The sequence below is a fragment of the Bartonella sp. MR100HLJHH genome (assembly GCF_042194215.1).
GTDB classification, from domain to species: domain Bacteria; phylum Pseudomonadota; class Alphaproteobacteria; order Rhizobiales; family Rhizobiaceae; genus Bartonella; species Bartonella grahamii.
Genome location: NZ_JBHIMR010000009.1, coordinates 57672 through 114305, shown reverse-complemented (window position 1 = coordinate 114305; position 56634 = coordinate 57672). Strand labels below are relative to the sequence as shown.

The 56634-nt window shown below is 38.2% G+C and carries 45 protein-coding genes (1 of these 45 cut by a window edge); 24 read left to right on the top strand and 21 right to left on the bottom strand.

Annotation, left to right across the window (positions count from 1 at the left end):
* Nucleotides 1-6 precede the first annotated feature (6 nt).
* Together ACFIJ7_RS06855 and ACFIJ7_RS06850 are read left to right on the top strand one after the other, a co-directional pair.
* The gene (locus ACFIJ7_RS06855) at nucleotides 7-225 is read left to right on the top strand and encodes a hypothetical protein (RefSeq protein ID WP_273723922.1); all 219 of its coding nucleotides are present in this window, start codon (nucleotides 7-9) and stop codon (nucleotides 223-225) included.
* 8 nt (nucleotides 226-233) lie between these two features.
* Nucleotides 234-1277, top strand: coding sequence for a tyrosine-type recombinase/integrase (locus ACFIJ7_RS06850; RefSeq protein WP_375635686.1), 1044 nt, complete (start codon nucleotides 234-236; stop codon nucleotides 1275-1277).
* Between the two features lie 244 nt (nucleotides 1278-1521).
* Here the strand turns inward: ACFIJ7_RS06850 and panB are convergent, their stop codons facing one another.
* From panB to rpoZ, 11 genes are all read right to left on the bottom strand, one after another.
* Complete coding sequence (gene panB / locus ACFIJ7_RS06845; RefSeq protein WP_375644890.1) at nucleotides 1522-2337, bottom strand: 3-methyl-2-oxobutanoate hydroxymethyltransferase; 816 nt, start codon at nucleotides 2335-2337, stop codon at nucleotides 1522-1524.
* Nucleotides 2334-3194, bottom strand: a complete 861-nt coding sequence (panC, locus tag ACFIJ7_RS06840; protein WP_273788435.1) for a pantoate--beta-alanine ligase — start codon at nucleotides 3192-3194, stop codon at nucleotides 2334-2336. The genes panB and panC overlap by 4 nt, the downstream gene beginning before the upstream one ends.
* Before the next feature lie 23 nt (nucleotides 3195-3217).
* Entirely contained in the window at nucleotides 3218-3964 is a 747-nt protein-coding gene (gene recO, locus ACFIJ7_RS06835) for a DNA repair protein RecO (protein ID WP_012754938.1), read from the bottom strand.
* 25 nt (nucleotides 3965-3989) lie between these two features.
* Nucleotides 3990-4895, bottom strand: coding sequence for a GTPase Era (gene era / locus ACFIJ7_RS06830; protein ID WP_012754937.1), 906 nt, complete (start codon nucleotides 4893-4895; stop codon nucleotides 3990-3992).
* Nucleotides 4888-5595, bottom strand: coding sequence for a ribonuclease III (gene rnc, locus ACFIJ7_RS06825; protein ID WP_375644889.1), 708 nt, complete (start codon nucleotides 5593-5595; stop codon nucleotides 4888-4890). Before rnc ends, era begins: the two co-directional genes overlap by 8 nt.
* Nucleotides 5576-6388 (bottom strand): signal peptidase I, encoded by an 813-nt coding sequence (gene lepB / locus ACFIJ7_RS06820; RefSeq protein ID WP_375635832.1) that lies wholly within the window; start codon nucleotides 6386-6388, stop codon nucleotides 5576-5578. Before lepB ends, rnc begins: the two co-directional genes overlap by 20 nt.
* A 79-nt stretch (nucleotides 6389-6467) precedes the next feature.
* Nucleotides 6468-6869, bottom strand: coding sequence for a holo-ACP synthase (acpS, locus tag ACFIJ7_RS06815; protein ID WP_375635690.1), 402 nt, complete (start codon nucleotides 6867-6869; stop codon nucleotides 6468-6470).
* Nucleotides 6866-7480 carry a DUF2062 domain-containing protein gene (locus ACFIJ7_RS06810; RefSeq protein WP_375635691.1) on the bottom strand — a complete coding sequence of 205 codons (615 nt, stop codon included), beginning with the start codon at nucleotides 7478-7480 and terminating at the stop codon, nucleotides 6866-6868. The genes acpS and ACFIJ7_RS06810 overlap by 4 nt, the downstream gene beginning before the upstream one ends.
* Nucleotides 7481-7573: 93 nt before the next feature.
* Nucleotides 7574-8152 (bottom strand): orotate phosphoribosyltransferase, encoded by a 579-nt coding sequence (pyrE, locus tag ACFIJ7_RS06805; protein WP_375619471.1) that lies wholly within the window; start codon nucleotides 8150-8152, stop codon nucleotides 7574-7576.
* Between the two features lie 16 nt (nucleotides 8153-8168).
* Nucleotides 8169-10394 carry a RelA/SpoT family protein gene (locus ACFIJ7_RS06800; protein WP_375635692.1) on the bottom strand — a complete coding sequence of 742 codons (2226 nt, stop codon included), beginning with the start codon at nucleotides 10392-10394 and terminating at the stop codon, nucleotides 8169-8171.
* Nucleotides 10395-10521: 127 nt separating this feature from the next.
* Nucleotides 10522-10920, bottom strand: a complete 399-nt coding sequence (gene rpoZ / locus ACFIJ7_RS06795) for a DNA-directed RNA polymerase subunit omega (RefSeq protein ID WP_273791104.1) — start codon at nucleotides 10918-10920, stop codon at nucleotides 10522-10524.
* A gap of 545 nt (nucleotides 10921-11465) precedes the next feature.
* Between rpoZ and ACFIJ7_RS06790 the strand changes: the two genes are divergently transcribed.
* Nucleotides 11466-12146 carry a uracil-DNA glycosylase gene (locus ACFIJ7_RS06790; RefSeq protein ID WP_375635834.1) on the top strand — a complete coding sequence of 227 codons (681 nt, stop codon included), beginning with the start codon at nucleotides 11466-11468 and terminating at the stop codon, nucleotides 12144-12146.
* 49 nt (nucleotides 12147-12195) lie between these two features.
* Here the strand turns inward: ACFIJ7_RS06790 and smpB are convergent, their stop codons facing one another.
* Both smpB and dapA read right to left on the bottom strand, forming a co-directional pair.
* Nucleotides 12196-12672, bottom strand: a complete 477-nt coding sequence (gene smpB / locus ACFIJ7_RS06785) for an SsrA-binding protein SmpB (protein ID WP_012231306.1) — start codon at nucleotides 12670-12672, stop codon at nucleotides 12196-12198.
* An 18-nt stretch (nucleotides 12673-12690) separates the two neighbouring features.
* Entirely contained in the window at nucleotides 12691-13575 is an 885-nt protein-coding gene (gene dapA, locus ACFIJ7_RS06780) for a 4-hydroxy-tetrahydrodipicolinate synthase (protein ID WP_375635693.1), read from the bottom strand.
* Between the two features lie 251 nt (nucleotides 13576-13826).
* Here dapA and ACFIJ7_RS06775 point away from each other — a divergent pair, with 251 nt between their 5' ends.
* Nucleotides 13827-15917, top strand: a complete 2091-nt coding sequence (locus ACFIJ7_RS06775) for a lytic transglycosylase domain-containing protein (protein WP_375644888.1) — start codon at nucleotides 13827-13829, stop codon at nucleotides 15915-15917.
* Between the two features lie 1014 nt (nucleotides 15918-16931).
* Here the strand turns inward: ACFIJ7_RS06775 and ACFIJ7_RS06770 are convergent.
* Nucleotides 16932-17702 carry a cell envelope integrity protein TolA gene (locus ACFIJ7_RS06770; RefSeq protein ID WP_375644892.1) on the bottom strand — a complete coding sequence of 257 codons (771 nt, stop codon included), beginning with the start codon at nucleotides 17700-17702 and terminating at the stop codon, nucleotides 16932-16934.
* Nucleotides 17703-17947: 245 nt separating this feature from the next.
* On the opposite strand from ACFIJ7_RS06770, the gene ACFIJ7_RS06765 reads away from it, so the two are divergent.
* The 5 genes from ACFIJ7_RS06765 to ACFIJ7_RS06745 all read left to right on the top strand — a co-directional run bounded on the left by ACFIJ7_RS06765 (nucleotide 17948) and on the right by ACFIJ7_RS06745 (nucleotide 24294).
* The gene (locus tag ACFIJ7_RS06765; protein WP_375644887.1) at nucleotides 17948-20125 is read left to right on the top strand and encodes a TonB-dependent hemoglobin/transferrin/lactoferrin family receptor; all 2178 of its coding nucleotides are present in this window, start codon (nucleotides 17948-17950) and stop codon (nucleotides 20123-20125) included.
* Between the two features lie 271 nt (nucleotides 20126-20396).
* On the top strand, nucleotides 20397-21440 hold the full coding sequence (locus ACFIJ7_RS06760; protein WP_375644886.1) for a hemin-degrading factor: 1044 nt from the start codon (nucleotides 20397-20399) through the stop codon (nucleotides 21438-21440).
* Nucleotides 21441-21458: 18 nt separating this feature from the next.
* Nucleotides 21459-22361, top strand: coding sequence for a hemin ABC transporter substrate-binding protein (locus ACFIJ7_RS06755; protein ID WP_375644885.1), 903 nt, complete (start codon nucleotides 21459-21461; stop codon nucleotides 22359-22361).
* Between the two features lie 5 nt (nucleotides 22362-22366).
* A complete protein-coding gene (locus ACFIJ7_RS06750; protein WP_375644884.1) occupies nucleotides 22367-23464 on the top strand; it encodes a FecCD family ABC transporter permease in 1098 nt (365 codons plus the stop codon).
* The gene (locus tag ACFIJ7_RS06745) at nucleotides 23461-24294 is read left to right on the top strand and encodes a heme ABC transporter ATP-binding protein (protein ID WP_375644883.1); all 834 of its coding nucleotides are present in this window, start codon (nucleotides 23461-23463) and stop codon (nucleotides 24292-24294) included. The genes ACFIJ7_RS06750 and ACFIJ7_RS06745 overlap by 4 nt, the downstream gene beginning before the upstream one ends.
* 221 nt (nucleotides 24295-24515) lie before the next feature.
* On the opposite strand, the gene ACFIJ7_RS06740 is transcribed toward ACFIJ7_RS06745, so the two are convergent.
* Together ACFIJ7_RS06740 and ACFIJ7_RS06735 are read right to left on the bottom strand one after the other, a co-directional pair.
* Entirely contained in the window at nucleotides 24516-25490 is a 975-nt protein-coding gene (locus tag ACFIJ7_RS06740) for a phage tail protein (RefSeq protein ID WP_375635698.1), read from the bottom strand.
* Nucleotides 25491-26270: 780 nt separating this feature from the next.
* Nucleotides 26271-26441 carry a hypothetical protein gene (locus ACFIJ7_RS06735; RefSeq protein ID WP_155914971.1) on the bottom strand — a complete coding sequence of 57 codons (171 nt, stop codon included), beginning with the start codon at nucleotides 26439-26441 and terminating at the stop codon, nucleotides 26271-26273.
* Nucleotides 26442-28083: 1642 nt separating this feature from the next.
* On the opposite strand from ACFIJ7_RS06735, the gene thiC reads away from it, so the two are divergent.
* From thiC to ACFIJ7_RS06690, 9 genes are all read left to right on the top strand, one after another.
* Nucleotides 28084-29919, top strand: a complete 1836-nt coding sequence (gene thiC / locus ACFIJ7_RS06730; protein WP_375644882.1) for a phosphomethylpyrimidine synthase ThiC — start codon at nucleotides 28084-28086, stop codon at nucleotides 29917-29919.
* Entirely contained in the window at nucleotides 29916-30866 is a 951-nt protein-coding gene (gene thiO / locus ACFIJ7_RS06725; protein ID WP_375644881.1) for a glycine oxidase ThiO, read from the top strand. The genes thiC and thiO overlap by 4 nt, the downstream gene beginning before the upstream one ends.
* A 3-nt stretch (nucleotides 30867-30869) precedes the next feature.
* The gene (thiS, locus tag ACFIJ7_RS06720) at nucleotides 30870-31067 is read left to right on the top strand and encodes a sulfur carrier protein ThiS (protein WP_375644880.1); all 198 of its coding nucleotides are present in this window, start codon (nucleotides 30870-30872) and stop codon (nucleotides 31065-31067) included.
* Between the two features lie 4 nt (nucleotides 31068-31071).
* Complete coding sequence (locus tag ACFIJ7_RS06715; RefSeq protein ID WP_012754916.1) at nucleotides 31072-31845, top strand: thiazole synthase; 774 nt, start codon at nucleotides 31072-31074, stop codon at nucleotides 31843-31845.
* The gene (locus ACFIJ7_RS06710; RefSeq protein ID WP_375644879.1) at nucleotides 31842-32447 is read left to right on the top strand and encodes a thiamine phosphate synthase; all 606 of its coding nucleotides are present in this window, start codon (nucleotides 31842-31844) and stop codon (nucleotides 32445-32447) included. The genes ACFIJ7_RS06715 and ACFIJ7_RS06710 overlap by 4 nt, the downstream gene beginning before the upstream one ends.
* Nucleotides 32438-33196, top strand: coding sequence for a hydroxymethylpyrimidine/phosphomethylpyrimidine kinase (locus ACFIJ7_RS06705; protein ID WP_375644878.1), 759 nt, complete (start codon nucleotides 32438-32440; stop codon nucleotides 33194-33196). The genes ACFIJ7_RS06710 and ACFIJ7_RS06705 overlap by 10 nt, the downstream gene beginning before the upstream one ends.
* 457 nt (nucleotides 33197-33653) lie before the next feature.
* Nucleotides 33654-34484 (top strand): uracil-DNA glycosylase family protein, encoded by an 831-nt coding sequence (locus ACFIJ7_RS06700; RefSeq protein WP_375635701.1) that lies wholly within the window; start codon nucleotides 33654-33656, stop codon nucleotides 34482-34484.
* Between the two features lie 69 nt (nucleotides 34485-34553).
* Nucleotides 34554-37181, top strand: a complete 2628-nt coding sequence (gene pepN / locus ACFIJ7_RS06695) for an aminopeptidase N (protein ID WP_375644877.1) — start codon at nucleotides 34554-34556, stop codon at nucleotides 37179-37181.
* A gap of 285 nt (nucleotides 37182-37466) precedes the next feature.
* A complete protein-coding gene (locus ACFIJ7_RS06690) occupies nucleotides 37467-39788 on the top strand; it encodes an ATP-binding protein (RefSeq protein WP_375644876.1) in 2322 nt (773 codons plus the stop codon).
* On the opposite strand, the gene ACFIJ7_RS06685 is transcribed toward ACFIJ7_RS06690, so the two are convergent.
* On the bottom strand, nucleotides 39785-40309 hold the full coding sequence (locus tag ACFIJ7_RS06685) for a methylated-DNA--[protein]-cysteine S-methyltransferase (protein ID WP_273788414.1): 525 nt from the start codon (nucleotides 40307-40309) through the stop codon (nucleotides 39785-39787). The two genes, ACFIJ7_RS06690 and ACFIJ7_RS06685, sit on opposite strands and share 4 nt — an antisense overlap.
* An 816-nt stretch (nucleotides 40310-41125) precedes the next feature.
* Here ACFIJ7_RS06685 and carB point away from each other — a divergent pair.
* From carB to ACFIJ7_RS06670, 3 genes are all read left to right on the top strand, one after another.
* Nucleotides 41126-44611 (top strand): carbamoyl-phosphate synthase large subunit, encoded by a 3486-nt coding sequence (gene carB, locus ACFIJ7_RS06680; protein ID WP_375644875.1) that lies wholly within the window; start codon nucleotides 41126-41128, stop codon nucleotides 44609-44611.
* A 244-nt stretch (nucleotides 44612-44855) separates the two neighbouring features.
* Nucleotides 44856-45065, top strand: coding sequence for a cold-shock protein (locus ACFIJ7_RS06675; RefSeq protein WP_012754908.1), 210 nt, complete (start codon nucleotides 44856-44858; stop codon nucleotides 45063-45065).
* Between the two features lie 319 nt (nucleotides 45066-45384).
* The gene (locus ACFIJ7_RS06670) at nucleotides 45385-46587 is read left to right on the top strand and encodes a pyridoxal phosphate-dependent aminotransferase (protein WP_375644874.1); all 1203 of its coding nucleotides are present in this window, start codon (nucleotides 45385-45387) and stop codon (nucleotides 46585-46587) included.
* 1144 nt (nucleotides 46588-47731) lie between these two features.
* Here the strand turns inward: ACFIJ7_RS06670 and ACFIJ7_RS06665 are convergent.
* Both ACFIJ7_RS06665 and trxB read right to left on the bottom strand, forming a co-directional pair.
* Nucleotides 47732-48637, bottom strand: a complete 906-nt coding sequence (locus ACFIJ7_RS06665; RefSeq protein WP_012754906.1) for a LysR family transcriptional regulator — start codon at nucleotides 48635-48637, stop codon at nucleotides 47732-47734.
* A 42-nt stretch (nucleotides 48638-48679) separates the two neighbouring features.
* Nucleotides 48680-49636, bottom strand: coding sequence for a thioredoxin-disulfide reductase (gene trxB / locus ACFIJ7_RS06660; RefSeq protein WP_375644873.1), 957 nt, complete (start codon nucleotides 49634-49636; stop codon nucleotides 48680-48682).
* A 312-nt stretch (nucleotides 49637-49948) separates the two neighbouring features.
* On the opposite strand from trxB, the gene ACFIJ7_RS06655 reads away from it, so the two are divergent.
* Nucleotides 49949-51343 (top strand): TrkH family potassium uptake protein, encoded by a 1395-nt coding sequence (locus tag ACFIJ7_RS06655; protein WP_273788411.1) that lies wholly within the window; start codon nucleotides 49949-49951, stop codon nucleotides 51341-51343.
* A gap of 853 nt (nucleotides 51344-52196) precedes the next feature.
* Here the strand turns inward: ACFIJ7_RS06655 and ACFIJ7_RS06650 are convergent.
* Together ACFIJ7_RS06650 and greA are read right to left on the bottom strand one after the other, a co-directional pair.
* A complete protein-coding gene (locus ACFIJ7_RS06650) occupies nucleotides 52197-53255 on the bottom strand; it encodes a glycosyltransferase family 4 protein (RefSeq protein WP_375635708.1) in 1059 nt (352 codons plus the stop codon).
* A 17-nt stretch (nucleotides 53256-53272) separates the two neighbouring features.
* The gene (gene greA / locus ACFIJ7_RS06645) at nucleotides 53273-53746 is read right to left on the bottom strand and encodes a transcription elongation factor GreA (RefSeq protein WP_012754902.1); all 474 of its coding nucleotides are present in this window, start codon (nucleotides 53744-53746) and stop codon (nucleotides 53273-53275) included.
* Between the two features lie 338 nt (nucleotides 53747-54084).
* Here greA and ACFIJ7_RS06640 point away from each other — a divergent pair, with 338 nt between their 5' ends.
* Together ACFIJ7_RS06640 and uvrB are read left to right on the top strand one after the other, a co-directional pair.
* On the top strand, nucleotides 54085-54399 hold the full coding sequence (locus tag ACFIJ7_RS06640) for an SH3 domain-containing protein (RefSeq protein WP_273788409.1): 315 nt from the start codon (nucleotides 54085-54087) through the stop codon (nucleotides 54397-54399).
* Between the two features lie 259 nt (nucleotides 54400-54658).
* Nucleotides 54659-56634: the 5' portion of an excinuclease ABC subunit UvrB gene (gene uvrB, locus ACFIJ7_RS06635; protein WP_375644872.1), read on the top strand. It continues 334 nt past the right edge of the window; only the first 1976 of its 2310 coding nucleotides appear in the window; it begins with the start codon at nucleotides 54659-54661; its stop codon lies off the right edge, out of view.

Genomic DNA, 56634 nt, shown 5'->3' with positions numbered 1-56634 from the left:
AAAGATATGGCGCCTCGTCCAGCTGCTATAACGCAACCAGCCATTGCACGCGCTTTAAGAGAAGCTAAAAAACAAGGTTGTGAACTCGTAGAAATCAAACCTACCGGTGAACTGCTTATCTATCTCAAATCCGATATTCCACTACCAAATTCAGCAGCGCATCCAGACAAACTTTTAGATTTGTCAAAGAATGAATATTACGAAACCGCGCTCTCTAAGATGTAAAATTGATTATGCCAAAACCACGCCCTCCTCATCTTGTCAAACAAATTACTCAACATGGCAAAATTGTATGGTATGTACGTATTGGTCATGGCAAACGCATTAGAATACGCGGTACCTATGGAACGCAAGAGTTTGTTGATAACTACAAAAGCGCACTTGCCGAGTTACAAGGACTTATACTTCCTAAATCCAAAACCGGTAAACTTGTTGAAGGTTCATTTGCATGGCTGCTTAAACAATACTTTAACAGCTCTAATTGGCATAGCTACTCTAATACTACAAAGAAACAAAAAGAATACATTCTTATGAAGATATGCGACTCCATAGGAAATATTCCATACCAAGCAATTGAAAAGAAACATATCATAGCCGGTGTTGAACGGCGCAAAGAAACACCAGCAATGGCTAGAAACTTTCTGAAAGCCCTTAATGGACTTTTTAATTGGGCAATTGATCAAGGTCTTTTGGAAAATAATCCAACTTTAGGCGTCAAAAAACCTCCTCTTAAAAATAAAAGCGGCTTTCCTATTTGGACAGAAGAAGATGTTGAGAAATATTATCAAAGATGGTCCCATGGTACCCATGAACGCGTTTGGATTGATGTTCTTTTATATACGGGCTTGCGTCGTGGTGATGCGGTACGAATTGGTTGGAAAGATGTGAAAGATAATATCATTCATCTTAAGACAGAGAAAAGTAAATTCCAAACAGATGTCTTTCTACCTATTTTACCGGAATTAGCCAAAACGCTTGAAGCTGGTCCTATTGGAGTAGAAACATTCATCTGTAGTAAAACTAATCAAAAACTCTCCAAAGAAAGCTTTGGCGATACATTTAGAGACGCTTGTAATGCGGCTGGCATTAAAAAATCGGCGCATGGATTAAGAAAATTAGCAGCAACACGCGCAGCTAACTCTGGTGCAACAGTATCACAACTCAAAGCAATTTTTGGCTGGACAAATGATGCTATGGCATCTCTTTACACAAAGAGCGCAGATCGTAAAAGACTAGCTCTTGAAGCTATAAAAAAGCTCCAAAAAGATGAGGGATAGAGGCAAAAAAACTCAATAGAATCAAGATTCACCTATTCCCCCATATTAGACATAACTATTTTATTTTACTTGCTTTTTATATACCATTCACAGACGCCGTCGCGAAATAGGAGTTGAGTTCCTTAAGAAAGCTTTCTTAAAAAAAAGCACAGCTCAAATTGCATACAAAATATATGAAATAATGCACTTTCATTATCAAAACAACAAATGTTCCCTTGTCAAACTTTTCATCTTAAACTGAAGTTTATTTTAGTTTATAAACTTCATTATCCGCTGGGAAAGCACGAGATGTGACATCCTCTGCATAATTCTTTATTGCAGTTTCCATGGCTTGTTCAAAGTCTCCATAACGGCGTACAAATTTTGGCACATGAGCACCATAGCCCAACATATCTTCCATAACCAATACTTGTCCATCGCACTGATTGGATGCACCAATACCGATCGTAGGGATAGAAAGCTTTTCTGTCAGTTTTACTGCTAAAGGTTCGACAATCCCTTCTAAAACAATAGCAAAAGCACCGGCCTCCTCAATTGCAGCCCCATCGGCTTCAATTCTTTGCCAATCACTCTGTTTTCGTCCTTGTGTTTTGAAACCACCAAAACGATTCACCGCCTGGGGTGTAAGACCGATGTGCCCCATCACTGGAATGCCACGTTTACACAAAAAATCAATTGTTTCCGCTATATAAACACCACCTTCAAGCTTAACTGCACCACACCCCGTTTGAGCAAGAATACGCGATGCATTTAAAAAAGCTTGCTCTGGACTTTCCTCATAAGAGCCAAAAGGCATATCAATAACCACAAGAGCTTTTTGAGATCCACGCACCACGGCTTGTCCGTGTAAAATCATCATATCTAAATTAACAGGAAGCGTTGTCTCAAATCCATACACAACCATACCAACGCTATCACCAACCAAAAGGATATCGCAATATGGATCAGCAATCCGCGCAGTATAAGCTTGATAAGCTGTTAAAGAAACAATTGGCTGTTGTCCCTTTCTTGTACGTATTTCGGAAGATGTTATACGCTTTACGGTTTTATGTACACTCATTTTCCGCCCTTCTCTTGCAATATATATTGATCAATCAGCCTTACCTCTCCAAAGCGAACAGTAAGAAGTAAAACTGCTGGTTTATTCAATGTTCCTTTAATCACGCATAAAGTTTCCATATCCCGTAAATCTATTGCTTCAATGATTGCACGCGTTTCTTGTTGTAAAATATCACGAACAGTTTTGCATAATTTATCAACCGACCGTTCACCTTCATGGTAAAGCTTTTCAGCTGCTTTCCCACTTTCAGGAATAATTTTGGCAGCTTTACGATCTTCTAATGTTAAAAACTGATTGCGTGAAGAACAAGCGACACCATCTGACTCCCGTAGAATAGGAACTCCAACAATTTCAATAGGAAAAGCCAAATCTTCAACCATACGCCGAATAATTAAAATTTGTTGAAAATCCTTTTCCCCAAAAAAAGCCTTATCTGGTTGGACAATGTTAAAAAGTTTAGCAACAACGCTTGTCACACCACAAAAGTGCCCTGGACGTAATTTTCCCATCAAAATACGTGATAATTTTTTCACTTGCACAATTGTATCATTTCCCAGTGGCCACATTTCATCTACAGAAGGGGCAAAAACACATTCAACACCTGCTTCTTCTAACAAAGCACAATCGCCCTTCAAATCTCTTGGATATTGAGCAAAATCTTCATGAGGTCCAAATTGCTTTGGATTGACAAAAATAGAAACCAATACGCGATCACACATTGCTCTTGCATACTGTACTAATGCAAGATGACCATCATGCAATGCCCCCATTGTTGGAACAAAACCAATCGAAAAACCTAAACGTCGTTCCTCTGAAGTATATTGTCGGACTTCAGCAATTGTCTTTAAAACTTTCATTTTCCCATTCAATTATCATCAGATTAATAAATTAATGCTTGTATACCAAATTGGCGCTCAAACAATTGTATCAAATTCATGCGCACTGACGGCTGCTTTATATCTCGTGGCTCCCAGACATGACGCATAAGAAAAAAACCCGTCAGTATAAAACCATTTATTATGTCACTAGAATCAGTAGGACGAGTCGTTCTTTGCACAAGAAACTGTGGTAGAATGAGAAGCTTTTTTTTCCAAGGTTCCCCTGCTTCTTCACAGACAGCCCGTCCAGATTTTGGTGATACGTAATGAAGCCTTTCCTGACGACCTGTTGCAGCACAACAAGATAAATCAAGACCAAAACCAAGTTCTTCAAGAAGCCGCATTTCAAAACGTACAAGCAATTCTGCATTTACAAATGGTTCATCAAAATTCTGCATAAAAAGGTGTAAAATATCATATAAAACGGGGTGCGGATCACGTTCGGGAAGAAGCCGCAAATGAAAAGCTATCAATTGCAAAGCATAAAGTGCTTCTGGTAGACAGATTAATCGTGCCGCATGTAGATCAAGAGCTTCAAGCCGAAAAAGTCCCAAATGTTCTTCTAAACGAGCCCACCATTCAGCCTCCACAAAATTTCCAGGTTGAAGAAGAGCTGCCATACGACGTGATCGCCCCCCTTTTACCACTCCCATATAACGACCATGTTCACGTGTCATAACCTCAAGAATAACACTTGTTTCACCATATTGGCGTGTACCAAGAATAACAGCTTGTTCTTTCCACTTCATTTTACTTTAATTATTTTAAAAAATCTTATTTTAAAAAATCCAATCCCATTTCGCGATAACGTTCTGGATCGGTATCCCAATTATCGCGCACTTTCACAAAGAGAAAAAGATGAACCTTTTGATCCATAATTTCCATGAGTTCTTTACGTGCTGCTTGACCAATCGCTTTAATTGTATCGCCTTTTGCTCCTAAGACAATTTTTTTCTGACTCTCACGCTCGACATAAATAACTTGATTAATTTTAACGGAACCATCTGAACGCTCTTCCCAGTTTTCTGTTTCAACCGTTGAGGAATAAGGAAGTTCATCATGAAGACGAAGAAAAAGTTTTTCACGCGTAATTTCAGCAGCAAGATGACGCATGGGCATATCGGAAATTTGATCTTCCGGATAATACCATGGTCCCTCCTGCATCATATTACTCAACGCATGAAGTAAATCCTTGCAACCAGAACCGTTTAGAGCAGAAATCATAAATGTTTGCGCAAACTTTACACGTTCATTTATTTTAGTGGTTAACGCTAGAAGAGATGATTTAACAACTGTATCAACCTTATTAAGAACAAGAACTTTTTCTTGTTTCATGTTGTTTACAATATCTAACATCATATCAACTTCATCCGAAAGACCACTTTGAGCGTCAATTAAAACGAGCAGAACATCCGCGCTCTTAGCCCCTCCCCAAGCAGCAGAGACCATGGCACGTTCTAAGCGCTTATGGGGACGAAAAACACCCGGTGTATCGACCAACACAATTTGCACATCATCATGAATGACAATACCGCGGATTAAAGTTCGTGTTGTTTGTACCTTATGCGTTACAATCGAAACCTTTGTTCCAACCAATTGATTAACCAATGTCGATTTACCGGCATTAGGCATCCCAATAAGTACAACAAACCCAGAACGCGTTTTCATAACGTCACTCATGATCATTTTTTCCCACTGTTTTCCATACACCCTCTCGTCGCAAAATTTTTTCAGCTGCCATTCTTTCGGCATATCTTTTGGAACTTCCCTGCCCAATCTCTGAAGCAAACCCAGAAATACTTACCTCTACCATAAAAACAGGATCGTGATCTGGACCTGAACGTTTTATAACCTGATAATGTGGTTGTGCATTGCCTTGGATATGCGCCCATTCCTGTAATTCGGTCTTGGCATCACGCCGACCAGCATCCATTTTCTTTGCCCGACCGTGCCAATATTTTTGAATAAAAGGGCGAACGCTTTCCAATCCTCCATCGAGATATATCACGGCAATCAAAGCTTCCACGACATCTGCATGCATATTGATGAGTCGACGCCCCTCGAAATTTTTCATCTCAAAACCAACACGGATCATATCAGGCAGCCTCATTTCACGCGCAATATCAGCACATGTCTGCGCATTAACCAGATGATTCAAACGGACTGATAATTCACCTTCACTTGCCTGAGGAAAAAGTTGATACAGCATTTCTGCAATCAAAAGCCCTAAAACCCGATCCCCTAGAAACTCTAGTCGTTCATAATTCCCCTGTTCCGAATCTTGTACACTCGAGTGTGTTAATGCCTTCTTTAACCTCTCTTCATCTTTAAAACGATGCCCCGTCAGCTTGAAAAGCTGATCAATCATTAGACGTTTCATCGTTGTTTCCTTGCTTGATAAGCGGCAAATCATGAACCGTATTTATGAAAGAAAACAAACGCTTCCAACGCACATCAAATGGCCAGCGCCAAACCTGCCAAGCACTTGAACCGTTACTGATAGAAAAGAAAATCACGCTCGCGCGACCAATAAGATTTTCTTCTGGAACATAGCCTACATCTAAACGACTATCATCTGAATTGTCGCGGTTATCTCCCATCATAAAGTAATGTCCTTGAGGAACTTCAAAAACTTTTGTATCATCAACTTTCGGGATGAAAGCTAAATCAAGTGTATCATAACTAACACCGTTAGGCATTGTCTCGCGATAAACCTCAACAGGATAGTTAACCTCTGTTATATCAGAATTATCAATCTCCCCCATAAAGTGACGTGAAACAGCCTCATCATTAATATAAAGAACACTTTGACGGACTTGTATACGATCACCTGGTAGCCCAACAACGCGTTTTATATAATCAATCTTCGGATTACTTGGTAAGCGAAAAACGACCACATCTCCACGTTGAGGTTGAGATGCCCAAATCCGTCCAGAAAAAAGAGGAGGAGAAAAGGGGATGGAAAAACGAGAATACCCATATGCATACTTAGAAACAAACAGATAATCTCCCACCAACAAAGTAGGACGCATTGAACCGGACGGAATACTAAAAGGCTGGAAAAAAAGTGTCCGAATAACCGCTGCTAAAAGCAGAGCCTGTACTAAAACAGAAATAAATTCACGAACCCCGCCTTTTTTTTCTTTTTTATGCACTTTATCTTTTTGGATCATCACCAACTGCCTTCTCATCACAGATATAATTTTTTTCATCATAATATTCAAATAACAAAAGCACAATCTCTCACACCATCTATCCACGTGGAAGTGCTTCGATAATAATAAATGCCTGTGCCCAAGGAAAATCATCTGTTATGCTAAGATGAATAACTGCATCATGATGAGGAGGTAATAACTTTTGAAGTTGCACTTGCGCACGATTTGTTAATTGCATTATTGGTTTACCAGATGGCAAATTAACGACCCCCATGTCTTTCCAATTGATACCACAAGCGATTCCCGTTCCTAAGGCTTTAGCGCATGCTTCTTTAGCAGCAAATCTTTTTGCATAGGAAGAGGAGCTTTTTTTGAGATTTTCGGATCTATTCCTTTCAATATCCGTAAAAATACGTTGGGTAAAACGCTCACCATAGCGAACCAACATTTTCTCAATACGTCGTATATCAACCAGATCATTTCCAAGACCAACAATCATACGGTATTACCCGATCTTTCTTCCGATGAACGCTTCTTTAAACGCCTTTTTTTTATAATCTTTTGATATCGCTTTTGTTTAAAACGAACCGTTGCTCTGTAAACACCTATATAAGATAAACCACCAAAAACAATACCTAAAAGAGTTCCACCTAAAATCATAGGACTCATAATTGTGTCCCATGCGCCTTTAAAGAGGAGAGAGAGATTTGACAATGTCAAACCATTAAATAGAGCACGAATTTGCGAAAGAGAAATCTCTTTGACATCGCTAAAAAGTGATAAACAAAAATACCCTACTTTATAATCAGCCATGACAATCAATAAAAATGTGAGTGGATTAGAAAAAATCGTCCCAATGATTGCGGCAGCAAAGTTTGCACGCAAAAGCCAAGAAAAAAATATTGCCAAAATAATATGCAACCCAAAGAAAGGGGAACAAGCTAAAAAAATGCCAACAGCAACCCCTAATGCTACTTCATGCGGTGTTGCTGATATACGCAAAATACGTTTATGTATGTAGCAAAATGAGCGAGAAAATGAACGACGTGGCCATAACCAAAGTCGAATACGCGTTACAAAATCTATTGGTTCTCGACTACGAAAAAGCATATGACTCTCAATATACATCTTTTGATGATGAAATAATTTATATCATCCAAATTAATCTTTTTAAGCTTTTGCACAAAAAAAATAGAACGACAATTAAATATTTCGACTGCCTGGTTTAATCGCTGGAAGAACAGAAAGCTCTGCAGGAAGTGCATCACTAGTATAAGAGGTTATCTCATATTCAGCAAGCGCAATCAATGGAACTCCAACATTGACCTTACCACCAGAACGATCAAGGATACATGCACTGGCCAATACCTCTGCTCCTGCTGCAACAAGCGCCTCAATAGTCTCACGAATGGAAAGACCCGTTGTCACAATATCTTCGACAATAACAACCCGTGCACCCTTCTTGATTTCAAAACGACGCAATTCAAAGATGCCATTTACACGCTCTACCCAAAGAGAAGGAACACCAAGGTGACGTGAAGTTTCATAGGAAGGAATAAGGCCGCCAATTGCGGGACCAACAACATAATCAATTTTTCCCTCGATAGATTTTTTGATTTTTTCAGCCAATCCACGACATAACTTTTCCGTCAAGTCAGCATGCATGAATACTTTCGCTTTTTGCATATAAGTCGCACTATGGCGCCCCGATGTTAAAATAAAATGCCCTTCTAGAATAGCATCTGCTTGTTTAAAAATATCAATGACATCTTGTGTATTCATTGCAAAATCTTTCTTTTTATCCATGAACCCGCCGTACTGTACTTACTGAACCTGCCTCTTTTAACTGAGAAAAAATACGATTCAAATGTTTTAAATCCCACACTTCCAAATCAATCATAATTTCTGTAAAATCCGGTGCTGTACGGATAAAAGATAAATTTTGGATATTGGCATCGTTAGCAGAAATTATTTGTGTAATTTCAGCCAAAGAGCCAGGACTATTTACAACCAAAATATTTATCCGTGCAGGAAAACGTTCATTCATTTGGGCATCAATATCCCAGCGGACATCAATCCATCGTTCTGGCTGATCATCATATGCCATCAAAGCTGAAGACTGTATTGGATAAATAACGATCCCAGCTCCGGGCTGCATAATACCAACAATCCGATCTCCAGGTACTGCTCCTTCCGGTGAAAAACGTACGGGTATATCTCCACGGGTTCCTCTAATAGGCAATGCTTTAGATTGATGATTCTCGACCATTGCATTTTTTTCATTTTCTGGAACTTTAAAAATCATACCTTGAGCATTCTCAATATTAAACCAACCTTCTTCCCCAGGCTTAAAAGATGACTTTTGTACCACACGGTGATCTTGATAATCAGGATAAACCGCTTTAATCACATCAGCGGAAAACAGCTCTCCACGCCCAACAGCAGCCAATACATCCTCTACATCTTTACGTGCTAAACGTGGCAAAACTTTCTTCAAAACGTCTTTTGAAAATTGTTTTCCCATATATTCAAATGAACGCTCGAGAATACGATATCCTAAACCCGAATATTGTTTACGTACCGCGGCACGACTTGCTCGTCGAATAGCTGAACGTGCTTTACCTGTGACAACAAGAAATTCCCATGCAGCTGGCGGAATTTGAGCATGTGAACGAATAATATCAACTTCATCACCATTTTTTAATTTGGTCATTAAAGGCATAATACGACCATTGATTTTCACACCCACACAAGAATCACCGATGTCTGTATGGACGGCATAAGCAAAATCAATAGGCGTAGCTCCTTTAGGAAAAGCAATTAATCGACCTTTCGGCGTAAAACAAAAAACTTGATCTTGAAAAAGCTCAAGCTTTGTGTGTTCTAAAAATTCTTCCGGATTATCTCCATCTGACAAAGATTGTATCGTTTGACGCAACCATGCATACGCATTTGTTTCATTTGATAACCTCGAAGCCGAATAATTAGAACCTTGCTCTTTATAAATGGAATGTGCCGCAACGCCATATTCAGCAATTTCATCCATAGCAGCAGTTCTAATCTGCAATTCAACACGTTGTCGCGATGGTCCCACAATCGTTGTATGAATGGAACGATAATCATTCTGCTTTGGTATAGAAATATAATCTTTAAAACGACCAGGAACCATTGGCCACGTCGTATGAATGACACCAAGAGCGCGATAACAATCATGCACTGTTTCAACAATCACACGAAATCCAAAAATATCGGATAATTGTTCAAAAGAAAGCGCCTTGCTTTCCATTTTGCGAAAGACGGAATACGATTTTTTCTGACGGCTTTTAACATTCGCTTTAATGCCATGCTCGAAAAAAAGTTTTGTCAACTCGTTTTCAATTGTGGAAAGCAAATCACGATTGCGTTTTGATAACTCAGAAAGACGATTGGTAATCGTACGATAACCTTCTGGATTTAAATAAAAGAAAGAAAGATCCTCTAATTCCTCGCGCATATCTTGCATACCCATACGACCAGCAAGCGGCGCATAAATATCCATCGTCTCCTCAGCAATTCGCCGACGTTTATCATCACGCATAACACCAAGGGTGCGCATATTATGAAGACGATCAGCAAGTTTGACTAAAAGAACACGAACATCATCAGAGATGGCAATAAGAAGCTTACGAAGATTTTCTGCCTGTACGGCTTTCTTTGATACAAGATCAAGCTTATTAAGCTTTGTAAGTCCTTCAACCAACTTCCCAATTTCAGAACCAAAAAGCTGATCAATTTCTGCTCGTGTAGCGCTTGTATCTTCAATTGTATCATGCAAAAGAGCAACAGCAATCGTCGCCTCATCCAACCGCATATCTGTCAAAATAGCAGCAACTTCTAAAGGATGAGAAAAATAAAGATCACCTGAAGCACGCTTTTGATGTGCATGCTTTCTCATTGCATAATCATAGGCCCTGTTTAAAAGAGCCTCATCTACGTCAGACTTGTAACGTTGAACACGTCCAACAAGCTCACACTGACGCATCATACGAGCATATCCTTTATCTTTTCACACCCCTAATCCTTATTGAACACGTCTTATCAATAAAAGACAAGAAAAATAACGGCTCCTTACAGACAAGGTATCTTTACTCCTGTAATATAAAATGCCGCAATTAATAATCGTCACTTTTTTCTGGAACAACCAAACCTTCAATACCCGCTAAAAGCTCTTCCTCTGACATATGATCAAATGAAGTACCTTCTTCTTGCGACGACGTATTAAAAACACTTTCAGCTTCACCTGAATGGGTAATAAATTCACTTGCCATTTCTGGCTCATCTACTTCCACATGCTTTTGCAGCGAATGAATAAGGTCTTCCTTTAAATCAGCAGGCGACAATGTTTCTTCTGCTATTTCACGCAAAGCAACAACTGGATTTTTATCATTATCACGATCAACCGTAATCTGCGCTCCTTGTGAAATCTGACGCGCCCGATGACCTGCTAAAAGTACCAATTCAAAGCGGTTGTCAACTTTATCAATACAATCTTCTACCGTTACGCGGGCCATTTATGCCTCTTTCTCAAATAAAAAAATTTAATAGCGGATAGAGGAGTATATACAATAATCAAAATAAAACACAAGAAAAACAACACAAACTTTTATATTTTTTGATTAAAGAACTTATTTAAGAAAATTCTTGGAAAATTTATAAAAATGTATAACCTATCCATGCTCGTTATCAAAGCTGCTCTTAAAAGCATTCCAATAGATTGGCTTCAAACAAGGGGAGGTCTTTCTTGACAAAATACTTGTCTGGAGTCTTCATCCTTTTAAAAGGAACACCAGCTGTTTAAAATCCTTTGCAATAACGACAGCCTTATGCATACTTTTTATGATAATATCTTTATTTAAAGAGAGAACTTTTTTTCTTTGAACATCATGTGTATTGTACTCTTATTCATCAAATAAATTACTGAAAGATTACCTCTCTGTACATAATAATTAGCAATAAGTTTATATTAAACTTTATTTATATTCATTATAGATTGTTTATCAAAACATAACCCGTCATATACGCTATAAAAGACTCAAAAAAATAGAAAAAACGATTGATGCCTAACACCACGAATAGCCAATTAACATCGCTTTGCCCAGAACCACCCCAAAATTGCAATTTATGTCCTAGGCTCCATCAGTTTATCGCTGACTGGCGTATCAAAGAACCAAGTTGGTATAACGCACCGGTGCGCCCCTTCTTTCCTTATAAAGGAGCAGACACAACGCGCCTTCTTATTGTTGGGCTTGCTCCTGGATTACGCGGAGCAAATCGAACTGGACGTCCATTCACTGGTGATTATGCTGGGCACTTACTTTATTCAACTTTAAAAAAATTTGGTTTTGCCCAAGGAACCTTTGAAGAAAGAGCAGACGATACTCTTGAGCTGATTGATGCAGCAATCGTCAACTCTGTTCGTTGTGTTCCCCCAGAAAATAAACCCACCGGTGCAGAAATTAACACGTGCCGCTATTTCTTCTCACCTCTTTTAACAAATCTTCCCAAACTTAAAGCCGTTATTACCTTAGGCACCATTGCGCACCATTCAACGATACGTGCCCTTAATGCAAAAGTTTTAGCTCACCCTTTTGGACACGGCGAAATTCATAACATCGGCAGATTACGCATCTTTTCGAGCTATCACTGTTCTCGTTATAATACAAATACTGGACGCTTGACAGACGCCATGTTTCACCAAATTTTTCAAGCAGCAAAAACATACTTAGATCAATGCTAAAACTGTTTTAAACCAGGGCTATAAATAAAGGATATCTAAATCGCATCCGTCATCCATATCTTTTTAAAAGTCTTGCTTTTTCACGTCCCCAATCGCGTTTTTTTTCCGTTTCGCGCTTATCATGAAGCTTTTTTCCCCGCGCTAGAGCAATCTCCAACTTAACACGCCCTCGTTCATTAAAATAAAGTTTAAGAGGAACAAGTGTCATTCCTTCACGAGACGTTGCATTAAAAAAACGTGCCATCTCACGTTTTGAAAGTAATAACTTGCGCAAACGTCGCGGTTCATGATTAAAACGATTAGCCTGCGTATATTCAGGAATATAGCTGTTTACTAACCATAATTCCCCATTCTCAAAACTCGCATAGCTTTCAGCAATATTGGCATGATTAGAACGCAAGGACTTTACTTCCGCTCCCTGAAGGACAAGACCGGCCTCGAGATTATTAAGGATTTCAAAATTAAAACGTGCTTTACGATTGTCAGCAATTATTTTCCGTACGGGCGCGTTCTTTTTTTTATTCATGGCTTTGTCAATATCATTTTATGCTTTTAAAATACCAGCATGACTGAGGGCTACATCAATAATCTTCTTTGTTCTTTCTGTTAATGGAACAATCGGAGAACGCACAGTATCACCACAAAATCCTAATTTTGCAGCAGCATATTTAATACCCGCTGGACTAGGCTCAATAAATACAGCACGATTAAGAGGCATCAAGCGATCATTTAATTCTCGTGCTGTTTTATAATCACCACGAAAACAAGCAGCTTGAAGCTCTGCACACAGCTTTGGAGCAACATTGGAGGAAACTGAAATACACCCCATACCTCCATGTGCATTAAAACCTAACGCTGTACAATCATCACCGGAAAGCTGTACAAAATCCTTCCCACACTTTTCACGTTGTTCACTAACGCGTTCAATTCTGCTCGTTGCATCTTTTACACCAATGATATTTTTAAAATCTTGATAAAGGTCTTTCATCGTTTCCACAGCCATATCGATAACAGAACGACCAGGAATATTATAAATTATAATCGGAATAGAAACAGCTTTGGCAATGGAAGAAAAATGTTTGTATAAACCAGATTGATTTGGTCTATTATAATAGGGAGTGACAACCAAAACTGCATCTGCACCAGCTTTTTGCGCGTATTGTGCAAGCTCTACAGCCTCACTTGTGCTATTTGATCCCGCTCCAGCAACAACAGGAACACGCTTTGCGACCTGCTCAACACACAATTCTATAATCCGCTTATGTTCTTCATGACTTAACGTTGCTGATTCACCGGTTGTCCCAACTGGGCTTACACCATTAATCCCTTGTGTAATCTGCCATTCAATAAAATCACAAAACGCCTTCTCATCAATTGCGCCCTTATTATCAAACGGTGTAATAAGCGCAGTTATAGCTCCCTTGAGCATGATAAACTCCCTATAATATTCGCTTTTATTTTTTTAATAATCGCCTTTTATAAATTTTAAATAGAGCATAATCTTGCTCTATCATTGAAGCAAGATGAATTTCAAAAAAAGCCCTCATAAGATGAAAATGTCCCTCCTTAAATGTTGCACATTTATTTAAAATAAACCGTCTATATTAACGCGTTTTTCATGCTTGTGTTCTATAAATCCTTAAGTTTTTACAAAAAGCAAGGTCTCAAGGTCTTTTCTCTATGCGTGTATTTTCCACCTCTCTTTTCGTATCAACCTTTACTGCACTTATACTGGCAATAAGAATTTTATTTTCAAGTGCATCCGCGCAAACACCTCTTTTGCACGGGAAAGCGCCAATCCCTTTGGTGCGCCCTACTCCCTTTACCGAAAAAGGAGCTCAAGAGCCTCTTCAACAGATACACACGACATCACACAATACTGCTACACTTCAGCAACTGAAAGCTGGGCTAGATGCACTAGCAAACAACAATATTGCAAAAACAATAAATCTTCGTAATTCAATGGAAAAACATAGCCTTGATCGTCATATTTTGACATGGGCGCTGGGGATATCAAACAAAGCTAATATACCAAGTTCTGAAATATTTAATGCAATCAACATGCTAAAAGGATGGCCCGGTATAGAAACGATGCAACGCAATGCTGAACGTGCTTTTCTTAACGAAACCAACGTCTCACGCGCAATCATCCAAAAATTTTCTCATCACCCGCCCCAAACAGCGCAAGGAATGGCTCTCTTCGCTAAAGCACTTATCGCAACGGGACAAACCACTCGTGCTCAACACGTTATTGCACCGTGGTGGCATAAGACACAGCTTAATGCAAAAGAAGAAACATTTGTTCTTAAAAATGCAAGCGTTGCATTAAAACCTATTGATCATTTGAAACGCATGCAATTTATGCTGTATGCATATCGTTTTGATTCAGCAGCACGCGTTGCAAAATTAGCCCATGCTCAATCTCTTTTTGATGCTTTTGTGGCCGTTGAAAAAAATGACCCTAGAGCTACACAAAAATTAAAAGCTGTAGAGAGATCATGGCAAAAAGATCCTCTTTTTCAGTTTGCTCGAATACGCCATCTTCGACGAACAGAGCAATATAATGCAGCCGCAGCACTCATGATGAAAACATCAAAAGATGCATTCCGCCTTATGAACCCTCATTCATTGTGGAAAGAACAACGCGCCCTTTCTCGTGAAATGCTCGATTTAAATAAACCAAAAATTGCTTACCAACTCGTTGCAATGCACACTGGTATAACATCTGCATTAGCTATCGATGCTGAGTTTCATGCAGGATGGTACGCACTACGGTTTCTTCATAACCCTAAATTGGCAATGCAGCATTTTTCACGTATTCCTCAACTCTCTTCTTCACCTTTTTCTGCATCACGTGGATATTACTGGATGGGACGAACAGCAGAAACGCTAGAAGAACATAAAAATGCCCAGCATTACTTTCATCGCGCAGCTCATTTTGGTGCAACTTACTATGGTCAATTAGCCGCTGCACGACTCAACCAAAAAAAGCTTAAAGTTTTCTTTCCCAAACCAACAACCGCTGAGCGACAACATTTTAGTGCACGAAAAGCGATCAAAGCAATTCAACGTCTTGAAGCAGCCGGCTATGCTGATTTTGCTAAAATTTTTTATAGAGAGCTCGGAAAAAAAATAGAAAGCCCCGGCGAATTAGCCCTTCTGGCTGTTATGGCAGAAAAAAATGGAGACTATTATACCAGCCTCAAAATTGGAAAAATGGCTGTTTTTCAGGGAAAAAATGTCGGTGCACTCTCTCATCCTCTGGGAGCTATACCAGCTTCTACTAATATTTCTGTAGAAGAAAAATCGCTTATCTATGCCATTGCACGCCAAGAAAGCGAATTTAATCCAACAGCCATATCAAAAGCAGGCGCACAAGGTATACTCCAATTGCTTCCTACAACAGCAAAAGCATTGGCAAAAAAATACTCAATCGCATGGTCTCCTAAAAAATTTAGCAGTGATGCTCATTATAATGCAACATTAGGTGCCCATTTTCTCAATGAACAATTGGAACGTTTTAATGGATCCTATATACTAACTCTTATTGGCTATAATGCGGGTCCCCGTCGAGTCAATGAATGGATAAAACGTTATGGCGATCCTCGAGGACAATCTCTCGATAACGTCATTGATTGGATTGAGCGTATTCCTTATACAGAAACACGTAATTACGTGATGCGTGTCATGGAAAATTATGGTGTCTACAAAGCAAGACTCACTGGGAAAATAGATATAAAAACCGACCTGCTTTCTGGTCGACGGAAATGATATGCCTTAACTTCCCAAATAGTATTTGAAAGTGTTCATAAGAAGTGTTTTTATTCCTTTTTAAATAATACCCACATACCAACCTGCTTATGATATATATATATAAGCAAATAATTTTAATTGATTCAGTATCAATAAATTCGAAATGAGAAAACCCTACGCTATTCAGATCTTTTATTTCAAACACAAAATGATAAATTATCATTATAAATCAACATGTTGTACAAATAGTTCATTTCTTCTCAACATAAACGACAATATCATAGATGATTACAAATAGGTCATTTTTTTACTGTTGCTTATTAGTGTCAATATTCAAATCTTGTACAACAGCATATTTTAAGACTATTTTGTTCTGCTTATAACATTTCTATACCAAATAAGAGTACGTTATTATGTATATCGTTTGGATTATCTCTAATAACAGAAAGACAGACTCATTGAGTTAGAAAGCTTTAAAGACAAACAATTCTCTTCTACCCCTTCCCTTTTCATTCGGGTTTACGACTTTTAAATATGTCAATATCTTTTAATGATGAAGATAAAGCTTTGCTTTTTTCCCCCATTTTTACATATAAGCTCACATCCTTCACACAAAACAGAGCATCTCAAAATAGTATGTTTTTCTTATTTATATTCTTGTTTTATTTTAATGTTTCTAAGGTCATTTCACAACGGTGTATCTGAAAAGTATTTACGAAAATCCTCTCACGAATGGTATAAAAATCGATGAGACACGATTAACCTTTACTGAATAAAAGCTATAGCTCTATCATCCCTTAACTCCCAATGTTGTAACAGCCCTTTCATTTAGAGCATTCATAAGAAATATATTCACTGCTTTTTAGAAGTTTTATATCCATGCTCCCCCTCAACTTGTGTCATAAGTAAGCGAATGGTTTTGATTGATACAACGTCAAAAAAATCGAACGAACTATATTTTAACTTTTGTTAAAATTATAAATAATTATTATAAATCAATATATTATAAGAATAAGCGCCCTATATAAAAAATCAGCTAAATATCAGGGATACTCTGATTATTTTATTCACTTTTGATAGTGGTGGTGGTGGAAAAGAACCAACGCGTTGAAGTGCCGCCATCGCTAATCGATCAAGTTCCGGATTACCAGCAGAGACTGCCACACGACTAGAAAAAATACTTCCTTGCTCATGCACCATAAATTCTAACTTCACCGTTCCTTTTGCACGACTGGTACGCTGTCCCACAATATAATTTTTTTGCCTTTCTAATTGTGACTGTACCTTTGCTAACCACTCCATTAACAACATATCTTCAAGCCCTGCCGTACCGACGCCCTTGTTGGTGGAAGAAGAACGTACCGCCTTTGCATTGGAGCGCTTTACTACAGCCTTTGGCATCGGTAGTGTTTTTTTGATAAACGCTTTATGTTCCACTTTTTGAGGAAGGGGTTCTTCCAAAGACTTTAAGTCATCTTGTTCTATCATATGCTGAAGTTCTTCCGATTGAACTTCATCCACGGATTCCAATTCCTCTGACTCCTGCTCTAAAAGATCAGACTGTAATACTTTTGGCTCTGTATTAATATCCGACTCTGTATGAATATCTGACAAATCTGTATCAACATCCGGATAGACAGTTTCTTGCACAAAAGTCAGCTCAATCTCCGACGAGAGCAAGCCATTACCTACACCCGTACTTTGAAAATAAAATTGCGCTCCCAATAATACATGCAAAAATAAAGCTCCAACAAATGCACCAATCCAAAGAGTTAATAATTGCGTCGTATTTGCAAAATTCATCATTTCTTCTGCCACTATTTTAAGCTTAATATTGGTGTTCAATCTCATTAAAACAGGCTATTTTGAAATTGCAACTTTTTTCTTGACTGATTTTGTCATGTTTAATATGGTTTTCTAGTGATTTTGTCTTGTTGGCAAAATCATTTCTGCTTGGCTGGCAAGTTTTAATCAGCGGGTCCAGCCTTTTTGTATGTAAGTAAAATTTCAAAACAGAGAGGGGATGTTTAAAAGGGTTGTGATGTGTTATGCAAATAAGACGAAAAAATATCTATAAAAGCTGTGTGATTTTAAGTGCATTATCGGTCTGTATGCCTTCATTTGTTTTTGCACGAAATAAAGATGGAGGTGCTGTCACTGAACTCAAACCAATTGTTATTGAAGAGAAAAAAATAGGAACGGCCTTGGATTCGGTCACTATTTTGACAGATCGAAAAACCGCGAAGGATATTCGTGAGAAGCAAATAACTGATGCCTATGATATTAGTCGTCTTTATCCAACCGTGGGGTATAACCCAAGCAATAACAGTTTTGTCATGCGTGGTTTAGAAGCAAACCGTGTTCTCACAACAATGGATGGTATTGTTCTTCCATGGTTCAATGATATATTGCGTGAGAACAGTGGTAACACAATGTTTGACTTTAGTGCGCTTTCCACACTTGATGTTATTCAGGGATCGGATTCTAGTCTTTATGGCTCTGGTGCACTAGGAGGAGTTGTTGCGTTGCGTACCCTTGATCCTGAAGATCTTATCACAGAAGGAAAAAATTGGGGTGGTCTTATAAGAGGTGGTTATCATTCTGTTGATAATAGTTGGCACGTAGATCAAGCTGTTGCAATGCGTGCTCAACAAACGTTTTTGCTTTTCCAAGGTTCTTATGCGGAAGGTCATGAGCGCAAAAATATGGGAACTCTAGAAGGCTATGAAGAGCGCACACGTAAAAACCCTGCTCATTTTGACCAAAATAATTTGCTCTTTAAAATTCACCAATACCTTGATGACAATCACCGGCTTGGTTTTACAGCAGAGCGTTTTGGTCACAATATTGATACACATTTATTGAATGCTTCTGACAGATATGCCCCTGGTTCCGTTTATGAGAAGGACGACAAACTCCGTGAACGCTTTTCTCTTTCTTATGACTATAACGGCAATGAAGATGCTATTTTTGATGCGTTTCGTGGACAGATTTATTGGCAAAGACAGTCAAGTCATGATATTACGACTTCATTTCGTGTTTCGGCACCCAAAGGGGATTTTTTGAGAGATAATTTTTTGCGTAATACCAATTATGGTTTCAATGCTGATGCTCTCAAGAAAGTTCATATTGGCACTGTAGATCATACGTTAAAGCTTGCCGCTAATGTCGTGTCATCTAAGTTTCATCATTATTTGTTCGGGAAAGATAATTGTCACTTGCCGGAAAATGCACGGGGGTGCCTCTTTGTACCCGCTAATCGGTCAGATTCACCAGATACAAATGGCTATAATTTGGGTTTTGTTTTTGAAGATGAAATTGGCTTTGCTGATAACCATTTCCGTATAACACCTGGAATTCGTTATGATTGGTATAAGTATATCCCTCAGAAAACGTCTTCTTATGAGAAAGCTCTGCTTTCTGACAAATTTCCTCCAGAAAGAAATGGTTCACGTTTTTCTCCCAAATTACGTGTGGAGTGGGATGTTCGTGATCAAGTAACGCTCTATGCTCAATGGGCACAGGCTTTTCGTGCACCACGTGTTGCAGAACTTTACGTCTCTTATATGAAACCCCCTGCTTATTACTCGAAGGGCAACCCTGATCTAAAAGCAGAAACGAGCAATGGGTATGATGTTGGCATAAGGTATGGAAATGGAAATTTCGGTGGTTCACTCAGTGCCTTTTTCAATCAATACAAGGACTTCATAGATACTGTGGATATAGGGCCATCAGAGGAATACCGATTGGGACGTCGCCATTATACAAATCGTGCGAATGTGCGTATTTATGGTGCTGAAGCAAAAATACATTTGGCTCTTAATGATGGATTCCATAGCAATTTTTCTCTTACCTATTCGCAAGGAAAGGATCTTGATAAAGATGAATATCTTAACTCAATTCCAGCTTTAAAAGTGATTGCTGGGATCGGATATGCAAAAGAAATCTGGGGAGCAGACGTCGTGCTTACCTCATCTGCCAAACGTGATAAAGTTGCTAAGGAATCGGACTATCAAAAAATTCCAGGTTATAATATTATTGATGTGTCAGGTTGGTTGAAGCCCTTTGGTGAAAAGGGTCCTGTTATAAGGGCTGGTGTTTATAATCTGTTCAATCAAAAATATTGGAATGTATCAGATCTTCCTTCCGGTGAAAGCTCAACGCCGAAGGATTATTATAGTCAGCCTGGTCGCAACTTTAAAGTTTCGTTCGTGCAAAAATTTTAGTCACTTTTGTTAACCATTAGATCAATGAAAAAGGTTATATCGGTAAAGAATAAATTATTGCGTTTCTGTTCTCATTGTCCTTTGAACAACAAATTTTGATGTTAGCGCTTTAACTCTTTGTAATTTATCGGTTTTTATTGTTCTACTGTTGATAAAATAAGGGCTTATTTGGTGGTGGGTTGAACCATTAGTTGATAGTGGTTCGACTTACTTTTTTTGATTTGAAAAATTAAACAATTAACCTTTAAACAGGTAACATAAGGATAAGCCCATGTCATACACAGCCGAAATGATTATTCGCTTGCGTGAAGAAAAAAAAGAGATGCGTAGCCGCGATTTCGCGGACTCTATTGGTATATCCGAAGCAGAACTCATTGCGGCTTATTGTACAATTGGAAAAGCAAAAAAACTACGCGCTGATGTCGCTACTCTCTTGGAAAATGCTCCTAAACTTGGAATAGTCATGGCATTAACACGGAATGAAAATGCTGTCCATGAAATAACAGGATGTTTTGAGAAGATTGTTCAAAGTCAGCATATTCCGATAACACTCGGTGAAATTGACTTGCGTATTTTTTCAAAACAGTGGAAGTTTGGTTTCGAGCATGACGTGACTATTCTCGGAACACCTATGAAAAGTCTGCAATTTTTTGATCAATATGGCATTGCTATTTTCAAACTCTATTCTCAAGACGCAACAAATATGGAAGAATGGGCTGCACTTGTTGAAAAGTTGCTTCATGACGATCAATCATCCGCACTTGATATTTCTCCCGCTCCTACTCCAGTACAATGTGATACGGCAAAGTTAGATGTTGAAAAGTTCCGAGATCGTTGGCGACAGATGACTGATGTGCATCAACTTCATGGAATTATTTCTGAACTGAAAATTAATCGACATAATGCTGTAAAACATGCCGGAAATGAATTTGCCGATGAGTTAAAAATAGAAGCTGTTGAGATGATGCTCAAACAAGTTGCACAAGAAGAGTTACCAATTATGTGTTTTGTTGGAAATAAAGGATGTATCCAAATTTTCACTGGGCAAGTAAAGAACATTAAGCAAATGGGACCTTGGCTTAATGTTCTCGATCAGAAATTTCACCTCCATTTACTCGTTTCTGGAATCAAGAAGGTATGGCGTGTTCGCAAACCTACAATTGATGGGTATGTCAACTCACTTGAAGTTTTCGATAAAGATGATGAGATGATTATTCAATTCTTTGGCGTACGCAAGGAGGGCCAAAAAGAACGTGAAGATTGGCGCTCTTTATTGAATGGTTTACCATCGTGTCAAGAAAACAGCAGTAACTAAGATAAGGTAAGGTCAGACATGTTCATATCTCTTTTGCATAGGTTATCAAACCTTTTCCTTATGTGTTTACTGCTCTCTCTTACCTGTTTTTCTAAACAAGTGATTGCTGAACCCACAACCCGTTTTCCTGAAAATGCTCGAATTGTTTCTATCGGCGGAGCACTTACAGAAATTGTCTATGCATTGGGAGCCCAAGATCAACTTATCGCCCGTGATAGTACAAGCGTCTACCCACAAGAAGCGCTCAAGCTTCCTGTGCTTGGATATATGCGTGCTCTTTCACCTGAGGGTGTTTTATCACTTGCCCCAGAGGGCATATTACTTGTTGAAGGAAGCGGTCCTGCTTCAACGATTGATATTCTCAAAAAAACATCAATACCTCTGGTGATCATACCAGAAGACTACTCCCGTGAAAATGTGATAGAAAAGATTCGCCTCGTTGGCCAAGCTATTCATCGAGAAGTGCAAGCGGCTGCGTTAATTGAAAAATTGAAGCGTAATTTTTTAGAAAACGATGCGCTTTTGGCGAAAGTAACAACACCAAAGCGTGTTCTTTTTGTTTTCTCTGTGCAAAATGGACGCGTCATGGCATCTGGAACAGGTACTGCAGCTGATAGTATGATAAAACTTTCAGGTGCTATCAATGCTATCACCGATTATAAAGGATATAAACTTCTCAATGGCGAAGCGTTATTGAAATCAGATCCTGATGTTATCTTACTTGTAAAACATGGTGCAAGATCAACCAGCATTGATAAGATTTTAGCCATACCGGCAGTTCAAGCAACAACAGCAGCAAAAAATCATGCCATAAAACAGATGGATGCTATGTATTTTTTAGGATTTGGTCCACGCACTGCAGACGCATCAAGAGAGCTTATTGAGATACTTTATGGTGCAAATCAAAACGGTAAGAGCTGATAAAAATGGTAGACGGTACATCCATGATGCATTTACCTGAAGCAAAAGAAGGTAAAAAAATAAACCGTTCAAAGCAGGGGAAGATTTTATTATTAAGCTTAATAATATTCCTTATCTTCAGTATTTTTAGTGGGCTCTTGAATGGTGCCGCAAAGGTTTCTTTCGTTGATCTCCTCCATGTAATGCTTACACAAGATTTTTCAGTAAGTAGTAAAACGCGTGATTACCTCGTGCTTATCGACATAAGGCTTCCCCGTGTTATCTTTGGATTGTTGATTGGAGCAGCTTTAGCTGTCTCTGGTGTTCTTATGCAAGGGCTTTTCCGTAATCCTCTTGCAGATCCTGGAATTATAGGTGTATCAGCAGGTGCTGGACTTGGAGCAGTCTTAGCAATTGTTGTCGGTATTGCTTTTCCTATTTCATTTGCACCTTTTCTAGAGCCTTACAAAGTTATCATAGGTGCTTTTTTTGGTGGACTTTTATCAACGATTATTCTCTACATAATAGCAACGCATAATAGTTTTACCTCTATTGCAACCATGCTGCTTGCTGGTATTGCTCTTGGTGCATTAAGCAGTGCAGTTGTTGGAACATTGATTTTTATCGCAAATGACCAACAACTCCGTGATATCACTTTTTGGAGTCTTGGCTCTCTTGCGGGCGCTACATGGTTGAAAGTATGGCTCGTTCTCCCTTTCATCGTTATTGGTCTTCTTTTCTCTCCCTTTTTATCACGAGCACTTAATGCCCTTGCTCTTGGAGAAGCTGTTGCTGGCCATATTGGTTTCCATATTCAACGCGTTAAAAATATTGCTATTCCCCTTGTTGCTCTTATGTGTGGTAGTGCTGTTGCTGTCAGTGGCGGAATTGGTTTCATTGGTATTGTTGTTCCACATATTTTGCGTCAGCTAATTGGTCCCGATCACCGCTATCTTATTCCCTGCTCTGCTCTCTTGGGGGCAGCATTACTCATTTTTGCCGACACATTTGCGCGCCTCATTGTTGCCCCCGCAGAATTGCCAATCGGAATTGTTACAGCACTTTTTGGTGCCCCTTTTTTCCTTTGGATTCTTATATGCAAACGAGGAACAGACTTTTCATGATTGAAGCGACAAATATTTGTGTTCAGCGCGGAAAGAAGCAGATTCTTAAACACATTAATCTTCAAGCTAAAAGTGGTGCTTTTACCATTATTATTGGTCCTAATGGATCTGGGAAGAGTACTTTTATTAAAGCACTGAGTGGAGAAATTCCCTACAGTGGAAAAATAACCTTAAATGGTTATAATGTATGCCAAACAAAAACTCATGAAATGGCAACCATGCGCGCTGTGCTACCACAATCAACAACATTGGCATTTCCATTCTTAGTCTATGAAGTAGTAGAACTTGGTCTCTCCGCGAACCAATTCACCATCGCAAAAGATGAATTGAAAAACCTTACCCAAAAGGTTTTAGAATGCGTTGGTCTTGCTAACTATAGTGATCGATATTATCACCAATTATCAGGCGGAGAACAAGCTAGAGTACAACTTGCTCGTGTCCTTTGCCAAATCTGGAAACCTGTTCATAATGGAATTCCTCGCTGGATGATATTAGATGAACCTATTGCTAACCTCGACATCCAACACCAGCTTGTTGTTATGGATATTGCCAAAAATTTTGCCCATTCTGGTGGCGGCGTTCTTGCTGTTCTTCATGACCTCAATCTCGCAGCACATTATGCAGATAACATGATTTTGCTCAAGGAAGGAGAGGTTTATTGCGAAGGAAATGCAACTAACGTTTTGACAACACAAAATCTCCGCGATGTTTATCATTGTTCTTTAAACGTTTCTGAATTACCTAAAGAAGATATCCCTTTTATACTCCCTCAAACGGCATCCTCCTATGAAATTAAATCTCTAAGCTATCGGTTTCAATCTAAAAACTAAAGTCCATAGAAAAATAAAACATGCAAATATTCAAGAATTTTTTTTTATTTTTATATGAGTTTTTTTTGTCATCTGTCATTTTAAAAAATTGTTTTTTTTCGACTCTCTCAAGTATCATATTAACAGTATAGATTTCCTCTTCATACGCTAGAAAATAACGCGGAATTGCTCCGCGTTAACAAAATTATCAGGGTGGATGGATTATTATTACTCAAACATACTCATGATTTTATAGCATAGACAACGGTTGCATTAACAGGACGCGTTTCTGCCTCACCCGTATGGGAAAGAGTTACCTTGTGTGTATGTGCACCAGCAGAACCTGTTCTCCCTTTCAGGGTCGCATTATAAGTATAATGATTCGGTAGTCTCCCAATATCACCAACTGGCCATCCTACCCCTTGATACTCAAAATTATGCGCATGCTCGCCTGCATTTTCAATACTCCCAATATGCGTATGCGATTTTATGCTATCTTGTTGTTCATCTGCAAATTTTCTACCACCATCTAAACCCCGACCATTATCAAAGCCGCGTAAAAACATGCCTCTAAAATCAGGAACTTTAAAAGTTTTATTGCTGTCTTTTCCCCATTTATCACCTATTGCGTTGAATAACTGCGGATAATCTTCACGCTTATAGGCCTTACCATCACACAAAAGCCAACCATTTGGCACATTTTGCATAGCAAATGTTGCAATGAATCCAGAGGGAAAACTTTCTATCTTTGGTGGTGTAGGATTTAATAAGTACCACCCCTCATGCTCTTTTATTAAAACACCATTATTGTATACCATTTCATAAATGCCATCTGTTTGAAGTTCTCCACCTTCTAATGGTATAACCCCCACATCAGTTGCTTTATAGATAAGCTTTTCTCCTATATTATTAACAGTTATTTTTGTCGCGCCAATATTTACACCACAAGCTTTAAAACGTATGACGATATCATTGTTGTATTTCTTTATAGGCGAAACTGTCTTTAAGGTAATTAATGTTGTTTTATCTTCCACATTTACTATAAAGCTTGAATTAATAGATCCACCATTATCTGCAAGATATTCACGCACGCGCTGCATCATCGCCCGTGCACTATCATTAACAGAACTAGGCGGCTGACCTTCTGCCCAATTAATGATACTATCTGAATAAGCATTTTCATCAGCCTTTAGAGACCAATCGTAAATATTAGACATTATAAATCCCCCATTATTTTCATAGTTTTTTTAACAAATTCTCGTTCTGTGCACTAAAATGTGCTGCCGCTGTTGATTGGTACATCATAATCACTGCACCATCCGTATTTACGCATTTTACCTCTCTTCACTCCTTACAATTTAATAACCTAAATTCACCAGATGCTTTTCATAACATTAGTATTAATGTTTTCTCTTCTAATGTGTAATGTAACACCTCATCTGATGTTACTTAATATCTTGTTTTGTTGCTTTGCTGTTGTTATATAATTATTTTTTAAATCTTGCATCTTGTTGCAAAATTTATAAATACTGTTCAAAATTTTCCTTATTATGGATTTCATACAACCATTATCGAATGTAATAACTTATCATCCACATAGAAAGTTTCTGATTTAAACATTATCTTTTTTTATTTTTTTCAATAGTTTAAATCTATCGCGTTGATATTTTAAAACAAAAAAACTCTATCTTTTGGCTATCACTTGTATTAAAATTTTAAAAGTTAGCTTCAACTTCGTTGCATGCTTCATTATGTTTTTATTCACATGCAGATGCTTTGTTATATTTTATTCAATTTATTCCTGAAATTGTATTACAAGGTCAGCACCAATGTTTTTTTGAACAAGCTTTTGTCTAATCTAAATGCACCATAGAAAATATATTCAATATGGACATTTCTTCACACTTTCATTGAACTGGAAATGAAATACTTTGAAATACTAAAGAAACACCACACACCCTCACCAAATCTGAAGGTTGTATCCAATCCGGAAAATATTAAAAAACATAACCTAGCACCCTCCCCCAATTTTTATGAACAATACCCTTGTTTTTTAAACGCCCCGTAATCAAATTCTCCCCTCCCGCACTTAGCATATCTCTATATATATTATTATATGTATATTTTTTTTGCAAGAATAATAAATCATTCTCAACAACATCTTGCAATTATTGGTGCTCTTCTCTATTCTTTCCGGCGTTTACCTCATTATTTAGTATAAGTGCACTACTTAAAAATGATTTTTTTACAAGATCTAAAAGATAAACTGTTTTTTATATCTTTCATAATGTTCATAACCAGTTTTATGGTATTAGTGGGACAATGCAAAGCGATTATAGAATGCTATAATAGTGTAGATAAAGAACTCACTAACGAATTTACCTATGAGTCTCTTGTTAACACATTTGTCTATCTCTGGAGTATACCAATCATCTTTTCCTGTATAGCTGCAGCTTTTATATGGCTACCAATTGTAACATTGCTAATAATAGCAATATTAGTGGGAATTTGGTTACTCCTCCTCATAATTCCCTACTTATTCCAAAATTAGTTTTTGGCTTTGTTAATCATTATCATAATAATTCTTTGTTTGCGTTTGTTTTATTTATTACCTATTTTAGTGTTTAAAAATTTTTTTGATGAAAATTTACTCAATTTTTCTCTTGTTCTATTATAATAATAAGAGCACTTCGTTATAATTAGAAAGCTTTTTGTATATAATTAATGATTTTTTATCTGTAATATTGTTGCATGATATCACATGACTATTGAATAACTTTACCTTGAAAACAAAGAGCTTTATGTCTCAGAAAATGAATTTTTGCCTCGTCTTAAGCTAAAACACAGCGCTTTGTGCGCATTTCTATTGCAAACTAATTAATGAATTTACGTAGTACTTTATGCTGAGATACATCCTTTTTCTTTCCTCTCTCTTCCAACTCTTTAAAAGTGTTGATGAAATTTCAAGATGAAAAGCCTTTGTTCATTTTCATCATCATTTTTTAATTCCGCTTTACGATTTTTAAAACATTCAAGGCAATATTATTTTTAATAATAAAGATTAGGTATTGTTTCACGCTTTTGTTTATCGCACTCTTAATGGGAACATCCCCTCATGAAAAATAGAATGCCCCACACAAAATATAATGATAAGCTATTACAGATCATCATCTTTAAGCTTTTGAAGATACAAGCTGGAACCCATCATACATTTTGTTGGCCCCCACATTGCGATAGTCCTCGCATCTGAGAATGTTCATGAATGACTTTTGGCTTCCTTTCTTCAAGTATTTTGCCCCATATGCTCCCACTTATGACGTGCAAGGAAGTGATTTTATATGAAAAGATGTATGATGAGAGAATCTTATAGTATTCTGAGTTATTATTTTAATATGAAAAAATCTCAATCAGAGCTATAAACTATCTACTTTTTCCTTGATAATCCGTTTTTAACTTTATTCTTGTTTATAAAAGCTTCAATATCACAGTTTATCACTTCATAATATCTATTTTCACTCTTAAAAAACACACCAAAATCGTTTAAATATATTTTTATGATTGACAATATAGATATTTAAGCCAACCATATTCGTATTAGCAAAAATACTTTAAGTGGGAGGAGGCATGCAAATATGAGAATAGATATTGTATCAATTTTTCAAAATAAATTTTCTTGATCTTTATTGGGTTTGCTTTGCTATAAAGCAATACTATTCCTATTCATCCGAATACTCGTGATTGATAATTTGAATACATCCCCATTAACATCGTAACCTATTTTTGAACTCTGTGTCTATAAGGAAAAAGTTTGTGCAGAAAAATACTCCATCAATTAGTTGTAGCCCCTTTCCCGCTTCACGCAAAATTTATCAACAAAGTCCTATCTTTTCTGATGTGCGCGTACCATTGCGTGAAATTTCACTGACTGATGGCAGTGATGAAAAACCTTTAAACATCTACGATACTTCTGGCCCCTACACAGATAAAGATATGATCATTGATATTACAAAAGGCTTGCCAGCAATTAGCTTGCCTTGGCTCTCTAAGCGGGATGATACTGAAACTTATCCTGCACGATTAGTAAAACCTGAAGATAATGGATTGGCTTCTGATAAAAACCTTACACCAACATTTAAACAAAAACGTCCCATTTTACGAGCAAAAAATGGCAAAGAAATTACACAAATGGCTTATGCGCGCGCAGGCATTATTACAGCGGAAATGGAATATGTGGCTATACGAGAAAATGAAGGATTAGCAGTAAAAGAACGGCAGAGTGTACCATCAAATGAAACATTTGCTGGATCAATACCAGAAATTTATACTGCCGAATTTGTTCGCAATGAAATTGCTTGTGGACGCGCCATTATTCCACAAAACATTAATCATCCAGAGTGCGAACCCATGATTATTGGGCGTAATTTTCGTGTTAAAATTAATGCCAATATTGGCAATTCAGCAGTGACTTCATCTATGGAAGAAGAAGTTGATAAAATGGTTTGGGCTATTCGCTGGGGAGCAGATACAGTTATGGATCTCTCAACAGGTCGAAATATTCATAATATTCGTGAGTGGATTATTCGAAATGCCCCTGTTCCCATTGGGACTGTTCCACTTTATCAAGCACTCGAAAAAGTACAGGGTATTGCCGAAAACTTAACATGGGATATTTTCCGTGATACCCTTATTGAACAAGCAGAGCAAGGTGTTGATTATTTTACCATTCATGCGGGATTAAGATTACCTTTTATCCCTTTAACCGTTGATCGGGTAACAGGTATTGTTTCACGAGGTGGTTCTATTATGGCAAAATGGTGCTTGCATCATCACAAAGAAAGTTTTCTTTATGAACATTTTGATGAAATTTGTGATATTGCACGCACGTATGACATCTCTCTTTCCTTGGGGGATGGATTGCGCCCTGGCTCTATTGCCGATGCCAATGATGAAGCCCAATTTGCAGAGCTTAAAACTTTGGGAGAATTGACAAAAATTGCTTGGGAAAAAGATGTACAGGTTATGATTGAAGGTCCTGGGCATGTCCCAATGCACAAAATTAAAGAAAATATGGAGCAACAATTAGATCTCTGTCACGAGGCGCCTTTTTATACTTTGGGACCTCTTACAACCGACATTGCTCCTGGTTATGATCATATTACATCAGCAATTGGTGCCGCTATGATTGGATGGTTTGGAACAGCTATGTTGTGTTATGTAACACCTAAAGAACACCTAGGACTCCCCGATAGGAATGACGTAAAAACTGGTGTGATCACTTATAAAATTGCTGCTCATGCCGCTGACCTTGCCAAAGGTTTGCCTAGAGCACAATTGCGCGATAATGCTCTTTCGCGTGCACGATTTGATTTTAGATGGCATGATCAATTCAACCTTTCTCTTGATCCGGAAACAGCCTGTGCCTTTCATGATGAGACAATGCCTAAAGAAGCCCATAAATTGGTACATTTTTGTTCCATGTGTGGACCAAAATTCTGTTCTATGCGTATTTCTCATGATATTCGTGAGGCAGCAGCAATAAGAAAAACAAAAGGGGAAGGTATGATCGCCATGGCCGAGAAATATCAGAAAAATGGTGACCTTTATATGGAAATTGTTCCTCCTCAAAAAGAGAAAGTAAACAGTTGAAGAACATTCTTATCAAAGGTGCAGGTGTAGGCGGCTTAACGGTTGCCTTTATGTTACAGCAAAAAGGTGTTTCTGTTACTATATCAGCTCCCCCTCATTCTCCTATAGGAAGTGCTAGTTGGTATGCAGGAGGAATGCTCGCACCTTACTGTGAGAAAGAAAATGCGGAACAGATTGTTGAAGATCTTGGTATACAAGCTATACAGTGGTGGCGTAAAATGCTCCCCAACCTTGTCATACAAAAAGGCACTTTAGTGGTTGCACCTACACGAGATAGAGGAGAGCTTGAACGATTTTCTGGGCGCACGCATAATCACAAAACCATAGATAATACAGAAATAGCTCATCTTGAACCAGATCTTGCGGAACGTTTTAACTGTGCGCTCTTTTATGAAAATGAAGCCCATATTGATCCTCGCAAAGCACTTATGGCTTTAAAAGAAAAGCTTCTCAACAATGGAGCGTGTTTTGTTGATGTAGAGACGGCTGAAACAAATTTTGATATTGTTATTGATGCGACAGGAATAGCCCGTTTAGGAAAAGATAAAAATATACGGGGCGTACGCGGCGAAATGCTTCTCGTGCGCTGTACCGATATTAAAATTTCGCGTCCAATTCGTCTTCTTCATCCACGGTTTCCTCTCTACATTGTACCTCGACAAGATAATATCTTTATGATTGGCGCAACAATGATTGAAAGTGACTTTGATGGTGCAATCTCAGTGAGATCAATGATGGAACTGCTCAACGCGGCTTATACTTTACATCCTGCTTTTGCTGAAGCAGAAATTATTGAATCTGGTGTTGGTGTTCGTCCATGTTATCCTGATAACTTCCCTTCTGTGCATAAAGATGGTAATTGTATTTCTATTAATGGATTTTATAGACATGGTTTTCTTTTATCTCCAGAAATGGCAAAACGAGCAATGAAATTGGCATTGGAATAAAGCATGCAAATATTTGTTAATGGTGAAACAGTCCAAACAGAAGTTACGACTCTCGGTCTCTTGCTTGAAGAATTGGGTTATGAAGAAAATTGGCTTGCAACCGCTGTTAACGCTGAAGTTGTTTCCATAGATGCACGAAGCCAATTTGTCTTGCATGAAGGAGATAAAATTGAAATTTTAAGCCCAATGCAAGGAGGCTAAAATTATGCTGAATCTTTATGGACGACAATTCTCTTCCCGTCTTCTATTAGGTACAGCGCAATATCCTTCACCAGCAATTCTTCGTGATGCTATTCATAAATCGAATACGGAAATTGTGACTGTTTCCTTGCGTCGTGAAACGGCAGGTGGAAAACAAGGTGGACAATTTTGGCAATTTCTTCAAGAACTTGGGGTAACAGTGCTTCCTAATACTGCTGGTTGTTATACTGTTAAAGAGGCCGTAACCACAGCGCAATTAGCAAGAGATCTCTTTAAAACAGCTTGGATTAAACTCGAAGTGATAGGAAACCCAGACACCTTACAGCCAAATATTTTTTCCTTAATCGAAGCAGCGCAAATTTTAAACAATGAAGGTTTCAAAATTTTTGCTTACACAACGGATGATCTCATTGTTGCTGAAAAACTTTTCGACATTGGTTGCCGTGTTATTATGCCTTGGTGTGCTCCTATTGGTTCTGCCAAAGGACCTCATAATACTGATGGACTGCGTTCTATCCGTGCTTACCTTCCTGACGCTACTCTTGTTATTGATGCCGGCATTGGACGCCCATCACATGCTGCCATTGCGATGGAACTCGGTTATGATGCAGTACTGCTTAATACCGCAGTTGCTAAAGCAGGTGATCCTGTCTTAATGGCTGAAGCATTTTCTAAAGCTGTTCAAGCGGGACGTATGGGATATAAAGCTGGCATGATCGAAGCACGCAATGTAGCAGTCCCTTCAACGCCAGTCATTGGAAAAGCAGTATTTTCATGAAACTGGATCCATTTTACCTCATCGTTGATAACGCTGATTGGGTTGAACGTTTGCTCCCTCTTGGCATCAAGCTCGTACAATTGCGTATGAAACATGAAAATCAACAAATAATCCGTCAACATATCAAGCGCGCAAAAAACATATGCAATAAATTGGAAGCACAATTAATTATTAATGATCATTGGGAAATAGCAATTGATGAAAAGTGCAATTTTATTCATCTGGGACAAGAAGACCTAAGCAATGCTGATCTTCACGCAATTCGTAAAAGTGGTATAAAAGTTGGTCTTAGTACACATGATGAACATGAATTGGATATCGCACTCTCTGTTAATCCTGAGTATATTGCACTTGGTCCTATTTATCCGACAATCTTAAAAAAAATGAAATGGATGCCGCAAGGACTAGAAAAAATCAAACAATGGAGAAAGCGGATTGGTGCTTTACCTTTGGTGGGTATTGGTGGTTTAACACCAGAACGCGCAGTTGATGTTTTAAAAGCAGGAGCAAATAGTGCTGCTGTTGTGACTGATATCATCCTCCATAAAAAACCTGAAGAGCGTGTCCAGCAGTGGATAAAAGTGACACAAACATGGCGTTGATACCTTCCATTCTTATTGTTGCGGGCACGGATCCTACAGGAGGTGCCGGTATTGTTTGTGATGTAGAAACCGCTGCACATTTTCAAATAAAAGCAAATTTAGCAATCACTTGTGTTAACGTACAAGATGATAATCGCGTTGTCGAAATCATTCCAATGCGTGGAGATCTCGTCGCTGCGCAAATGCGTGCTGCCCTAGAAGCAAATCCAATAAGCGCAATAAAAATCGGTATGACGGGGACAAAAGCAATTATAGCAGCAATCTGTAACGTACTCAAAGACTATCCCCATGTTCCAGTTATTCTGGACCCTGTACTTGTCGCTTCATCAGGAGGAAAACTAACAACGGAAACAATCATCGACACTATGATCGATAAACTGCTTCCTCATGTCACTCTTTTAACACCGAATAGAGAAGAACTTGCTCTTCTTAGCCAAAGTCCATTGGCATCTCATGATGAGCAAGCAATACAACAAGCAAAAAAACTTTTGTCATTGGGAGCTCGATCTATTTTAGTAAAAGGGGGACATGCAGAGGGTCCTCTTGCAATTGATAGCTTCATTGACAAAACTGAAGTCATAAATATTTCTACGCCACGTTTAAAAGGAACAATGCGAGGAACAGGTTGCATTCTCTCAAGCGCTATTGCTACGCATTTAGCATTAAATGAACCTCTCATTTCAGCTGTAAAAAAAGCAAAAGCATATATCCACACATTGCTTTTAACCCATTGTAAAAACAGTTTGTAAAGTCTTAATATTTTCTCATATAAAAGTAATATTTATATATCTCATTAATATATTTAATATTTTTAATAAAAATTATTAAAAAAAAAAGATAAAAATATAATAATAAAAAATTTATACTTAATTATTACAAATAAAATACTACAAAAATCACTTTCATTAATTATTAAATATAGAATATAATGATCAAAAATGTTATCATACCACTTGCATTCAGTAGAGAATTCTTTTATTATAAAGAGCTTAGTCTGTTTAAAAATTTAAAATAGCGTAATTTAAACAAATTGTACATTTAAAGATGTATATAATCGCGAACACTCGCATTTTACGATTTGCCTTTTTTGTGAAAAGAGAGAATCCTATCAGCGTTCTTGTACATTAATGGCTAGCGAATACATTTATAAAACTTGAAGGATAATTTTGTTTGATCTATAGTTGCTAGATCATTAGAAAAAATAAAATGTTAAATCAAACGCCGTGCTCAATTTCCTATGAAGAACTCTTAAACTTTTATAAAGAAAGTGGTGCGGATGCTGTTCTGACAAATTTCCCTATTAATCGTTTTAAGCAGTCTGCTTGTTCAGAGAGCAAATTAATATCTGTCGTGAACATTTCTCATAATCAACAAACATCTCCCACCGTAAAATCAGATCATCGTCCGCTGCATAACTCTAGGGGGGCTATACAAAATGAACCCACAGCTATAGAGAGTGCAAACAATGCAAAAACACTTGATGAATTAAAATCTGCGCTCCTCGCATTTAATGGCTGTTCACTAAAATTGACAGCAAAAAATACCTGCTTTTCAGATGGAACAGCAGGAAGCCCCCTGATGCTTATAGGCGAAGCACCAGGACGAGAAGAGGATATACAAGGAATTCCTTTTGTGGGAAAAGCAGGGATGTTGCTTAATAAAATCCTCGCATCAATTGGCTTAACAAGAAATAATGTTTACATTGCCAACACTATTCCTTGGCGTCCACCAGGAAATCGTACACCAACACCAAGAGAAGTTGCCTTGTGCCGCCCTTTTATTGAACGGCACATTTATTTAGCGCGTCCTCGTGTACTTATAGCACTGGGAGGCATTGCTGCACAGTTTCTTACGGGATCTCAAAATGGGATTATCCGAACACGAGGGAAATGGCATATTTATGAAAGTGAGGATAATATAAAAATACCTGTTATGCCAACTTTCCACCCTGCCTACCTTCTCCGAACCCCTAGTCAAAAAAAACTTACATGGACAGACTTCTTAGAAGTAAAAAATCGCCTCGATAGCCTTTTGTAATTCTGTAATCTTCTTTGACTCTAAAATTAAACACCTTCTTTAACTCTTAAAATACGAATGGGAAAAACTATGGAACAGCCAACAACATCTATTTATCGTTTGGAAGACTACCAGCCAACCCCTTACGCTATCCCTAAAACACAACTTTCCTTCCAATTGGCACCAACAAAAACCTATGTTACAGCCATATTGTCTATTGAACCCCGTCACAATACAAAAGAATTAACACCTCTTGTTCTTTCTGGTGATGATCTTACTTTAATTTCCGTTTCTATCAATGGTGAGACGTTAGCCCCAAACACTTATAAAGTGACGCCTTCACGTTTAGAAATTACAAACCCACCAGCGGCTCCTTTTACATTGAAATTGGTTACGGAACTGAATCCTGAAAGCAACCGCCAACTTATGGGCCTTTATCTTTCAAATGGTGTTTATTGCACACAATGCGAATCGGAAGGCTTTCGTCGTATTACTTATTTTTACGACCGCCCAGATGTTCTTTCTACCTATAGAGTGAAAATTGAAGCAGATTCCCAAACAATCCCAATCTTGCTTTCAAATGGTAATCTAGTGGAAACAGGAACTTTAGAGAATAATCGCCATTTTGCCATTTGGGAAGATCCTTATCCCAAACCATCTTATCTCTTTGCTTTAGTAGGTGGAGATCTTGATAAGTTAGAAGATCATTTTACAACTGTATCTGGACGACGTATCGAGCTTGGTATCTATGTGGAAAAAGGAAAAACCAAACGCGCAACCTATGCAATGGATGCTCTTAAACGTTCCATGCGTTGGGATGAACAATGTTTTGGGCGCGAATATGATCTTGATGTTTTCAATATTGTTGCTGTGTCCGACTTTAACATGGGAGCAATGGAAAACAAGGGACTTAACATTTTTAATGATAAATATGTTCTCGCAGATCCTGAAACAGCAACCGATCAGGATTATAGAAATGTTGAACGTGTCATTGCACATGAATATTTCCATAATTGGAGTGGTAATCGTATTACCTGTCGCGATTGGTTTCAACTCTGTTTAAAAGAAGGATTCACTGTTTATCGTGATCAGGAATTTTCATCAGATCAAAATGTACGCAGCCTACAGCGAATTGAAAATATAAAAACATTAAAAGCTACTCAATTTGCCGAAGACGCTGGTCCCCTCGCTCATCCTGTACGTCCTCGTCAATATAGCCAAATTAACAATTTTTACACCACAACTGTTTATGAAAAAGGTGCTGAGGTTGTTCGCATGATACGGACTATTTTAGGACCCTCTCTGTTTCGTAAAGGTACTGATCTTTATTTTCAACGTCATGATGGACAAGCTTGTACAATTGAAGATTTTATCACCTGTTTTGCTGAAGTATCTGGTCAAGACTTTTCCCAATTCATGTTGTGGTATGAACAAGCTGGAACACCAAATGTAGAAATCGATAGTCATTATAGCGATGGTGTTTTAACAATTCATGCAAAGCAACATATTCCGGCAACCCCACAACAAAATACAAAAAAGCCCATGCTTATCCCTATATTATTTGGCTTGTTAGGACATAATGGAGAAAACCTCACCTATGAAGCGGATACAGATATTCAATCAAACGTTATGCTTTTATCCAAGGAAAACCAAACGTTTACATTAAAGGGTCTGCGTGAAAAACCTGTTTTATCACTGCTTAGAGACTTCTCTGCGCCAATCAATCTACAAACTCCATTCAATGAAAGCGAACTTATTTTTCTTGCACAACATGATGACAATCACATCAATCGCTGGCAATCTCTTAATCATTTAATGACGCAAGCTTTGATTCAAAGCATTCAAGATGAAACAAAAGCAAAAGAGGGGATGCCCTCTGCTTTGATAAAATTGATTGAAGCTATCATTACAGATGAAAGTCTTGAACCTGAGTTTCGTGCATTTTGTTTAAGTTTACCGAGCGAAGTTGAACTTGCCCATACACTTGGTAAAAATGTTGACCCAGAGCGTATTCATCATGTGCGCAATCAGTTTTTAGCTTCGCTCGCACATACACATCAAGGGCTCTTCACAAAATTTTATGGGCAAATGCAAACCAAAGAGCCCTATTCATCAAACACTGTACAAGCTGGAAAGCGAGCATTAAAGAATATAATACTGGATTATCTTTCCATTACTGAGGCCAATCCAAATCGTGCTGCCGCACAATATGCAACAGCTGATAATATGACTGACCGTATGGCTAGTATCGCTGTTCTCGTGAAGCGTTTTAAAGAAAGTGAGCAGGCGCAAAATGCCTTAAATGATTTTGAAAACCGCTATCACCATGATCCTTTGGTCATGGATAAATGGTTCTCCATTCAAGCAATGGTTGCAGGGGCATCAACGCTCGAGAATGTTCAAAAGCTCATGCAACACCCGCTATTTTCAAAAGACAATCCCAATCGTGTGCGTTCCCTAATCGGTGTCTTTTCCTCTAACAATCTCACGGGCTTTAACAGGATGGATGGAGCATCTTATCATTTTCTTTGCCAAATCATTTTGGAAATTGACAAAAAAAATCCACAGCTCGCTTCACGATTATTAACGACGATGCGCTCTTGGCGACAATTAGAACCCATTCGACAACAAAAACTTGAAACTGAATTAAAAACAATTGCTGCTGCGCCAAAATTATCAAGCGATGTCGCTGATATTATCAACCGTCTGCTCACTTGAAACGAAAAATTATTTTAAATCAATATTCTATAATATTTTTTAAATAAATTCTACAGACTATTCGATCATCATTAAATCTATAAACAGGCAATCTAAGCCTGTTTATAGATCATGTTTAAAGTGCCTTTTCCTTTTCATATTCCAAGTTCATAGAAGTAAAATTATTTTTTTTAAAAAAAAGACTGGACAGAAGACTCCTGTTTTGATTCATTGCACTCGATGGGGTTACTATGAATATCGAAGCAGTTTTTAAATCACATTATTCCATAATTAAAGGAACTGGAAATGGCTAAATTGGACGCATATCATGCGCCAACGGAGGTGTATACTGATTCAAAATCGAGCGCTCCAAGTCATAAAGCGCAGAAAAAACGTATTCATCTGCTTTCTGGCTCCGCCTATCAAAAGCTTCTCTTTATTGAACCTTGGTTGCGTCGCTCACTTCCGTTTGTTATTTTAGCATTTCTTATTGTACTTGCATCAATTCGTTTTATATCACTCTATGATTGGCGTAACACGATTGATAAGAACACGCGTTCTACCATCACTCTCTTAGCTTCTCATATTACCAATACAATTAATCATGACTTACTGGCTGTTTCTCAGAAAGGAAAAGTCTCTGCCCTTTCTCATAGTCATTTGCAAAATATCCTCACCACTTTTCGTAATCAAGATCTTATTAATCCTAGCACTCTGATCGCCATTATTGATCAAAAAGGAAATGTCTTAGCTTCATCCAGTTCAGAGATTTCTTTAGGAAAACCTTTGCAAGATTTTATCTCTGACAGCATTGCTTTACAATCTCTTGGACAGCACGTTGGAATTATGAAAATCACAATAGGAAAAGATGCCCCTGCTCTTGCTTCATTTCAGCAAACAGAAAATGGGCAATATGGCGTATTCATTAGCGAAAAAATGCAAGATAGCGCCATGGAATGGCGGAAAATTCTCTCGTTAAATATAACCCTGTTCATTGGAACTAGTGGCGTTATCCTCGCTCTTCTTTATGCTTATTACAACCAAATTGTACGAGCACGCAAAACGGATCTTGTCTCAGAAAAAATTCAAAACCGTATTGATATGGCAATGATGCGTGGACGCTGTGGACTATGGGATTGGAATATGGCAAGTGGACGCGTCTACTGGTCACGAGCAATGTATGAAATGCTGGGCTATGTCCCTCAAGATGCATTGCTCTCAATTTCCCAAATTAGCGCCATTATCAATCCAAATGATGCGAATTTTTTTGATCTTGCTCAGGAATTAATGAGCGGTAAAAAAAGGCATATCGATATTAACGTTCCCATGCGTCATGCCGATGGCCATTATGTCTGGATGCGCATTCGTGCTGAAGTTACTGAAGAAGAAGAACCCCATTTGGTTGGTATTTCCTTCGATATTAGTGAACAGCAACAATTGGCTGAACAAACAGCGCAAGCCGACCTTCGTATCCGTGATGCAATTGAAAACATTTCAGAATCTTTCGTCTTGTGGGATTCAGAAGGACGTTTAGTCATGTCCAACAGCAAATTTTGCGAATATGCTGCTATTCCTAAACAAATTCTACAATCCGGTATCCAACGTGCAACCGTCGAAGCCATGGCACGCCCTGCACTCAGTGAATATCCCCTTAAAGATGATGGTACTGGTAACTTAACCAGTATTCGCCAAACGGCAGATGGTTGTTGGCTCAAAATTAACGAACGGCGAACCCAAGACGGAGGATTGGTTTGTATTGGTACTGACATTTCTGAGCTTAAACAACAACAGGAAAAATTTGAAGACAGTGAAAGGCGTCTTTTTTCTTTTATTCAAGAACTCAAACGTGCTCGAGGAAGTGCTCAACAACGTGCCTCAGAAGTTGAAAAACTTAATAAAAGTCTCAAGGCAGAAAAAGAGCGTGCTGAAAGTGCTAACAAAGCTAAATCAGAGTTTTTGGCTAATATGTCCCATGAATTGCGCACTCCACTTAACGCCATTCTCGGCTTTTCAGATATCATGTTGCAATCGACTTTTGGACCTCTTGGCTCACAACGCTATAAGGAATATATGCATGATATTTACAATTCGGGAACCCATCTTCTAACCCTTATCAATGACATCCTTGATATGTCAAAAATTGAAGCTGGAAGATTTTCGCTTGATTGTAAAAATACCGATCTTGAGCCCATCATTAGTGAAGCAGTACGGACACTAACGCCTCAAGCTCAAGAAAAAAATATTGTTGTTACAACAAACATTACCCCAGAACTTCATGCTGAAGTTGATGGTCGTGCTATGAAACAGATTTTCCTTAATCTCATCTCTAATGCCGTTAAATTTACGCCTTCTGGCGGAAATATTGATGTCTGTGCTTTCAAGAAAAAAAACAACCTTATTTTTAAAATTACAGATACAGGTGTTGGCATTCCCCAATCAGCAATTAAAAAACTTGGGCAACCTTTTGAACAAGTTGAAAATCAGCTTACTAAATCTCACACGGGCTCAGGTCTTGGCTTAGCCATTTCACGCTCCTTGCTAGAACTCCACAAAGGAAAACTTGAAATTACCTCAAAAGAAATGAAAGGGACAACTGTAACGATTATAATGCCCATCACACAAAATTAAATTCCTCCATTTTGTTCTCGTTGTAGCAAAATCTGTTTCCGTTTGGATCCCCAACGATACCCTGAAATAAAACCATTTTTACGCACAACACGATGACACGGAATGATAACAGCCAATTCGTTACGTGCACACGCATTAGCAACGGCACGAAAAGCGTTCGGTATACCAATACGGCATGCTAAGACTTCATATGAAATTGTTTCACCACATGGTATATCACATAATACTGCCCATACTTGTCGTTGAAAAACTGTACCATTTATATCTAAGGGAAAATTATATTTTTTGACCAACTTAGGTGTTTCTATCATAGCTATAATATGAGCAACTTCTCTCTTAAATGTATTGTCACCTACAACTTGTTGTGCATTGCCAAATCGTATCGTAAACTCCTGTAATAATTGTTCTATAGTATCTCCTAACGCTATATAACAAATCCCTTTTTGAGACCTAGCCACCAAAAGCTTTCCTATTGATACATCTTTCAGACAGAATATTCTCGTTTGGGAAATGTTCAGCATTTTAGCCTTCTTTATATTTTTAAATATTTTTGAACATCATCCATAAAGTAAAGAGAGAGTATTCACTATCTTTTAACAGCAAACAAAATCATTCTGAAATTATCTCCTTAGCCATTGTATTAAAATACACTCTCACCCTTTTATGAAATGGAAATATACATCAATTGACTTTCTTCCTACCCTAAAACGGAAAGTTCGACCAGAACCGATCTATCAACAATCTTGCTTTTTATCTAACAGATTCCAACTAAGACCATTTCATATGGTTTATTTCACAAGCTCTCTAAAAACAAATCCCGCCCTGAATTCTATCATATACTCTAACAAAAAACACCTTAATGTAGTAAATTTTCATACCTTATATCACAGCTCTAAACGGCAGTATTTTACGGAACAACAAGATAAACTTCCCATTTCATTTTACGAAATCCCATCGAACCATCAATAGTGGCTTATGTTGTACAAGCAACAGAAAAAGTGCGCTCCCTCTTTAGGAAAACAACGTCATAAAACACAAAATGTGCCGGCAATGGATTGAAAAGATGTTCCGGCTTTTATTCTCCACAGTATGCTTAAATATTCTAATTTGTTGGAGTACTACTATTATTTTTTTATCAAAGATCATACTTTTGATATACTGACGAGATGACTCAGCTCAAAAAAGAAATTTATCTTCAATTTTATGAAAAAAAGCATGGAAAAGGTATTTTAGTGCTTACTTTCTTTGTCACTTAACTTATAAAATGACTGTAGCCTCAGAACTGAAATATTTTACCCGCAACAATCGCGCACAGATATTTGTCATAGGAAAAAGCCATGCCCAAACGCACAGATATAAAATCTATTCTTATCATCGGAGCAGGACCTATTATCATTGGTCAGGCATGTGAATTTGATTATTCAGGCACACAAGCCTGTAAAGCATTAAAAGAAGAAGGTTATCGAATTATTTTGGTAAATTCTAATCCTGCCACGATTATGACAGATCCAGATCTAGCTGATGCAACTTATATAGAGCCCATTACTCCTGAAATAGTTGCCAAAATTATTGCCCACGAACGTCCCGATGCCCTTTTGCCCACTATGGGAGGACAAACAGCCCTCAACACTGCTTTATCATTAAAGCGTATGGGTATTTTAGACCGCTATCATGTTGAAATGATAGGGGCCAATGCTGATGCTATTGATAAAGCTGAAGATCGTGCTTTATTCCGCCAAGCGATGGCAAAAATCGGTTTGGAAACGCCACGCTCTATGTTAGCCAATGCAACAGAACTAAAAGAAGAAAATCGCCGACAGCACGCAAAAACGCGTGCTGAACTTAAAGCAAAACTTTCTGGTGCTGCACTTGACAAAGCACTCGAAGAACTTGAGCGCAACTGGCGACATACCGAAACTGATCGCAAACAACATTATATCGCCCATGCAACAGCAAAAGCAGTTCAAGCTCTTGATGTTGTTGGACTTCCAGCTATTATTCGTCCTTCATTTACCCTTGGTGGAACCGGTGGTGGAATCGCTTACAATCGTTCTGAATTTTATGAAATTATCGAACGCGGTCTTGAAGCTTCGCCTACAACTGAAGTTTTAATTGAAGAAAGTGTTTTAGGGTGGAAAGAATATGAGATGGAAGTTGTTCGTGATAAGAACGACAACTGTATCATTGTTTGTTCTATTGAAAACATTGATCCAATGGGGATTCATACCGGTGATTCGATCACTGTAGCGCCTGCTCTCACCTTAACAGATAAAGAATATCAATGTATGCGTAATGCTTCGATTGCTGTTTTGCGTGAAATTGGTGTTGAAACGGGGGGATCCAATGTACAGTTTGCTGTCAATCCTGAAAATGGGCGCCTCATTGTTATTGAAATGAATCCACGTGTTTCTCGCTCTTCAGCGCTTGCCTCAAAAGCAACGGGGTTTCCCATTGCCAAAGTAGCCGCTAAACTGGCTATTGGTTATACTCTTGATGAATTAAAAAATGATATAACGGGTGGTGCAACACCAGCATCATTTGAACCTTCTATTGACTATATTGTGACAAAAATTCCTCGTTTTGCTTTCGAAAAATTTCCCGGTTCATCACCTGTCCTCACAACTGCGATGAAATCTGTAGGAGAAGTCATGGCAATTGGACGCACTTTTCAAGAATCGTTACAAAAAGCACTCCGTGGACTTGAAACAGGACTTACGGGTCTTGATGAAATTGTTATTCCAGAGCATGCTGAAGGTGATGAAAAAAGTTCTATACGCTCCGCCATTGCAATACCAAGCCCTGATCGTCTACGCTATATTGCTCAAGCCATGCGCACAGGCTTACCCTTAGATGAGATTCACCAAATTAGCAAAATTGATCCGTGGTTTTTAGAACAAATAGCCTCCATCATTGAAATGGAGCAGCGTATCCGCGTTCATGGATTACCCCAAGACGCAGATAACTTACGTATGTTAAAAGCTATGGGATTTTCAGATGCGCGATTAGCCTCCCTTACTGGAAAAGAACCCGATGATATCGCAGCTTTACGCAAATCACTGAATGTTAAACACGTCTTCAAACGGATTGACACTTGTGCTGCTGAATTTTCTTCTCCTACAGCCTATATGTATTCAACATATGAAGTTCCCTTTGCAGGTATAGAGCACTCGGAAGCACACATTTCTGAACGCAAAAAAATTGCTATTTTAGGCGGTGGACCAAACCGCATTGGGCAAGGTATTGAATTTGATTACTGTTGCTGCCACGCTGCTTTTGCACTGCGTGATGCAGGCTTTGAAGCGATTATGATTAACTGTAATCCTGAAACAGTTTCAACCGACTATGATACCTCTGATCGCCTTTACTTTGAATCTTTAACAACAGAAGATGTTATCGCTATTTTAGAAGCAGAACAGGAAAAAGGAGATTTGGTTGGAGTCATCGTCCAATTTGGCGGACAAACACCCTTGAAATTGGCAAGCGCTCTAGAAAAACACAACATTCCCATCTTGGGTACTTCACCTGACGCTATCGACTTAGCAGAAGATAGAGATCGCTTTCAAAAACTGTTATTTAAACTTAACTTAACACAACCTCAAAATGGTATTGCTCACTCCATCGAACAAGCACGCCTCATTGCCCACGAACTAGGCTTCCCATTGGTTGTACGTCCCTCTTATGTTTTAGGAGGACGTGCTATGCAAATTATCCGTGATGAACGTAGCTTACAAAATTATTTACTTGAAAGTGTCCCAGAATTAATTTCAGAAGATATCAAAGTCCGTTATCCTAACGACACAACAGGACAAATCAATATATTGCTTGGTAAAAATCCGCTTCTCTTTGATACCTATTTAACAGAAGCAATTGAAGTAGACGTTGATTGTCTATGTGATGGCAACGAAACACTGATTGTTGGTATTATGGAACACATTGAAGAAGCTGGTATCCACTCTGGTGATTCAGCATGTTCTTTACCAGTCCGTACGCTCTCAAATAAAATAGTTACTGAATTAGAGCGCCAAACCAAAGCATTAGCACAAGCACTTCATGTTCGCGGCTTAATGAATGTACAATATGCTATAAAAGATGACACCATTTATGTCTTAGAAGTCAATCCCCGTGCTTCACGTACTGTCCCATTTGTTGCAAAAACGATTGGTCGCCCTATTGCTAAAATGGCTGCACGTATTATGGCAGGAGAAACACTTCATGATGCTCTTCAAGCTTATGGTGGATTACCTTCCTTGCAGAAAAAACAACATATTGCCGTCAAGGAAGCAGTGTTTCCTTTTGCTCGTTTTTCAGGTGTTGATACACTTCTTGGTCCAGAAATGCGCTCAACCGGTGAAGTTATGGGACTTGACTATGAATTTTCGCTTGCTTTTGCTAAAGCACAACTTGGAGCTGGTGTAAAACTCCCTAAAGAGGGAACTTTGTTCGTTTCTGTAAGAGATGAAGATAAAAAACGCATCTTAAATCCTGTAAAACGTTTAACTGAGCTTGGCTTTTCTGTTGTTGCCACAAGTGGAACACATAAATTTCTTACCGAACACCACGTTGAAGCAACAAAAATCAACAAAGTCCTAGAAGGGCATCCTCATATTGAAGATTCCATTCGTAATCGCCAAATTCAATTGATTTTTAATACAACTAGCACTGCCAGTGCCATCTCAGACTCAAAATCATTACGTTATGCAGCACTCATGCAAAATGTTCCCTATTATACAACAATAGCTGGAGCCGAAGCCGTCGTAGAAGCGATCAAAGCACTCAAAAAAAGGCGCCTTGAAGTACGTTCACTACAAAGTTATTTCAGTTGAATTTTTTCTACTCAGCAAAAGGTACACTGCTTTCTTATTTTTTTTATATAAAAATTGATTAAGACTTGCTTTTTGTTCTAAAGACTTTTATAGAGGTTTCATCGAATTTTCGGTTACGTGACTTTCTTTCCTGTGCGATCTGCACTTTTGACGAAACTTCTCCCACCTAATTTCGATCTACAACCGTATTGAAGGAATGAAAGCTTCAATACTCAATATAACTATATATTCTAAGGAGTTTCCTATGTCTACAGGAACAGTTAAGTGGTTTAATACAACAAAAGGTTTCGGATTCATTCAGCCTAGTGATGGTAGTGCAGATGTATTTGTGCACATTTCTGCTGTTGAGCGTTCTGGTCTAAACAGTCTTAATGAAGGGCAAAAAATTTCTTATGATGTTCTTCAAGATCGTCGTTCAGGAAAATTTGCCGCTGGCAACCTTGCTGCCCTTTAAAGTTTAAATTCTGCAATATTTTATTTAAAAATCTTCGTCTGTAACGACGAAGATTTTTTTATTTTGTATAAAGCATCATTTTACCTTGTTAAAATATAAGACTGCTTATCTCCTTTGCACAATTTATCACCCCCCTTATACTTCCTCTAAAACTTTCATAAAATCTAAGAAGAAATTATCTTGTAAAAATCTCAAAAAAGAAGAATGTAAAGCCCGTGTAAGAGTATTTTGGAAGTTTTTTATTGCATACAATATAATCTCTTATAGAATATCCTTAAAGCAATAACCATTTGTTGATATAATATAAGGATTTAAAATTATGGCTTTTATTGCCGACAAACTGTCTCGTATCAAACCTTCTGCAACAATTGCTGCTTCCCAAAAAGCCCGTCATTTAAAAACATTAGGGCGCAACGTTATTGCTTTAAGCGCTGGAGAACCAGACTTTGATACCCCAGACAACATCAAAAACGCGGCCATTGAAGCTATTCGAAGAGGAGAAACAAAATACCCCCCCATATCTGGAATTCCAGAATTGCGCCAAGCAATTGCTGCAAAGTTTAAAAGAGAAAATAATCTCAATTATGAACCAGAGCAAATTATTGTTGGAACCGGCGGTAAACAGATTCTTTTTAATGCTTTGATGGCAACTTTGAATAAAGGGGATGAAGTCATCATTCCATCTCCTTATTGGGTAAGTTATCCAGAAATGGTTGCACTCAACGATGGTACGCCTGTCTTTTTAGAAACAAAAGCCGAATTTTCTTATAAACTCCAACCACAAGAGCTAGAAGCTGCCATTACCCCCAAAACCAAATGGTTCATCTTTAACTCTCCTTCAAATCCATCAGGTGCCGCTTATACACATAATGAATTGAAAAAACTCACAGATGTTTTAGTAAAATATCCTCATGTTTATATTCTTTCCGATGATATATATGAACATCTCACATATGAGGGTTTTACCTTTGTTACTCCAGCTCAAGTAGAACCAGCGCTTTATGAGCGTACACTCACAATGAATGGTGTTTCCAAAGCCTATGCGATGACGGGATGGAGAATCGGCTATGCAGGGGGACCACAAGAATTAATTAAAGCTATGGATACCATTCAAGGTCAGCAAACATCTGGAACAAGTGTCATTTCACAATGGGCTGCTGTTGAAGCACTCAATGGGCCACAAAGCTTTATCGCTAAAAATAAAAGTATTTTTCAAGCACGCCGTGATTTCGTTGTTTCCATGCTAAACCAAGCTCCTGGCATTCACTGTCCAACGCCCGAAGGTGCTTTTTATGTTTATCCCTCTTGCACAGGACTTATTGGAAAGAAAACACCCAACGGTCAATGTATTACGAATGATGAAGACTTTGCCATAGCGCTTCTAGAAACAGAAGCTGTTGCTGTCGTCCAAGGATCTGCTTTTGGACTTGGATCAGCTTTTCGTATTTCTTATGCAACATCAGAAGAATTACTTGAAGAAGCTTGTATACGTATACAGCGCTTTTGCAACAGTTTAGTTTAAAATTTTTAATATCATCTCTTGTGATCGTTTTTTTGCCGAATGTCAGTATATCCGAGAAAATATCGGAAATTGTATCATGGTCTGAATCAATCGATTCAGTAAAAATATCCATGAATAAACACAACAATAGAGGCTGTAGATAAAGAGCAAAAAAATCTAGCGATCAAATAAATGAATCGGTTTATTATCATGAGAGATGAAAAAACTATTCTGCTTTCTCTATTCAATTTATAACTCTAAAAAAGATCGAGCACTTTTAAACACAATTGCCCTTATAATCAAATCTTTTCTATTTCTCGGCTTCTTCTTCGTCCTAAAATGAAGAAGAAGCCTCCTCCCGTCGTTATGTAAACAATCCAGTTTCCTTTAAGTTCTATCTAATAACGACTTGATTTACTTCATAGGCTTTATGAACAAGACCTGCCTTAAATATTCACTTCTCACTCTAATAAAAAGCACCTCAATGTATAAAGTTTTAAATATTTTATATCACGCCCCTAAAAGACAGACTTTTATGCTACAACAGAATAAATCTCTCTCAAACTCCTTATTGAATTTTAGTATTCTTAAAAAATTGTTGGATATCCACAAGTTTCGAAATTTTTTCCTTATCATCCTCCCATATATTGCAATTTCTAGGAGCTCTTTCAAAAATAAAAAAAAGCCGGACATACGTCCGGCAAATTTGGAAAATCCTCAGAGATAAAATCAATCTGATAGATCTTCGTAAGGGAACACTCAAGAAAATGCACTGGGAGGCAACATAATCAAGAGATAGTATTCTATGTCATTTTATAAGAAAAAGTACAATAAAGACTTAAGCGCATCTGCTATGCAATAAACACATAGCTTTAAATTTGTCTCCATCATGTACCACTCTTTTTAATTAAATATAAAAATGTAAGCTACACCATCACACGATTGTCCAGTTTTCAATATATAATACCCCTCACATTTGCTAGCATTCATAAAAAACATTTATCCCTTTTTTCAAAAGTATTTTTCCACACGGACTCCATCCACTTTTAATGTGCAACGAATAGTTTTAATTGATTCAATATGGGCAAATTTAAAACGAAAGAATATTAGGGGATTCTCAAATTGTAAAACAGTTAATTATTCCTTATAAATTAAGGCATTAACATTAAAAAGACCACTGACGGGCTTTTAAAAAAATATAATCTCGAAAAGCATTTAACCTTGCCAAATTCTTTAAATTATAAGGATAACAAAAAAAAGTATCAAAAGAAGGAATATCAACCATATCAGGAAAAAGACGCACCAAATGCTCATCATTATTGACGATATAATCAGGCAGCACAGCAATCCCAAGATCACGCATAAGCGCATTCTTTATTGAGATGATATTGTTGATTTGTAGAACTGAAACGCGCAATGATCCATCACTTCTACCAGCCTTTTCCAACCAATTTAAACCAGACAAATAAGGTGGGACAGGTTCACCGAACGAAATAATACGATGCTCATCGAGATCAGACAATTTTTCCGGCTTTCCATAATTTGCAATATACTTTTCCGAAGCATAAACATGCATATGAATTGTAAAGAGTTTTCTTTGTATAAGATCAGGTTGTTGGGGTTGATGTAAGCGAACAGCACAATCCGCATGACACATTGTCAAATCAAGCTCTTCATCGGAAAGCAAAAGCTGAACCTGCATATCAGGATAAAGACTAAGAAATTCTGGCATACGCTCTGCAATCCACCCTGCCCCCATTCCAAAGGTCGAGGTTACACGCAAGTGCCCCGTTGGTTTTGCATAGCTTTCACTTAGTTGCAAACGTACACTTTCAAGCTTCATCAAAACATCATGAGCTGTACGATAAAGAGTTTCTCCCTGTTCTGTAAGAATCAAACCACGCGCATGACGTTGAAATAAGGATACCCCAACCTCTTGTTCTAAAGCCGAAACCTGTCGTGAAACTGCTGACTGAGATAAATGAAGCTTTTGAGCAGCATGCGTAAAAGATCCCGCTTCTGCTGCAGCGTGAAAAACCCTTAACTTATCCCAATCCAACGGTGGCGCCACAATTAATTCTACCTCTAGATTCTTTATGTTCTCAATGAGTTACTAACGCTTAGATATATCCAGAAACCGTTCTGCTTCCAACGCAGCCATACATCCTCTTCCCGCAGCTGTTACAGCTTGGCGGAATATTTCATCTGTTACATCCCCAGCAGCAAAAACACCAGCAATGCTTGTTGCTGTTGAGTCCGGTGCTGTCCATAAATAGCCGCCTCGTTTTTGTTTCAGCTGTCCTTCAAACAGAGAAACAGCAGGATCATGCCCAATAGCAATAAATATTCCCTCTGCATTCACTGTCATCTCGTGACCTGTCTTAACATTTTTCAGACGTGCCCCTGTTACAACAGCGCCCACTGGCCCCTGTGCTGGCAGCCCCACAATTTCTTCCACCACATGATCCCAAATGATACGTACGTTCTTGCAAGCAAGCAACCTATCTTGCAAAATTTTTTCTGCCCGAAAATGATCTCGGCGATGAACCACGCTTACACTTTTAGCCAAATGCGATAAATAAAGTGCTTCTTCAACAGCGGTATTTCCTCCTCCCACGACAATAACGTCCTTATTACGGTAAAAAAAGCCATCACATGTAGCACAAGCGGACACACCACCGCCCATAAAGGTTTGTTCACTTTCTAAACCAAGCCAGCGCGCTTGAGCTCCTGTTGCAATAATCAGTGCATCACAAGAATATTGTGTTCCTGAATCCCCATATAAGACAAAAGGATACTTCAACAAATCAGCCTTTATAATTGTATCATAGACAATTTTTGTCCCCATATTCTCAGCTTGTTTCGCCATTTGTTCCATCAACCACGGTCCTTGAATGGGATCTGCAAAACCTGGATAATTCTCAACATCAGTTGTAATTGTCAATTGTCCACCCTGCTGCAAGCCCGTCACCAAAACCGGCTTAAGCATTGCTCTTGCTGCATAGATCGCCGCTGTATAACCAGCTGGACCTGAGCCAATAATCAGCAGACGAATATGCGATTGTACCATTAAATCCCCTTCACTTTATTATAACTTAATTATTCTATAAATGATAACGGAATGCAGCCTTTTAAAAAAATATTTTTCAAGAACTCCAATTATGTTATATGTACTTCATTTTCAAGTTTTATGAAAAGGTCTGATTACCAATTTCATCAAGGCATCCTAATGTTAAGAATTAATCTTTATCCTATAAAGAGAAAAACGTAAATTCTTATGAGCACAAAACCATAATAAAAAGAGATACAAAGATAGGGAACGGTCATTTTTCAGTTTATTATCAATGTCTGTGCACGTTTTGCGTTAATCATGGCAGGAGCAATGCTTTTGCCAATTTTTGTGGATCTGCACGACAACAATCGTAATTGGATAACCTTTCTCTATTCTTGTGCCATAACCACCATGTTAGCAACGCTGATTCTTTTAGCAACTAAGGGAGCTACTTGTCGTTTTTCAGCACGGCTTGGCTTTATGCTCACTGTTTGTCTTTGGCTAACAGGAAGCATCGTAGGTGCCTTACCTCTTTATCTTTCTCCTCTTCCCATTTCTCTAGCAGGAGCCATTTTTGAATCTGTTTCTGGAATTACAACAACAGGTTCCACAGTCCTTTCTGATCTTGATAATTTATCGCGAAGTATTTTGTTATGGCGTTCTCTTATATGCTGGATTGGGGGCATTGGTTTTATCGGTTTAGCCCTCTTACTTTTGCCTTCACTGCGTGTGGGTGGCGTACGACTTTTTCATATGGAATCATCTGATAAATCTGAAAAAATATTGCCTCGCATCAACCAAATTGCTAACGGAATTATCATCGCTTATGTTGGTCTCACATTGGCTTGTATGCTTTCTTATTTTGCTGCAGGCATGAATTTATTTGATGCCATTAACCATGCAATGAGTACAGTCGCAACAGCTGGTTTTTCAACGCATGATGCTTCTTTTGGTTATTTTTTAGATAAACCAGCCATCTTAATTATTTCAACAATCTTCATGTTGCTTTCTGCTTTGCCCTTCGTACTTTATGTTAAATTAGTCCTTCCTGGACACTCCAAACGCTTCCTTGACCCACAAGTGATTGTTTTTCTCCATATCGTTCTCCTTTTCAGCTTTGCTTTAGCGGCATGGCTACGGTTTTATGATCATCGCGCATTCCACTTAATTTTCCTTGATGTCATTTTTCACCTTTCATCCATTATTAGCACCACAGGTTACAGCGCTGAAGATTATCAACTTTGGGGACCATTTGCGCTTGGAATTTTCTTCATTGTTTCTTTTACAGGCGGATGTGCTGGTTCTACTTCTGGTGGCATGAAAATCAATCGCCTCATTATTCTTTGGCGTATTACACAAACAAATATAGAAAAACTTCTTTCTCCTAATGTCGTTGTAAAGGCGCGCTACGATCACTCAAATATATCAAACGATGTTGCTCAAGCCGTTTTGTTTTTTGTCTGTCTTTATATGTTTTGCCTTGTTATCGGCACTGCACTTTTGCTTACAACCGGTCTTGACTTTACCTCTGCCTTTACCGGTGTCTTAACCGCACTTTCAAATGTTGGTCCAGGCTTTGGAGATATTATTGGCCCCACTGGTAATTTCTCTACAATCAACGATAATGCTTTATGGATTTTAAGTTTTCTAATGTTAGCTGGACGCCTTGAAATCATAACAATATTCGTCCTTTTTATTCCCGCTTTCTGGCGTGAACAATTCTAATGCATAAAGCATTTTATTCTACCATGATAAAAAATTTACAACATAAAAAGGTGTGAACAGTATGAGTCATAATATTCACCCCTCACTCAATCCACTGAAGATTTCCTAAAATTTCATACAAATCATCATATCAACGATATAAAATAAGCACCATCATTTTTACTTAAATAATAATAAGGTGCAAGTCGGTACCACAAAATAAGATATAAATTAGTACCACCGTACTATTTTCTTTCTGTTAATGTCGTAACAGCCTGCATTTCAGACAATTTATAAGAAATTTCTTTATACCCTGTCTTCAATAGTTTTTATCCACCACATGCTTTCTTCCAATTGTGATGTGCAAGAGGATAGCTCTTATTCAAATTAAAAAGGTAAATTATCTATAGAAATCATATATATATATATATATATTGATCTTAGATCCATCTTATTATGAATTTATTGAAAATATGTACGACTATTTTACCCATGGAGACACCATAAATATCTTTTTAAAGACAAGAAAACGTTTTTTCTATCTATTTAAGTCTTCCAAAACGAACAATATCAGTACGACACCGTATATCTAGACTTGAGTTAAAGCATTATTTTCTTATTCTAAAATATCACTGAATAAAAATAGCTTTCCTCTCTCCTAATATGCTTTATCGTAAACTACATATCACTCTCAAGCGTATACATTTTTAATCTTTTATCCAAAATTTCGAGAACTTCTTATAGCGTTCTACTAAAGACAATATAAATTTTGTAAAATAACATTTATATCATTGAGCTGTTTTCTTGATGACTATGAAAAACCTTTAAGGAAGACACTTTTTATCACTCCTCAAAAAGATTTTTGATATAATAATCAAAGTGTTTTTTCCGCAAACAGTTCTTTGTAAACACGCTCAATCTCGGTTGTCTCCTTTTCCAAAGGAAAGTGTGTACGAACATGGGTTAAAGCTTTCTTTCCGGCTACCAATGTTTTTTCTACATCAGCAAAATAAGGTTCAATTGCTGCTGTTAAAGCCGCTCCATCTCCTGCTTTTACAACTGTTCCTGTTCCCTCGACCACCAATTCTTTATAAGCTCCTGCATCACTCGTTACAACCGCAACCTGTGATGCCATTGCTTCTAATGGTGTTAAACCGAAACCTTCTGTACGAGAAGGTGCAACATAAAGCGATAAACGACGATACCACAAAGGGATATCCAGAATCTCACCAAGAAAAATAATGCGATCATCCAGACCAGCCTTAGCAATCTTTTGGTGTAATTCTTTTTCAAAATGATAATATTGCTCTGTCGTACGACCAGCGATAAGTGCTGTCCATTCAGGATAGTCAGGCAATAACGCTATCATGGCATCAACAAATAAATCTGTTCCCTTTGAGTAACGCAGACGCCCAAAACACCCTACCGCGTATTTTCCTGGAAATCCTGTCGAAAAAAAGCAATCATCAAGAGTCTGTGGTGGAGTAAAACGCTTCACATCCACCCCATGCATAATAACCTTATGAGGCACTTCTAGATAAGCGCCCGTATGTGTACTGGTAGCGATAACCCTATCCATACAGCGAATCAACCATTTGGTAAAAGGCTTATGATGGCGTTGTGAAGCCGATGTAAAGATAAGTTTCAGCTTCATTTTCAAGATATCGCGCAAAAAGATCCCAAAAAGCATCTCAATATTGCGTCGTGCATGCCAAATACGAAATGGCTTCCCTTTCGGACTTTTCCAAAGTCCGAAAAGGTCCTTAAAAGCAAGAGCCGGCAAAGTTTGTGGTAAACCAAACCCCAAAGTGGATATACGCACACCCTGTTCGCGTTGCAGTGGAATAAGCTGAATAATCGTAGATGTTACTCCCGATAAACGCCTTTTAAAGTGAGGCGCAATAATCTCAGTTTCATCCAAAGATACACGCATAATAATCCATATGTTATTTAGATGTACTGAACCTTAATGATCTCGTAATTATGCGCACCACCGGGTGCATTCACCTCAATCACATCACCTTCTTGCTTGCCAATGAGTGCACGTGCAATAGGCGAAGAAATAGAGATTTTACCAACCTTTACATCAGCTTCTTGATCTCCTACGATCTGATACACTTTTTTTTCTTCAGTATCCTCATCCAAGAGTTTAATGGTTGCTCCAAATTTTATTTTGTCGCCTGAAAGACGCGTGACATCTATAACTTCTGCTCGTGCGATATAATCTTCAAGCTCATTTATACGCCCCTCATTATGGCTTTGCGCTTCTTTAGCTGCATGATACTCAGCATTTTCTGATAAATCACCATGTGCACGCGCCTCAGAAATTGCTTCAATAATTCGCGGACGCTCCTGTTGTTGACGCCAACGCAACTCTTCTTTAAGACTCTCAAAACCAGCTGTAGTCATCGGAACTTTTTCCATAATCCGTCCCTTTCTATTACACGGAAGGTTTAATAAAAATACAAAAAACGGCTTCCAAAATTACTTTTGGAATCCGAAAACTACGATCTTTTTTATTATATAGTACAGTATCGCTATTTTCCATACAAAAATAAATAAAGGAAACAAAACATGCACAAATAGTGATTAAAACATCTCATTTTGGTGTTTAAACCGTTAAACTTCACTCTTCTCTTTAAAGTCTCCTAAAGAAGAAAGAATTGTATTTTTTTCTGTTTTATCATAATCTAGCAAAAGAAATCATATGGGATACAAAGAGAGAAGGATAGAAAATCTCTAAAGAAATTCTTTACAGAAGAATGAAAAAAATCGTCATTTTTTTTATGTTTGGCTCTTTCTTTTTCGCCACAACAGTATCTGAAGCTGCGGATGCTTTTGTTACGAGAAATCTTAATTTTAGAACAGGTCCTAGCACTCAGTATGCACTTTGCGGCTTAATCTCTGCTGGAGAATTGGTTTTTGTTAAAAACTGTGAAGGCAATTGGTGCCATATCCGATATAACACTCAAATAGGTTGGGTGTCATCTCGTTATCTTTCATTTAAAGATGGAAATGATCTTTATCACACATACACGATGTCTTTAGTGCCCAAACGTACCGATTATTCTCCATAACAGCCATAATAACTTATGCCATCTTAAATATCATCATGGCAAAAATGCAATAGTGTCCACGAACAACCACAATATGCCCCCTCCAAAGAAACACTTCGAAGAATTCGTCTCATAGAAAAAACTTGATCAATATCCTAATGAAAGCTCCAATAAACCAAAATAAATCTGTTCAATAACGTTTTGCTGTTGTCGTAATGAAATTGTAAAAATTAGTATTTTCTTTAAAATCACCAGCACTTTTCTATTAAAGGATACAACAATGAAAAATGGTGTTACAGCAACAGTTGAGGCTCTTTCTGCTCTGATTGCCTCAGGCAATCCTCTTTTTAAGAATGGCGCGTTATGGACACCTCACCGCCCTGTTCGTCCTGAAAAGTCTGAAGGTGGCATTCCATTTCAACTCGAAACACCCTTTGAACCTGCGGGAGATCAACCTCAAGCAATTAAAACTCTGGTTGAGGGAATTCAAAAAGATGAACCTACACAAGTGCTTTTGGGTGTTACCGGCTCAGGAAAAACCTATACAATGGCCAAAATCATTGAAAAAACACAGCGTCCAGCTCTGATTTTAGCTCCCAATAAAACTCTAGCAGCGCAGCTTTATGGGGAATTTAAAAGTTTTTTTCCTCATAATGCCGTCGAATATTTTGTTTCCTATTATGACTATTATCAGCCAGAAGCCTACGTTGCACGCTCTGATACCTATATTGAAAAAGAATCCTCAATTAATGAACAAATCGACCGTATGCGCCATGCAGCAACACGTGCTGTCCTTGAACGTGATGACGTCATTATTGTCGCGTCTGTATCGTGTATTTACGGGATTGGTTCAGTAGAAACTTATACTGCTATGACCTTCAAAATAGAAAAAGGTGATAAACTCAATCAACGAAAACTCTTGGCTGATTTAGTCTCTCAACAGTATTATCGACAAGATATCAATTTCATTCGTGGTTCCTTTCGTGTTCGAGGGGATACAATCGAAATTTTCCCTGCCCACCTCGAAGATCGTGCTTGGCGTATTTCGCTCTTTGGCGATGAAGTGGAAACAATTACGGAATTTGATCCTCTAACGGGACAAAAAACAGGCGATCTTCAATCGATTAAAATTTATGCCAACTCACACTACGTAACACCACGCCCAACACTTAACCAAGCGATGAAATCGATCAAAATGGAACTCGCTCAACGCCTTGATGAGTTGAACGCAGCTGGACGTCTTTTAGAAGCACAACGTTTAGAACAACGTACAATTTTTGATTTGGAAATGTTGGAAACCACCGGCTCATGCTCTGGAATCGAAAATTATTCACGCTATTTAACAGGACGAAAACCTGGTGAACCACCACCAACCTTGTTCGAATACATTCCAAACAATGCTCTTGTTTTTATCGATGAAAGCCACGTAACCATTCCCCAAATTGGAGGCATGTACCGAGGTGACTTTCGAAGAAAAGCAACCCTAGCAGAATATGGGTTTCGCCTACCTTCCTGTATGGACAATCGCCCTTTACGCTTTGAAGAATGGGATGCCATGCGCCCACAAACTATTGCCGTCTCTGCAACACCAGGACGCTGGGAAATAGAACAATCTCATGGCACTTTTGCAGAACAAATTATTCGTCCAACAGGGCTCATTGATCCACCAACAGAGGTTCGTCCAGCCAGCAATCAAGTCGATGATGTTGTGAATGAAATTCGTAAAACAATTCAAAAAGGCTACCGTACATTGGTGACAGTTCTCACAAAGCGTATGGCCGAGGACTTAACTGAATATCTCCACGAACAAGATATTCGCGTACGCTATATGCATTCTGACATTGATACATTAGAACGCATTGAAATTCTACGCGATCTGCGGCTTGGCACCTTTGATGTCCTCATCGGTATCAACTTGCTCCGAGAAGGCTTAGATATTCCAGAATGTGGTTTTGTTGCCATTCTAGATGCCGATAAGGAGGGCTTTTTGCGCTCTGAAACTTCCCTCATACAAACAATCGGACGTGCTGCACGTAATGTGGATGGCCACGTTATCCTCTATGCAGATATAATCACAGGCTCCATAGAACGAGCCTTACAGGAGACACAAAGACGTCGACAAAAACAAATAGCCTATAATGAAGAACACCATATCACACCGAAAAGTATCAAAAAAAATATCGGAGATATTCTCAATTCAGGCTATGAAAACAACCATATTCGCACAAATATCCCTGATGTCATCGAGAAAAAAAA

Coding starts and splice junctions, on each gene's coding strand:
- ACFIJ7_RS06650 (WP_375635708.1), bottom strand. CDS start 53,255: ATGCGTGTATCTTTGGATGAAACTGAGATTATTGCGCCTCACTTTAAA.
- ACFIJ7_RS06710 (WP_375644879.1), top strand. CDS start 31,842: ATGAAACTGGATCCATTTTACCTCATCGTTGATAACGCTGATTGGGTT.
- greA (WP_012754902.1), bottom strand. CDS start 53,746: ATGGAAAAAGTTCCGATGACTACAGCTGGTTTTGAGAGTCTTAAAGAA.
- trxB (WP_375644873.1), bottom strand. CDS start 49,636: ATGGTACAATCGCATATTCGTCTGCTGATTATTGGCTCAGGTCCAGCT.
- ACFIJ7_RS06655 (WP_273788411.1), top strand. CDS start 49,949: ATGCTTTTGCCAATTTTTGTGGATCTGCACGACAACAATCGTAATTGG.
- acpS (WP_375635690.1), bottom strand. CDS start 6,869: ATGATTGTTGGTCTTGGAAATGATCTGGTTGATATACGACGTATTGAG.
- ACFIJ7_RS06775 (WP_375644888.1), top strand. CDS start 13,827: ATGCGTGTATTTTCCACCTCTCTTTTCGTATCAACCTTTACTGCACTT.
- ACFIJ7_RS06740 (WP_375635698.1), bottom strand. CDS start 25,490: ATGTCTAATATTTACGATTGGTCTCTAAAGGCTGATGAAAATGCTTAT.
- ACFIJ7_RS06705 (WP_375644878.1), top strand. CDS start 32,438: ATGGCGTTGATACCTTCCATTCTTATTGTTGCGGGCACGGATCCTACA.
- recO (WP_012754938.1), bottom strand. CDS start 3,964: ATGAAGTGGAAAGAACAAGCTGTTATTCTTGGTACACGCCAATATGGT.
- ACFIJ7_RS06850 (WP_375635686.1), top strand. CDS start 234: ATGCCAAAACCACGCCCTCCTCATCTTGTCAAACAAATTACTCAACAT.
- carB (WP_375644875.1), top strand. CDS start 41,126: ATGCCCAAACGCACAGATATAAAATCTATTCTTATCATCGGAGCAGGA.
- rnc (WP_375644889.1), bottom strand. CDS start 5,595: ATGAAACGTCTAATGATTGATCAGCTTTTCAAGCTGACGGGGCATCGT.
- ACFIJ7_RS06750 (WP_375644884.1), top strand. CDS start 22,367: ATGGTAGACGGTACATCCATGATGCATTTACCTGAAGCAAAAGAAGGT.
- ACFIJ7_RS06810 (WP_375635691.1), bottom strand. CDS start 7,480: ATGCTTTTTCGTAGTCGAGAACCAATAGATTTTGTAACGCGTATTCGA.
- pyrE (WP_375619471.1), bottom strand. CDS start 8,152: ATGAATACACAAGATGTCATTGATATTTTTAAACAAGCAGATGCTATT.
- era (WP_012754937.1), bottom strand. CDS start 4,895: ATGAGTGACGTTATGAAAACGCGTTCTGGGTTTGTTGTACTTATTGGG.
- rpoZ (WP_273791104.1), bottom strand. CDS start 10,920: ATGGCCCGCGTAACGGTAGAAGATTGTATTGATAAAGTTGACAACCGC.
- ACFIJ7_RS06640 (WP_273788409.1), top strand. CDS start 54,085: ATGAAAAAAATCGTCATTTTTTTTATGTTTGGCTCTTTCTTTTTCGCC.
- ACFIJ7_RS06755 (WP_375644885.1), top strand. CDS start 21,459: ATGTTCATATCTCTTTTGCATAGGTTATCAAACCTTTTCCTTATGTGT.
- ACFIJ7_RS06760 (WP_375644886.1), top strand. CDS start 20,397: ATGTCATACACAGCCGAAATGATTATTCGCTTGCGTGAAGAAAAAAAA.
- thiS (WP_375644880.1), top strand. CDS start 30,870: ATGCAAATATTTGTTAATGGTGAAACAGTCCAAACAGAAGTTACGACT.
- ACFIJ7_RS06800 (WP_375635692.1), bottom strand. CDS start 10,394: ATGATGCGTCAGTGTGAGCTTGTTGGACGTGTTCAACGTTACAAGTCT.
- smpB (WP_012231306.1), bottom strand. CDS start 12,672: ATGAATAAAAAAAAGAACGCGCCCGTACGGAAAATAATTGCTGACAAT.
- ACFIJ7_RS06790 (WP_375635834.1), top strand. CDS start 11,466: ATGCCTAACACCACGAATAGCCAATTAACATCGCTTTGCCCAGAACCA.
- ACFIJ7_RS06670 (WP_375644874.1), top strand. CDS start 45,385: ATGGCTTTTATTGCCGACAAACTGTCTCGTATCAAACCTTCTGCAACA.
- ACFIJ7_RS06855 (WP_273723922.1), top strand. CDS start 7: ATGGCGCCTCGTCCAGCTGCTATAACGCAACCAGCCATTGCACGCGCT.
- ACFIJ7_RS06690 (WP_375644876.1), top strand. CDS start 37,467: ATGGCTAAATTGGACGCATATCATGCGCCAACGGAGGTGTATACTGAT.
- ACFIJ7_RS06745 (WP_375644883.1), top strand. CDS start 23,461: ATGATTGAAGCGACAAATATTTGTGTTCAGCGCGGAAAGAAGCAGATT.
- pepN (WP_375644877.1), top strand. CDS start 34,554: ATGGAACAGCCAACAACATCTATTTATCGTTTGGAAGACTACCAGCCA.
- ACFIJ7_RS06715 (WP_012754916.1), top strand. CDS start 31,072: ATGCTGAATCTTTATGGACGACAATTCTCTTCCCGTCTTCTATTAGGT.
- ACFIJ7_RS06700 (WP_375635701.1), top strand. CDS start 33,654: ATGTTAAATCAAACGCCGTGCTCAATTTCCTATGAAGAACTCTTAAAC.
- dapA (WP_375635693.1), bottom strand. CDS start 13,575: ATGCTCAAGGGAGCTATAACTGCGCTTATTACACCGTTTGATAATAAG.
- ACFIJ7_RS06675 (WP_012754908.1), top strand. CDS start 44,856: ATGTCTACAGGAACAGTTAAGTGGTTTAATACAACAAAAGGTTTCGGA.
- panB (WP_375644890.1), bottom strand. CDS start 2,337: ATGAGTGTACATAAAACCGTAAAGCGTATAACATCTTCCGAAATACGT.
- ACFIJ7_RS06765 (WP_375644887.1), top strand. CDS start 17,948: ATGCAAATAAGACGAAAAAATATCTATAAAAGCTGTGTGATTTTAAGT.
- lepB (WP_375635832.1), bottom strand. CDS start 6,388: ATGATCCAAAAAGATAAAGTGCATAAAAAAGAAAAAAAAGGCGGGGTT.
- ACFIJ7_RS06770 (WP_375644892.1), bottom strand. CDS start 17,702: ATGAATTTTGCAAATACGACGCAATTATTAACTCTTTGGATTGGTGCA.
- ACFIJ7_RS06685 (WP_273788414.1), bottom strand. CDS start 40,309: ATGCTGAACATTTCCCAAACGAGAATATTCTGTCTGAAAGATGTATCA.
- panC (WP_273788435.1), bottom strand. CDS start 3,194: ATGAAAGTTTTAAAGACAATTGCTGAAGTCCGACAATATACTTCAGAG.